We start from the raw sequence: 56,409 nt of genomic DNA, 5'->3' as shown, positions 1-56,409 counted from the left end.
TCTCCGTACGGTCGCCGGCGCGCAGCCCGGACAGCCCGTCCATCAGCGCCGCGATCGACGCGTCGGCCTCCACGACCGCCCGGTAGGCCTCGGTCGTGACGCAGAAGCCGGGCGGCACCCGCACGTCCTCGACGGCGGCCAGCTCGCCGAGGTTCGCCCCCTTGCCGCCGACGAGGGGAAGGTGGGTGTGGTCGATCTCGTGGAAGCCGAGCACGTACGCGCCCGCGGCGGGAACCCGTTTGCCTGTCATGACCGATTACTATACAGAGCTGTACTGTATCTTAATAAGCCGGGGCGGAGACGGGCCGCGAAGTGTCACAGCGCGTCCCGCTCCGCCGCTTCGGCGATCCGCTTGATGGCCGCCAATCGCCGGTCCCAGTCGGACGCGAGCGCGGCCATCCACCGCGCCGTCGCGTCCAGCGCCGCCGGCCGCACCGCGTACCGCACCTCGCGCCCGACCCGGCCGCCGGTGACCAGCCCGGCGGCGTCCAGGACGGCGAGGTGCTTGACCACCGCCTGCCGCGAGACGGGCAGCCGCTCGGCCAGCGTCGTCGCGGTGGCCTCGCCCTGCGCGGCGAGCAGGTCGAGGAGCTGACGGCGCGTCGGGTCGGCCAGCGCGACCAGCACGCCGTCCACCGCGTCGGCGGCGCCGCGGGGCTCGTCCGTCACGCGGCCGGCTGTTCGGCGCGCGTCTTGAGCGCGTCCAGCTCCAGGGGCCAGCCCTCGGTGTGGTCCTTCTTGTTCGAGCTGCGCAGCTCGTCGGACCCGGCCAGCGCCGCGAACCCGCTCTCGACGACGCGCAGCCGCGTCCGGTCGCCTTCCTGGGTCAGCGTGAACTCCACGAGGGTGCTGTTGTCCTCGCGCAGCTCCTCACCGGGGAACGCGCTGGTCCAGCGGTAGGACAGATACGTCGGCGGCCGGACCTTCTCCACGCGCACCGGGAAGTCGCCGTGCTCGGAGTTCTTCGCCACCAGGGTTTCGCCCTCCCTGGCCACGGTACCGGGCAGGCTCGCCTTGTCGGCCACCCAGAACCCGGGCTGGGCCACCAGCGACCAGACCCGCTCCAGGCTGGCCGAGATGAGGGTCTCGCGCTCGATCCGGTCCTCGCTCATGAGGTTTCTCCTTCACTTGTCGTGGCTTCGTGCAACTCCAGGGTTGCACATCGACCCCCTTAGACGCAACCCATGGGTTGCACATATCCGTTCAAGCGGGCATCCGCGGGCGCGGCAGAGCGGGGGCGGCCACGTCCAGGGCGAGGTGGACGATCGAGGGCTGGTGCCGGGAGCCGAGCATGCCGAGGCACGTCACCAGGAGCCCGTCTCCGGCGACGGCGAGCGCGCTCGGGCCGTCGAGGCCGTCGGCGGCGGTGGCGAGCACCGTGCGGACGCCGTCGGGGGCGATGCGCAGGACGGTGTCGCGGGGATGGACGGCCGCGTAGAGGGCGCCCGCGGAGTCGAAGGCGAAGTCGTCGGCGGGCAGGCCGTCGTGGACCTGCGTGATCTCACCCGGACGGCCCTCGTCGAGGCCGATGCGCAGGATCGTGCCCCGCGCCGTGTTGGTCGCCCACAGGTCGCCGTCCCAGACCTTGAGCCCGTTCACGCCCGTGGCGGACACCGGGTCGTCCGGTGAGGTCGGCGTCAGGCGCTCGTCGGCGAGCCAGCGCCGCAGCGTGTCCTGGCCGGGGGGACAGCAGAGGATCTCGCCGCGCTCGGAGTCGGCCGCGAACAGGGTGCCGTCCTCGGCGAAGGTGATGCCGTTGAGCCCCGCCCCGGCTTCTGCGGCGGCGAACCTGGCCCAGCGGCCCGGCTCCGCGCGCCGCCAGATTCCCGTCACGTCGCCGTCCTCGCTGCGCACCGCGGCGTAGAGGCGGTCGGCGGAGTCCGCGGCGAGCCCGACGGCGAGGGCGCCGGTCTGGGCCGGCGCCACCCGCTCCTGCCCGCCGCCGGACAGCCAGACGGTGCCCGCGACCAGCAGCGTCGCGCACACCGTGCCGTCCGCCAGAACCACGATGTTCTCCGGCAGCTCTCCCGCGCCGAAGTCGAACGTCTTGAAGATCTTGGAGTTCGTCACCCCAAGAGTCAACGCCCGCCGGCGCCGGAACGGCAAACCGGGGCCCGGACTCTGGCGCCCCGGGGTTACTGCTGGCCGGGGCGGCGGGCCGGGGTCGGCGCGGGACCGGCTGTGCCCTCAGCGAACCTGCCCGGCCTGAACGGCGCCAGCAGCGCCGACTCCTCGCCGAACACCTCGCCCGCCACCTCCCCCATCAGCAGCGGAGCCAGCGTCACCCCGCTGTGCGTGGCCACGGTGTACACCCGCCGGTCCGCGTCGGCGAAGCCGGCCACGGTGAGCCCGTCGCCGGGCATCGCCCGCTGGCCCACGACGGCCCGCTCGACCGTGGCGCCGTCGGTGCCGCGCAGGACACCGGGCAGCAGGCGCAGCATCTCCGCCAGCACGTCGCCGGGCACCGGGGCCGCCGGGTCGGCCCGGCCGTCCAGGTGCAGGGACTGCAGCAGCAGCCGGCCGCCGCCGTCCGGGCGCAGGTTGAGCCCGGCGGTGGTGAGCACGCGGGACAGCCGGGCGGGCACCGGGCCCGTGGTGACCAGGAACCCGTTGGTGACCGTGCCGGACACGGCCGGGTCCAGCATGGGGACCTGCGCCCCGGCCAGCGCCGCGACGCCCTCCGTCCAGCGTCCCGCGCAGGTGACGACCACGTCGCCGGCGAACGTGCGCCCGTCGGCCAGCGTCACCTTCACGCCCGACTCCGAGGTCTCGATCGCGGTGACCTCGGCCCCGCACTCCAGCTCCGCCCCGCCGTCGAGGGCCTCGCCGAGCAGCCGGCCGAGCAGCCTGATCGGCTGGACGTACGCCTCGACGGGGAAGAACACGTACTCGGTGCCGGGCGGCGGGGGGATCAGGTCGGGCTCCAGGGCCAGCGCGCGCCGCGCGGTCACGCGCTCCACCGGGTAACCCATGCCGATCAGGCGCTCGACGCGGGCTTCGAGCAGCTCCCGGTGCTCGGCGGTGGCCGCGTACTCGAGGTTGCCCGTGGGGAAGAACCAGTCGCCGGGGAGCTGGTGGTGCGCCCAGACGGCGGCGTGGTTCAGGGCGAAATACTCCTGGGGCGTCTTGTTGTTGGCGTTGATCCACGCGACGGACGTGGACGAGGTGCCGTACCCGGGATGACGTGCTTCGAGGATGGTGACCTGCGCGCCGCGCCGGGTGAGCCCGGCCGCGACCGCGGATCCGACGACCCCCGCACCGATGACGACGACTCGCACATTCGCTCCTGTCATTTCTGGTCCTGTCACTTATGGTCCTGGTCGGCGCCGAACAGCTTGGCCACGCCGACGAAACGCTCGATGACGACGACCGCGACCACGGCGAACAGCACCATCAGGGTGCCGATGGCGGTGACCGTGGGGTCGTAGTCGTACTGCATGTAGTTGAAGATCCGTACGGGCAGCGTCTGCAGGTCGGTGGTGACCACGAACAGCGCGACCGTCAGGTCGTCGAAGGAGGTGATGAAGGCGAAGAACGCGCCGCCGATCAGCGCCCCGCGCACGGCGGGCAGCGTCACGTGCCAGAACACCAGGAACGGCGCGGCGCCGAGCCCGGCCGCGGCCTTCTCCGCCGAGCGGTCCAGGCCCGCGAGCCCGGACAGCACCAGCCGCACCGCGTAGGGGACGGTCAGCACCAGATGGGCCAGCAGCAGCGTGAACGGGCTGGAGGCCAGCCCCATCTGCGCGAACCACTGCAGCAGCCCGATGCCCAGCACGATCGTCGGCACCGCGAACGCGCTGGACAGCACCGCCTCCAGCACGCCCCTGCCGGGGAAGCGGTAGCGGTGGATGGCCAGCCCGCCGGCCAGCCCCACCACGGCGGAGATGGCCGCCGCCGCCACCGCGACCACGACGCTCAGCCCGAACGACGACAGGAACTCCGGCTTCTGGAACACCTCGGCGTACCAGCGCAGCGTGATCCCCTGCGGCGGGAACGTCACATAGGAGGTGGTGGTGAGCGAGGAGGCCACGGTCACCACCACGGGCGCGATCAGGAACGCCCCGACCAGCACCGCGAACGCCGCGCCGAGCACCCGGGTCAGCCTGGTCATCCGAACACCACATCCCCGTTGCCCCTGCGCAGCAGGCGCGAGTAGCCGAGCAGCAGCCCGGTCGTGACCACGACCAGGACGAACCCGATCGCGGCCGCGTACGGCCAGTCCAGCGTGGTCGTGGCCTGCGTGTAGACGAAGTAGGGCATGAGCTTCACCTTCGGGCCGCCGAGGATCGCCGGGGTGACGAAGCTGGAGGCGGTCAGGCTGAACACGATCATCGCCCCGGCCAGCATGCCGGGCGCCGACAGCGGCAGCGTGATCCGCCAGAAGCAGGTCCAGCCCGGCGCGCCGAGCCCCTTCGCGGCCGGCACGAGGGTCGGGTCGATCCGGTCCAGGCTGCCCATCAGCGGCAGCACCATGTACGCCAGCATCACGTGGACCATGCCGATGAGCACGGCCGTGTCGTTGTACAGGAGTTGCGGCGGCGTCAGGCCGAACCACTTGATCACCCCGGCGACGGGACCGTTCGGCCCGAGCACGACCAGCCAGCCGTACGCGCGGATGACCATGCTGATCAGCAGCGGCGACAGCAGCAGCAGCGACAGCCAGTTGCGCGTGCGCGGCGAGCGGCCGCGCATGTAGAGCGCGAACGGGTAGCCCACGAGCAGGCAGCCGACCGTGGTGAGCGCGGCGACCTTCAGCGTGTTCCACAGCACGTCCCGGTAGAACGGGTCGCCGAGGAAGCGGACGTAGTTGTCGAACGTGAACGCGCCCGCCTGCGTCCTGAAGCTGTTGGCCACCAGCGTGAACAGCGGCGCGACGAACAGCAGGGCGAAGATCGCGATGGCGGGCAGCGCCAGCAGCAGGCCCGTCCGCCAGCGGGGGCGGCTCAGCGGGCCGCGAGCGAGGCGTCCGACGGCCGCCATGAGCAGGTCACCTCCTCCCCTTCCGCGGGCACCCGCGCGTCGAACGGCAGCGCCGCCGTCACCTCGCCGGCCGGGGTGGCCACCACGCACCGGATGCGCGCGCCCAGGAACCGGGTCTCCCGCACGGTGCCGGGCAGCCCGCCCGCGGACTCGGCCGCCGGATGGACGCGCACCACCTCAGGGCGTACGTAGACCCGCACCGCCGCGCCCTTGGCCGGCGGATCGCCCGCCGGGGTGGCGGCCACGACCGCGCCCGCCACCTCACAGGCGAATCCTTCGGCAGCCGGCTCCGCGGCGAGTCCGTCGAGGGCGTTGACCTCGCCGATGAACTGGGCCACGAAGTCGGTGGCGGGCCGCAGGTAGATCTCCTGCGGCCGGTCGAGCTGGTGGATGACGCCGTCGGCCATGACCGCGATCCGGTCGGAGACGGCCAGCGCCTCCTCCTGGTCGTGCGTGACCAGGATGGTGGTGGTGCCGATCCGGCGCTGCAGGGAGACGACCTCCTCGCGCAGCCGTACGCGCAGCTGGGCGTCGAGGTTGGAGAACGGCTCGTCGAGCAGCAGCAGGTCGGGCTGGATGACCAGGGCCCTGGCCAGCGCGGCGCGCTGCTGCTGCCCGCCGGAGAGCTGGCGCGGCTGCCGCCCCGCCATGCCGTCCAGGCCGACCAGCTCCAGCACCTCGGCCACCTGCCGGTTCCGCTCCGCCGCGCCGACCTTGCGCATCCGCAGCCCGAAGGCCACGTTCTCGGCGATCGTCATGTGCGGGAACAGGGCGTAGGACTGGAAGACCATGCCCATCGAACGGCGGTGCGGCGGCGTGCCGGTGATGTCCCTGCCGTCCACCTCGATCACGCCGCCGTCGGTGCCCAGGTGGCCGGCGACCATGTTCAGGGTGGTCGTCTTGCCGCAGCCGGACGGGCCGAGCAGCGTGAGGAACTCGCCGGGCTCGGTCTCCAGGTCCACCGCCGAGACGACCTCCTTGCCGCCCAGCACCTTGCGCACGCCGTCCAGGCGCAGCCGGCCGCGCCGGACCGCCTGCTCGGCGGGGGCCTCGGTCGTGCCGGTCGCCGAGATGCTCATGAGCGCTCAACCTCCTTCGTCCACCGGTCGGTCCAAGCGGCGCGCTCGCCGTTGACGGCGGCCCAGTCCAGCGCCTTCATGCCGGCCGCCTGCTTCGAGCCGACCACCCGCGCGGCCAGCGCGGCGTCGAGCGTGGCGTCCGACACCGTCGGCCCGTCGTAGCCCTCGGCGGCCAGCTTCTGCTGGATGGCCGGCTCCAGCAGCGCGTTGACGAACTTCTGCGCCAGGTCGGCGTGCGGCGCCTTGTTCACCACGTTCGCGGTGGCCAGCAGCGGGATCGCGCCCTCCGCCGGATACACGAACTTGATCGGGAAGTTCTTGTCCGCCAGCGTCTCCACCCGCGATCCGCCCCAGACCGAGGCGACCGCCTGTCCCTGCAGGAAGTAGTTGGACACGTCCGCCGTGGTGTCGAACGTGAACGCGTTCGCGGCCACCTTCTTGATCCCCGCGAAGCCGGGGTCGATGGCCGACTCCGAGCCGCCGCCCGCGCGGGCCGCGAGCATCAGCGCGCCGACGCCGTAGGTGTTGCTGATCGACGGGAGGACGACCTTGCCCTTGAGCTTCGGGTCGGCCAGGTCGGCCAGGCTCTTGGGCGCGGGCAGGCCGTTCTTGGCGTACCAGTCGCTGTTGTAGGCGAGCCCGGTGGCGGTCATCGCGAAACCGACGCCCACGTCGCCGCTCAGCCTGGCGACCTTCTCCACCTTGTCCAGGCGGGTGACGGTCTTCGGGTCGAGCTTGGCCAGCAGGCCGAGCTGGGCGGCCTGGGCCTGCGGGCCGTCGTCGATGAGCGCGACGTCGATCTGCGGCGCGTTCTGCTGCGCCTTCAGCTTGGCCACCGTGTCGGTGGAGCTGCCGGCGATGTAGGTCACCTCGCACCCGCACGTCTTCTCGAAGCCGGGCAGCACGGCCTGCTCGAAGGCCTGCTGGTACGAGCCTCCGTACCCGGCTACCACGAGCTTGCCCGCCGAGGCGGTCGGTGAGGGCGGGGCGCAGGCCGTCAGCCCGATCAGGGCCAGCGCCGCGGCGAGCAGCCTTCTCATGCGGTCTCGATCTCCTTGTTCCAGCGATCCGTCCAGGCGGAACGGTTCTTGTTGATCAGCGCCCAGTCGAGCTTGCGCAGCTCGGCGGCGCGGTCCTGGCCGACCACCTGCTCGGCGAGCGCGGGGTCGAGCGTGACGCCCTTGACGGTGGGGCCGTTGTAGTTGGACTCGGCCATCGCCCGCTGCGCGGCCGGTTCGAGCAGCGTGTTGACGAACTTCTGCGCCAGGTCGGCGTGCGGCGCCTTGTTCACCACGTTGACGGTGGCGATCAGCGGCAGCGCGCCTTCCTCCGGATAGACGAACTTGATCGGGAAGCCCTTCTTGGCCAGCATCTGCACCCGCGAGTTGCCCCAGACCGTGGCCACCGCCTGGCCCTGCAGGAAGTAGTTGGACACGTCCGCCGTGGTGTCGAACGTGACCGCGTTCGCGGCCACCTTCTTGATCCCCGCGAAGCCCGGGTCGATGGCCGACTCGGAGCCGCCGCCGACCTTGGCCGCGATCAGCAGCGCGCCCAGGCCGTACGTCTGGGTGATGGATGGCATGACCAGCTTGCCCTTGAGCTTGGCGTGCTCCAGGTCGGCCAGCTTCCTGGGCGCGGGCAGGCCGTTCTTGGCGTAGTAGTCGGTGTTGTAGGCGATGCCGGTGGCGTTCAGCGAGAAGCCGACGCCGACGTCGTCGGGGAGCCGGGCGATGTCGATCACGTTGGCCAGGTTCGTGACGGTCTTGGGGTCGAGCTTGGCCAGCAGCCCCGCCTGCACCGCCTGGTTCTGCACGCCGTCGTCGATGAGCGCGACGTCGATCTGCGGGGCGCCCTGCTGGGCCTTCAGCTTGGCCACCGTGTCGGTGGAGCTGCCGGCGATGTAGCTGACCTTGCAGGAGCAGGTCTTCTCGAAGCCGGGGATGACCGACTGCTTGAACGCCTCCTCGTACGAGCCGCCGTACCCGGCGATGACCAGCGCGTTCGGAGCGGCGGACGGGGTGGGCGCGCCGCAGGCGGTGAGGCAGAGGACTCCGGCGAGGAGCCCGGCGGTCAGCGGTCTGGGTGTCATGGCGACCTCCGAAGGGGGCGATTCGGGGCTAGATGGTCGATCTCCCGCGCGGTTGCGCCGGTCTCGACCAGGTCGGCGACGATGTCGCCGAAGACTGGGGCGAGCTTGAACCCGTGCCCGCTGAACGCGGCGGCGAGCACGAGGCGGCCCTGCCTGCCGAGCAGGCCGTGGCCGTCGGGGGTGAACGCGTCGCAGTACGTCGCCACCCGCACCGGATCGGGCCGCAATCCGGGCAGCGTCGCGGTCACCGCCTCGGCGACCTGCGCGATGTAGGCGACGGGCACGCTGCGGGGCAGCGACTCGGGCGACGCGACGGGCTGCCACGGCACGTGCAGGTTGACCTTGACGCCGACGCCGTCCACCGAGGGGAAGCAGGAGTAGGCGGGCTCCCCCACGCGGATCGCGATCGGGCAGCGGCCGGGGTCGAACAGGCTCTCCTCGCGGCGCGGGAACCAGGTCGAGGTGATGGCCTTCGTGGTGAGCAGCCCGGCGACGGGCTCGGGGAGCAGCCCGGCGGCCCAGGGGCCCGGGGCCAGCACGGCGTGGGTGAAGCGGTGCTCGCCGTCCTCGGCCACGACGGTCACGCCGGTGGCGTCCGGGCGTACCTGCCTGACCGGGGTGTAGCGGGCGATGCGCGCGCCCGCCCGCTCGGCGGCGGCCGCGGCGGCGCCGACGGACGGCTCGGGCCGCAGGTAGCCGGCCTCGTGGTCGACGACCATCACCTCGCCGTCGCGCAGGGGATGCTCGGGTACGCGATCCCGGGCGTCCTGGCCGGTCAGGACCTCGACGTCCAGGTCGCAGGCGCGGGCGGCGGCCAGCACCGCACGGACCTTGGGGTGGTCGCGCGGGCCGACCGTGACGCCGCCGACCGGGGTCAGCAGGCGGCGTCCCGCGCTCCGCTCCAGCTCCTCCCACAGGGTGCGGGCCTCGCGCAGCAGCGGCACGTACGCGGGGCCCTCCTTGTAGGCGGTGCGGAAGATGCGCGTCTCGCCGCCGGCCGCGCCCCGGTCGTGGCCGGGGGCGTAGGCGTCGAAGCCGGTCGCGGGGATGCCGCGCGCGGCCAGCCGCCACAGGGCCATCGAACCGACGGTGCCGGTGCCGATGACGGCGACAGAGGTCATGGGTCCGCTCCTTCTGGACCTGGCTGGGGAGGTCCGGGGCATGGCTGGGGGAGGTCCGGGCGTTATGAGGTGCTGGCCCTTTTTGACGGCATGGCGGGGCCGGCGGCCGGCGCCGCCCATGCCGGGGTACGGCTCAGCTGTGGTCGGAGGTGCCGCTCAGGTCGGTCTCCACGTAAAAGCGCTCCGTCCTCGGCGGAACGATCTCTTCGAGCATCTCCGCGATCTCTCCGCGGCGGGTCCAGGTCTCGCGTGTCCATCGGAAGACGGGCGTGCCGGCCGGCAGGCCGAACAGCGTCGCCTCGTCCTCGCTCAGTGCGTACGGCTCCACGTAGAGCCTGGCCCGTACCAGCTCGATCCCGCGATCGCGCAGGTAGGCATGGGTGGTCAGGGGTCCTAACGGCTGGTCGAGCAGGTCGGGTGCGAGCCGGAAAGGCAGCACGTGCAGCTCGGTGTTCATCACGTGGCCGTCCGCGCCCAGTTTGTGGCGCTCCATCTGGACGACCGCCTCCTCGTCCGGCACGCCCGGCAGCCGCAGGCGTGCCGCCCGCGCGGGCAGCACCTGCGCGGAGACGACCTCATGGTCCCCGTGCGTCTCCGGTCCCTGGATCAGCAGGCCGGTGAACCGCAGGAGGTTGTGCTGGCCGACGGCCTGGGCGACGAAGCTGCCGCGCTTGCGGAAGCGGACGATGAGCCCGGCGTCGGCGAGGTCGCGCAGGGCCCGCTGCACGGTGATGCGCGAGACCCCGAACTCCTCGCAGAGCTCGACCTCGGTGGGGATCCGGGTACCCGGTCCCCACTGGCCGGTTCGGATACGTGCCTCCAGCGCCGTGCGGATCTGCACATGGAGCAGTTGGTCACGTTCTGACATGCCAAAATACTGGTTGCGGCGATTAGTTATGTCAATAGGCGTTTAGACATAACTTATTGGTTTCTGTCGTGTTAGCCGGTTTTTACCCAGGTGAGACGGGGTGCGGGCCGCACCGGTCGAGGTAGACGGTCAGGCCGGACTCGTAGCCGAGCCAGAGCGAGGGCTCGCCGGGCAGCGCCACGTACGAGAGCGTCCCGCCCCCGGCCTTGGTCACCGTGACGTCGACGCGATCCAGGTGCCAGTCGTCGCCGAGAGAGTCCGGCGGCGGGATGAAGCGCAGGTAGACCGGGTGGCGGCGCAGATCGTCGAGATCGCGGGGCGGGTGGCGGGGGTCGTTCCAGTCCGGCCTGCACACGTTGGCGCCGGCGCCGAAGACGTAGGTGTCGTCGGCGTGCTGCTGGAAGCCGTTGAGGTCGTCCCGCTCAAGCGCGAACTCGCGTCCGGCGATCCCCAGGTGGACGTGACCCTGGCCGTGGTGGACGCTACCCGGTGTGCCGTCGGGGTCGGCTCCGGCGGTGCGGACGCGCACGGCGATGGAGACGATGTGTTCGGCGGCGGGCGTCGGGTCTGCTGGCATGACAGCTCCTTTCGGGTGAAACGACGAGCAGTGACGTCTCAGCCCACCCTTGCTGTAACTCTATGTAGCGTCAAGACTACTGAAAGTAGCCATGACGAGTCTCATGGGGGAGGCCATCGGGAGGATCGCCCTCAAACCTGATGGACGGCCTGGCCTCCGCCCGGCCGGCTGCCGTCAAGCTCCCAGCGCCACGATCGAGCAGTCGGCTGTCCGGACGTACAGCACGCCGTCCCCCGGCAGCACGGGGTTGACCTCCTCGGTGTACTGGTCGTGGTCGAGCGGGCGGCTCCAGACAGCGGCGCCGGTGGCGGTGCCGACGGCGTGGAGGACGGCTTGCGGGCGATCGCCGGGGAACGATGGTTCGCCCAGGTCCTGAAAGATGACGTACACCAGGCCGTCCGCGGCGGCGGGCGCGCCGAGCGGACGGAGTTCGCTGAGCATGCCGTTGGCGGTGTCGAGTCCGTACGCCGTTCCGCCGGCATCCACCGTGACGAGTAAGCCGTCGCGGAGCGTCGGCGGCCGGAGCACTCCGCCGCCCTTGAACCGCCACAGCTCTCTCGGTACGCCGGGCACGCCGCTTCCCGGATCTGACGGGCGTCAGGCGGGCTCTTAGGCTGAGGTCATGGACATCGCCACGGCGGCCAAGCTCTGGGACGCCGACCCCGGCTGGCTCAACACCGCCTCCTACGGCCTTCCCCCACGTCACGCCTTCGAAGAGCTGCAAACCGTCCTGACCGAGTGGCGGCACGGCAGCAGCGACTGGAAACCCTGGGACGCCGCCGTGGGCCGTTCCCGCGCCGCGTTCGCCCGCCTGGTCGGCGCGTCGGCCGCGGATGTGACCATCAGCTCCACCGTCTCCCAGATCATGTCCACGGTGGCCACCGCGCTCCCGCCGGGCGCCCGCGTCTTGGTGCCGGAGATCGAGTTCACCAGCAACCTGTTCCCGTGGGCCGTGGCGGCGGACGTCGAGACCGTCCCCGCCGACCGGCTCGCCGACGCCATCACCGGCCGTACCGACGCCGTCGCCTTCAGCCTCGTCCAGTCCGCCACCGGTGAGGTCGCCCCGCTGCGCGACATCGTGGCCGCCGCCCGGGCCCACGACGCCCTCGTCATCGCCGACGCCTCGCAGGCCTGTGGCTGGCTGCCCGTCAGCGTCGCGGGCATCGACGCGCTGGCCTGCGCCGCGTACAAGTGGCTCATGGCGCCGCGCGGCGCCGCCTTCGGCTACCTGTCGCCCCGCCTGCGTGAGCGCATGCGCCCCCTGGCCGCCAACTGGTACGGCGGAGCCGACGAGGGCGGCTCCTACTACGGCCCGCCGCTGCGCCTGGCGGACGACGCCCGCGCGTTCGACCTGTCACCGGCGTGGTTCTGCTTCGTCGGCGCCGCCCCCGCCATCGAACTGCTCAACGAGATCGGCATCGAACGGATCCGCGACCACGACGTCGGCCTGGCCAACCGCTTCAGGACCGGACTCGGGCTCGATCCCGCCGACAGCGCCATCGTCTCCGTGGACGCCCCCGGGGAGCGGCTCGCCGCGGCGGGGATTCGGGCGGCCGTGCGAGCGGGCCGGGTACGCGCCAGCTTCCACGTCTACACCACCGCCGACGACGTGGACCGCGCACTCGACGCCCTGACCTGACCAGAAGGGATCCCCCGAAGACGATCAAGGCCGCGAGGACCCCGAAGACGCAACACCGCGAAGGCGGGGGCCGGGGAGGCCGGGGCCCGGGGGGCCGGAGAGGCCGAAGGGGCTGTCCGGGAACTCCCGGAAGCTTCCGGGCCAGGAGGCCCGAAGACCCGGAGGCCCGGAGGCGCTGCGGGGTCAGCCGGTCTCTTCCACGCGTGACCTGATCAGCACCTCCACCCCGTCCAGGATCCGGTCCAGGCCGAACGTGTAGTCGAAGCGCCGCTCCTCCTCGGGCAGCTCCGCCGGGTAGTCGAACGCGCCCGCGTCCACCGCCGTACGCAGGGCGGGGAAGCGCCGCGCGTCGGCCAGCGAGCCGAGCAGCGCGCTGTAGGCGGCGATCGACTCCCCCGACGCGGCCTGGCCGAGGTCGGTGGCCAGCCTGGCGGCGGTGTGCATGTAGTTGGCGACCAGCAGCACCACGCCGGCCTTGTCGCTCTCGGTGAGCCCGGTGCCGCGCAGGACGGCCAGGGCGCGGTCGGTCCACGCGAGCTGGTTGGGCGTGATGGGCGGCCCGGTGATGGGCAGGTGCACGATCCAGGCGTGAGCGCGCAGCATCTCCCACTGCGCCCTGCACCACCGCTCCAGCCCGCCCCGCCACCCCAAGCCCAGCCCCTCAGACCCGACGTCCGACGCATTCAGCCCTTCCGGCCCGCCACCCGATGGGTCCAGGCCCGCCGGTCCGGACCCGGCCCGGTCTGGCCCCACGGGAGCGGACCCGGCTGGAGTCCGGCCCGCAGGCGCGGACCCATCCGAGGCCGGCCCCGCAGGCGAAGGGCCGGGCGCGGGCGAAGGGCCGGGCGCGGGCGAAGGACCTGGCGCGGGCGAAGGACCTGGCGCGGGCGAAGGACCTGGCGCGGGAGCGGAACCGGGCGCGGTCAGGTCCGGTGGCAGGGTCGCGACCGAGTCCAGCATCAGCAGCAGGAGCTCGTTCTTGCTCTTGACGTGCCGGTAGAGCGACATCGTGGTGAACCCGAGCCGCTCGGCCACCCTCGCCATCGACACCGCCTCAAGCCCGCCCGCGTCGGCCAGCTCCACCGCCGCCCGCGCGATGCGGCCGAGGCTGAGCCCGGTCCTCGGCTCGGGCGCGGGCCGGTCGAGCCGGGCCCAGAGCTGGTCGAGCCCGGCAGGCAGCTTGTCGTCGCTCTCATGCTCGCGCATAGAGAGAAGTGTATGCCATACACTCGGTGTATGACATACACAGCACTGGTCGTGGGCGGCGGCATAGCGGGCACCACGGTGGCGATCGCCCTGCGCAAGGCGGGGATCGACGCGGTGGTCCACGAGGCGTACGACAGGAGCGCCGACAACGTGGGCGCCTTCCTCACCCTGGCGGTGAACGCCCTCGACGCCTTACGGGCCATCGACCTCGACCTCGGCGACATCGGCTTCGACACCCCGCGCATCACGATCACCAGCGGCTCGGGCCGGCGACTCGGCAGGCTTCCGTACGGCACCACGGATGGCCCAGGAGAGGGCCCCGGGAAGGGCCCCGGAAAAGGCATGGTGAGCAGGACCGTCAAACGCGCTGACCTGTACCGGTTCCTGCGTGAGCAGGCCGACGCCCGGGGCGTGCGCATCGCGTACGGCAAGCGGCTCGTGGACGCGGCGCGCACGGGCGGCGGGGTGCGGGCGCGGTTCGCGGACGGCAGCACGGCCGAGGCGGACCTGCTGATCGGCGCCGACGGCCTGCGCTCGCGTACCCGCGAGATCATCGACCCGGCCGCTCCCGGCGCGCGCTACTCCGGGCTGCTCAACACCGGCGGCTACGCCCGCGCGGTCCCCGTGGGCGAGCCCGGCATGATGCACGCCGTGTTCGGCAAGCGCTGCTTCTTCGCCTACACCGCGCACCCCGACGGCGAGGTCTGGTGGGCGGCGAACCCGGCGCAGGCCACCGAGCTCACCCCCGCCGAGGTGGCGGCGATCACGCCCGCGGAGTGGCGGGCCAGGCTGGGCGAGCTGTTCAGGCGCGACCGCGGGCCCGCGCTGGACATCATCGAGGCGACCGACGAGATCTTCGCCGGCTGGAACACCTATGACGTGCCCTCCGTGCCGCGCTGGCACCGCGATCAGATGATCGTCATCGGCGACGCGGCCCATGCCACCGCGCCGTCCATCGGGCAGGGCGCGGCGATGGCCATCGAGGACGCCGTCGTCCTGGCCAGGTGCCTGCGCGACGGGCCCGGCATCGACTCCGCGTTCGCCACGTACGAGGGGCTGCGGCGCGAGCGGGTGGAGCGGGTGGTCGAGCAGGGCAACCGTACCGGTGGCTGGAAGGCGCTGAGCCCGGTGGCCAGGGTGCCGCGCGACGTGATCATGAGCCTGGCGATGCGCCACATGGCGAAGACCGGCAACGACCCGAGCCAGTGGATCTACGAGCACCACATCGACTGGGACGAACTCATCAAAACCGCCTGACCAGAACGAGCGAGCCGAGGCGATCCGGCTCCCGCATCGGGCGCAAACCCTCCGCGCAGTGGGCACTAATCGGTCTGTGAACCAACGACCGAGGGGAATCGCATGACGGTCAGCGTCACTGTCTGGAGCGAGAACTACCACGAGCCGCGCGAGGAGGACGTACGCCGTCTCTACCCCGACGGCATCCACGGCGCCATCGCGGCGGGCCTGACCGAGGTGCTGGGCGAGCGCGTGCGCGTGCGCACCGCCGTGCTCGCCGACCCCGAGCACGGCCTGACGGACCAGGTGCTGGCCGAGACCGACGTGCTGACCTGGTGGGGGCACATGGCGCACGAGGAGGTGGACGACAAGATCGTGGAACGGGTGCGGCGCCGCGTCCTGGGCGGCATGGGGCTGGTGGTGCTGCACTCGGGCCACTACTCCCGCGTCTTCCGCGCGCTGATGGGCACCACCTGCAGCCTCAGCTGGCGGGACGCGGGCGAGCGGGAGCTGGTCTGGACGGTCTCCCCCGGCCATCCCATCGCCAGGGGCGTGCCCCGCCCGCTCGTCATCGACCGCCACGAGACGTACGGAGAGCCGTTCGACGTCCCCGAGCCCGACGAGCTCGTCTTCATCAGCAACTTCGGCGGCGGCGAGGTGTTCCGCAGCGGCTGCTGCTACCGCAGAGGGCTCGGCCGGATCTTCTACTTCAGCCCGGGCGACCAGGAGTACCCGGTCTACCACCATCCCGGCGTGCGGCGCGTGCTGGCCAACGCGGTCCTGTGGGCCGCTCCCCCGGACGGCGCCGGCGAGCCGCTGGACAACGCCCACACCCCCATCCAGTGGTAGTCAGCCGACCGTGATGGTGTAGTCCTTCGTCAGCGGGGTGCCGCGCTTGTCGTAGTCCCTGAGCTGCACGGTGAAGGACGAGGTCCCGGCCGTGGCCGGCGTGCCGGTGAGCCGGCCGGTGAACCTGTCCAGGCTCAGCCCGCCGGGCAGGGCGCCCTTGGTGACCTGCCAGTCGTAGAACGGCACGCCGCCCTTGGCGTTGAGCTGGTCGGAGTACGCCTGGCCGGCGGTGGCGCCCTTGAGCGCGGCGGTCTCGATGGACGGCGCGAGGAAGGGCGTGAGCGTGCGGTTGAGCTTCCAGCCCGCGTTCTCGGCGATGAGCAGGGACAGCTTGGTCAGCTCCCATCGCCGGGTCGGGAAGTAGTGGTGCCAGCCGCCGCTCTGCCCGCTCTGCCGGTCCCAGTACGCCTCGTCGCCCGGGATGTGCGCGCTGCCGTCGAGCGGCACGGGATAGCCCTGGTAGCCGATGACCTCCTGGTCGTCGGCGCCCTTGCCGTCCTTGTACTTCGCCATGCCCTCCCACCAGTCGTGGAAGGCCACGGCGTGCCCGAACTCGTGCATGACCAGTCCGTGCACGTCGATCACCGAGCCGAGGTCCGACTTGTACCAGTCCTCGTCGGCCAGGGAGGTGAACAGCTTCATGAGCTGCTCGTCGTACTCGAGGATCATGGAGTACGAGCGGTGGTACGGCGTGGGCTGCCCATTCTGCGTGTGCTTCTTGCCGTTGCCGGCCGGGTAGCCGGTGGAGTAGGGCGTCTGGATGCCGCGGAAGAAGACGTAGAAGCCGTTGAACGGCTTGGCGTTGCTGGTCTGGACCTCGTTCTGCCAGTCGTCGCCCGGCAGGTGGCTGACCTCGTCGCCGGCCGGGACCGTGTCGAACGGCTTGAGGTCGAAGAAGGCGAACCAGTTGCGTACGGCCGTCTCGGCGGCCTTGCGGACCTTGGGGTCGGCGAAGTAGCCGGTGATGTCGTCGTAGCGGTAGTCGAAGTCGATGGGCACGCCCGGCTCGAGCTTGGTCTTCTCGTCCTGCTGCACCCTGATCGGCAGGCTCTGGCGGCTCGTGGCTCCGGTGGCGTCGGTGGTCCTCATGCTCCACCTGTGCAGCTTGTCCTTGCCGGGCCCCTGCTTGGAGTGGATCGCCAGGCGGACGATCTCCCGGTCCGCGGGGCCGGTCAGGGTGAAGGTCTTGGTGGCGCCGTTCGCGGTCAGCTCGCTGGGCAGGTTGAACATCAGCCGCGAGGTGCCCTCGGCCTTGAGGTCGACCTTCAGCGGGTAGGCGACGCCGGGCGTCTTCGGCGCGCGCACGGTCAGCTCGACGTAGGGGTTGGCGAGGTAGCCCTGCCAGTCCACGAGCTGCACCCCGTAGTCCTTGACGTTGCGGTAGAAGATGTCGAACACGTCTAACTGGGGAGCGGCGCGCCGCTCGGCCACGCCGGGCGAGGGCACGGCGAGAACGAGCGCCAGCCCGGTCAGGGCGATGACGGCGGTTTTCCTGCTCACATGGGACTCCAGTCAGTTCTTGATGCCGGTGAGCGTGACGCCTTCGATGAAGTAGCGCTGCAGGAAGAAGAACAGGGCGATGATCGGCGCGATCACCGCCGCCGACGCGGCCATGAGGTAGCCCCACTGGGTGAGGTACATGCTCTGGAACGAGGCCAGCCCCAGCGACAGCGTGTAGTTCTCCTCGTTCTGCAGGTAGAGCAGCGGTCCGAGGAAGTCGTTCCAGGTGCCGATGAAGGTGAAGATGGTCACCACGATGATCGCGGGCTTCGACAGCGGCATGACGATCGTCCAGAACACACGCCACGGCGAGGCGCCGTCGATGTAGGCGGCCTCGTCCAGCTCGAACGGGATCGTCAGGAAGAACTGCCTGAGCAGGAAGACGTTGAACACTCCCCCGCCCGCCCCGGCGAACCAGCTCGGCACGGTGAGCGGCGCGATCGTGTCGAGCGCGCCGAGCTCCTGCCACATCACGAACGTCGGGATGAGCGTCACCGCGTAGGGCAGCATCACGGCGCTCAGCAGCAGGGCGAAGACGATGTCGCGCCCGCGCCAGCGCAGCCTGGAGAAGCTGAACGCCGCCACCGAGCAGGTCAGGACCGTGCCGAGGACGCTGACGACGGCGATGATCAGCGTGTTGAGGAAGTAGCGGGCGAAGGGCTGGGTGGTCAGCGCCTCGCCGAAGTTCGACCACTGGAACGGGTCGGGGATCCACTGCGGCGGCGAGGCGAACATCTGGCCGTCCTGCATGAGCGCACTGCGGACGAGCCAGACGAACGGCAGCAGGGTCGGGATCGATCCGGCGACCAGGGCGACGTAGAGCAGGATCCGGCCGTACCTGCGGGGCCTGCGCAGCCCTTGGGCGGGGGCCACGCCTTTGGCGCGCGTCCGGTCCGGGGCCGCCACGGCGGTCATCGGGCACCTGCCATCTCGTAGTAGACCCAGCGGCGGGCGTTCCTGAACAGCAGGAACGTCACCACCATGATGATCATGAAGAGGGTCCAGGCGAGCGCGCTGGCGTAGCCCATCTCGCTCTCGGTGAACGCCTTGCGGAACAGGTAGTAGACGTAGAAGAGCGTGGCGTTGTTGGGTCCGCCCTCGGTCATCACGTACGCCTGGTTGAACACCTGGAAGGTGCCGACCACGCCGACCACCAGGTTGTAGAAGATGGTCGGCGTCATCATCGGCAGCGTGACGTGCCAGAAACGCCGCCAGGGGCCGCCGCCGTCGATCGACACGGCCTCGTACAGGTGCCTCGGCACGCCCTGCAGCCCGGCCAGGAAGATCACCATGGTGTTGCCGAAGCCCCAGGTGCTCATGATGATCAGGGAGGGCACGGCGGTCGACTCGGCGTAGATCCACTGGGAGCTCGGCAGGCCGCCCTGCCGCAGGAGCGCGTTGAGCAGCCCGAAGTCCGGGTTGAAGATCCAGATCCAGAGCACGACGTTCGCGATCGCGGGGACCAGCGTCGGCAGGTAGAAGATCGTCCGCCACAGCGCCAGCCCTCTGACCTTCTGGTTGAGCAGCATGGCCACGGCGAAGCTGACGATCAGCACCAGCGGGACCGCGCCGAGCGTGTAGTAGGTGGTGGTGCTCAGCGACTTCCAGAACAGCCCGTCGCCGGCCATGGCGGTGTAGTTGTCCAGCCCGACGAAGGACGGGCTGGCGCCGATCGTCCAGTCGGTCATGCTGAAGAAGGCCGAGGCCACCATGGGCCCGGCCGTGAAGATGAGGAACCCGAGGATGGCCGGCAGCGCCATCAGGATGCCCCAGCGCGTTTCGAGTCGGCGCATCAGAGGGCCTGGGTGTGGTGCCAGCCCTGGAGCAGGCCGGAGATCTTGGGTGCCACCGCCTTGAGGATCTCGCCCGCGGGCCGCTTGCCGGTCTCGATCTCCTGCAGGGCCGGCGTCAGCACGTCGCTGGAGATGGCCGACAGGTTCTTGACGCGGTTGCGGAAGTCGGGGACGCCGTGCTCGCGGGTGTAGTCCACGACCGCGGTCCTGAACTCCTGCGGGTGCTGCTCGTTCTTGGTCCAGGAGTCGACGGCGGCCTGGTCCTCGTAGTACTTCTTCTCCTGCGGCATCCACAGGCCCTTGGCGTACAGGTCGACGTAGCGCGGGTCGTTGTGGAAGGCGAACAGCTCCACCGCCTCCTGCTCGTGCTTGCCGCCCGCGAACACCGCCGACGCGCCCGCCACCTGCGTCGCGGTGAACGGCTCCGCGTACTTGGGCAGCACGCCGATGCCGTAGTCGACCTTGCTCTCGTTCATGTCGAGCAGGCTCCAGTGGCCGTCCACCACCATCGCCACCCGCTTGGTCTTGAGCAGGATGTTGGTGCCGGGCACCTCGTCACCCGTGGCGGCGAGCTGGCCGGGGCCGGGCGCGACGCGGTGCTTGTAGATGAGGTCCTGCAGGTTCTGGAAGACCTCGATCGCCTCGGGCGTGTCGAGCAGGCACTTCTTGCCGTCCTTGTCGGCGAAGTCGCCGCCGTTGCTGCGCAGGAACCCGTACCAGGCGGCGCCGTAGGTGATGCTGCTGGAGATGCCGAACTGCCTGACCTGATTGGGGTCGAAGCCCGATTCGTCCGGGCGCTTGCCGTTCTGGTCGACGGTCAGCTTGGTGGCGTTCTCGATGAGCTGGTCCCACGTCCACGCGGAGGCGGCGTCGGCGGGCGGGGCCACCCCGGCGGCGGCGACGGCGGACTTGCTGAACCACAGCATCATCGCCTCGTTCGCGGTCGCGACGCCGTGCAGGTTGTCCTGCCCGCTCCACAGGTACGCGTCCGGCAGGTAGCCGGCGAGCTGGGGATACTTCTTCAGGTACGGGAAGAGATTGACCAGCTTGCCCTGCTCGCCGAGCCGGAACGACATGGCCATCGGCACGTAGCCGACGTCGGGCAGCCGGTTGCCGGCGACGAGCGTGTTGAGCTTCACGTCGTACTCGTCGGGTGTGTAAAGGGGCTTGACCTGCACGCCGGCGTGCTGTTTGGCGTACTGCGCGAGCATGGTCTCGATGGCCTTCTTCTCGAAGGTCGAGCCCCAGTACATGAACTGCAGCCGCACGTCGCCGGGTGAGCCGGAGTCGCCGCCGCACGCCGCCGCCGTGGCGCCGAGGGCGGCGAGCCCGCCCAGCTTCAACAGATCGCGTCTTCTCATCGGGGGGTTTCCTTACGCGAGGGGGATCCAGACCCGCATCGCGCCACCGTCACGGTTGTCCCACTGGAAGTACGGGATGGCCGTCGCGGTCACGCGGGTGCTGGTCGCCAAGGGCTTGCTGGTGTACGGCAGGCCGCCGCGCGGCTGCTCCACGGCGGCGGCGTCGGTCTCGATCAGCACTGTGCGGCCGACGCCTTCGAGGTCGTCCACGGCGCGCACGCGCAGCGGGGACCCGGGGCTCAGGGTGAGATCGTCCACCTCGACGCCCTCGGGCTGGCCGGACTGCTCGAAGCAGTAGACGAGCGGGCCGCGCTCGACCGCCGCGCAGCCTCTCACGGCGTCGATCCTGCGGTGGGGGTAGGTGATCCTCGGGGTCAGGTCGAGCCGCAGCTCGATCGTCTCGCCCTGCTGCCAGTGACGACGGATGCGGAAATATCCGTCTTCGGCGGCGCCGATCGCGTGGTCGTCCCCGGTCCACGACAGTGCGGCGAACGTGGACTCGCTCCAGGCGGGGACGCGCAGGGCGAGCTCCCATTCGCCCTGCGGCGCCTCCTCCACGGTGACGCGGATCAGCCCGTCCCACGGGTAGTCGGTGTCGATCCGCAACCGCGCCCCGCCCGCGCTGATGGCGCCGGGGACGTACTGGTGGAGCTGGAGGCCCGTGTCCGTCGCGGTGGCGACGTACCCGCCGAGGGAGGCCACCAGCCGCATGATGTTCGGCGGGCAGCAGGCGCAGGCGAACCACTCCCTGCGCCGCCCGAGATAGGCGTCCTCGACCAGGTCGTCGCGCCGCTGGAGCGGGTTGACGTAGAAGAAGCGCAGGCCGTCGGCCGAGGTGGAGGCGGCGAAGGCGTTGTGCAGGGTGCGCTCGATCAGGTCCGCGTACCGGCCGTGGCCGGTGGCCAGCAGCAGCCGCCAGTTCCAGTGCACGCTCGCGATGGCGGCGCAGCTCTCGCTGTAGGCGCGGTCGGGCGGCAGCTCGTAGCGCTCGCCGAACGCCTCTCCGTCGTGGCGCGAGCCGTGGCCGCCGGTGAGGTAGGTCTTGGCCTCGACCAGGTCCTCCCACCGGCGCACCGAGCACTCCAGCAGCGACTCGTCGCCCGTCTCCAGGTAGACGTCCACGATGCCGGACTCCAGGTAGAGCTGGCGTACGGCGTGCCCGACCGGGGTGTCCGCGTCGCGTACCGGGAGGTGGTCCTGGGCGTACAGGTCGCCCATGCCGGTCGCGGCGATCAGGCCCTTGCCCCGGTTGTCGATCAGCTTGCCGGCCAGCTCCAGGTAGGAGCGCTCGCCGGTCAGCCGGTACAGCTCGACCAGCGCGGTCTCGACCTCCGCGTGGCCGTCGATGCCGTCGTTCCCGCCGGTCAGGAACACCTCCACGAGGTGGTCGGCGAAGCGCCTGGCGACCGGGAGCAGCTCGGCGCCGATACCCGCCCTGGCGGCCGCCACCGCCGCCTGGAACAGGTGGCCCGCGCAGTACATCTCGTGGCTGTACTCGAGCTCGGTGTAGATCTTGTCCGGCTTGACCACCTGGTAGTGGGAGTTGAGATAGCCGTCGGGCCGTTGCGCCCGCTCCAGGACGGCCGCCGCCCGGCCGGTGAACTCCGCGTAACGGGCCTGGGGTGCGCGGGCGTGCTCCCAGGCGATGGCTTCGAGTTGTTTGTAGAGATCGGAATCCTGGAACCGATAGCCCTGGAAGGGGCCTTCGCCCTCGCCCGCGGCGCGCCGGAGGTTCGGCAGCGCGCCCGAGCGTTCCATCTGCTCCAGCCCCAGGGGGATGCTCGCCTCATGATTGATCCGCTGCCATCGGGCGAACGGGCCGCCGGTGATGACCACGTCGTGAATGCCGATCGGCCGCAACACCGCCCGGGTGGACGGAACGGCGGGACCAAGGATCTGTTCCATCGAAATCCTCCTTGGTGAGAAAACATGGGAATAGGTTTTCTCACCCGGAGAGTAAGGTGTGATACATCACTGGTCAATAGGGCGATTGTGCGCGCTAGGGTGTGACCGCGAAAGGGGAAACGGTTGGCCAGCCCTTCCGGAGGGATCGCGAAAGCGGTCACGATCAGGGACGTCGCGGCGGCCGCCGAGGTGTCGATCGGCACCGCGTCCAAGGCGCTCAACGGCCGCGGGCGGATGCGGGCCGAGACCCGCGACCGGGTGCTCGCCGCCGCCGAGCGGCTCGGGTTCCGGCCCAATCCGCTGGCCCAGGGCCTGCTGGCCGGGCGCACGTACACAGTGGGCCTGGTCACGGGCGACAGCTTCGGCCGCTTCAGCATCCCGGTGATGCTGGGCGCGGAGGACGCGCTCGGCGCCGGGCAGATCTCGGTGTTCATGTGCGACACGCGCGACGACCCGATCAGGGAACGCCACTACGTCGAGCGCCTGCTGGCCAGGCGCGTCGAGGGCATCATCGTCACCGGGCGGCGCACGGAGCCGCGCCCCGGCATCGGCCGCGACCTGCCCGTGCCCGTCGTGTACGCCATGACGCAGTCCACCGACGAGTCGGACGTCTCCATCATCCCCGACGACGAGGGCGGCGGCGCGCTGGCCGCCCGGCACCTGCTGGCGACCGGCCGCACCCGGATCGGGCACGTCACGGGCCCGCACCGGTTCCAGGCCGCGCGCAGGCGGGCCCACGGGCTGAGCACCGCGCTGGCGGCGGCCGGGCTGGAGCCCGCGGGCGAGGTGCTGTTCGGGCAGTGGAGCGAGGAGTGGGGGCGGCAGGGCGCCGACGTCCTGCTGCACGCGGCGCCCGACGTGGACGCGGTCTTCTGCGGCAGCGACCAGATCGCGCGCGGCGTCGCGGAGACGCTGCGGGAGCGGGGGCGGCGGGTGCCGGAGGACGTGGCGCTGGTCGGGTTCGACAACTGGGAGCCGATGGCACTTGGCTGCCGGCCGCCGCTGACCACGGTGGACATGAACCTGGGAGAGATCGGGCGGCTGGCCGCACGGCACCTGCTGGCCGCGATCTCGGGCACCGGCGACGGCTTGTTGAGCGGCTCGCTGGACGGCTCATTTGGCGGGGGGACCCTGGGTGGCGGGGTGACGATCGTGCCGGCCGGGCTGGTCCTGCGCGAGTCGACGCGACGGGCGGTTCGCGGGGGCTGAGGCAGGGCCGTTTCGAGGACCCCGGCGGGCGCTGCACAGGGTTGACCAGTGCTGTGTAACACCTTACTGTGCGCGTGGGAAAAGCTATTCCCATCCTCAGAGGAGTCCGGATGGACCAAGGACGCCGCCCCGCCCCGAGGGCCGCCAGGGGCGCCAGGCGACTGACCGTCGCGGCAGCATTACTCACCTTCTTATTCAGCTCCTTAGTCGCCGGCGTGCCGCAGGCCGCGCACGCCGCCGCACCGGTCGCGCAGGTCGTGGACATGTTCGGCCGGATCATCAACGACTACGGCGTCAAGCTGGTGGACTGGCAGGGCTACCTCGCCAACCCCTACGTCGAGCTGACCGTCAAACCCCCGCCCGAGGTGCGCTATCCCGTCACCGTCGACCTCAAGGCGGAGGGCACGTCCAGGCTCATGATGGACCTGCCCAGCCAGCTCACCGCCACGGGCGCGACCAAGACGCTGACGTTCGCCACGGCCGCCGAGCAGAAGCTCTTCCGGCTGGCGATCCACTCCAAGCGGGGCCCGGGGGAGGATGAAAGTTACACGCTGAGACTGTCGATCAGGGACGCGGGCGGGACCACGTACCAGCAGTCCCTGCCGATCAAGGTGCAGCAGGACGAGAAGACCGCGCTCCAGCCGAGCCTGCCGGTCGCCTTCGACTACCGCTTCGACACGATCACCGGCTACTTCTCCGCACCGGCGTTCAGGACCGCCGCGGAGGAGGCCGTCAAGGACTGGTTCAGGTTCTTCGACATGCCCGCCTTCGACTCGGTCGCGGCCGGTGCGGAGACCAACCACCTGCCCGGCAACGACTGGCAGAACACGATCACGGTCACCAACAACGCCGCCTACACCGGCATGTACGTGTTCTTCAGGGGCATCCAGACCCCGTACTCGACCGGTTACCCGGCCGCCAACGGCCGCTACAGCACGCGGAACGGCCAGCAGCTCGCGGGCCCCCTGCACCGCTCCACCGCGATGATCTTCGAGTACGACGAGGCCGGCAAACAGCTCTTCACCTCGCTGGCCGACGAGGACTGGTACAAGACGGAGATCGCCGGCTCGGTCCTCGACGTCCACGGCCTGGTCATGCACGAATACGGCCACGCCGTCGCCTTCCACAGCGACTGGGCCGGGATGCGCTCCTACGTGTCGGGCGGCGGCAACGACCCGGACGTCACCGCGTACCAGGGCTATGCCGTTCCCCTTGACAGCAGCTACCACATCCCGGGCGAGCAGCGTTACTGGGACCGGATCAGCGGCCAGAGCGGCGGCTGGACCCACCTGTTCCCGACCCGCAGGTGGATGCTGACCAAGCTGGCCCTGCTGGTGGCCGAGAACGCGGGCTGGAAGCTCAACCGCAACCTCACCCCGTTCCTGCCGCCGTCCATCGTCACCACCTCCCTGCCCGCGGCCACGCCGGGGACCGCCTACCAGCAGACGCTGGCGGCCAAGGGCGGCGTCCCGTTCTACGACTGGCAGGTCACCGGCGGCTCCCTGCCCGCCGGGCTCAGCCTCGACCGGTTCACCGGCGCGATCACCGGAACCCCGGCCACGGCGGGCACGTCCTCCTTCACCGTCCAGCTGCGGGACTACGACAGGCTCAGCACGCCGGTGACCAGGACGTTCCAGCTCACGGTCGGCACCGGCGGCGGGACCAGCGTGAACGTGGCCGGCAGCGCGACCCCGTCAGCGTCGTACACCTCGGCGTGGGAGAGCGTCGCGGCGATCAACGACGGCATCGACCCGCCCTCCTCGAACGACACCGTCAACCGCCGCTGGGGCACCTGGCCGAACACCGGCGCCCAGTGGGCCGAGCTCACCTGGCCGTCCGCCCAGACGCTCAAGGCCGCCGACGTGTACTTCTTCGATGACAACGGCGGCGTGCGCCTGCCCTCCTCCTGGAAACTCCAGTACTGGACCGGCAGCGCGTACGCCGACCTCCCGGGCACCTACCCGACCGCGGCCAACGCCTACAACAAGGTCACCTTCAACCCGGTGAGCACGACCCGGCTGCGGGTGCAGCTGCAGAGCGGGGCCGGCTCGGTCGGGCTGCTGGAGGTGAAGGCCTACACCTGATACGGCTCTTCGCTCATGGGCGCGCGCCCGCTTGTGTGGGTGCGCGCCTGTAAGCGATCTACAAGCGGACGTCAATTTCCGCGGAATACCTTCAGGCCATGGGTCTTGGCATCGTGGAAATCATCCTGATTCCGATCGTCTTCCTGCTGCTCGTGGGCGTGGTGGTGTACACCGCCGTCCGGCTCGCCAACCGCCGCCGGCACTAGGCGGTGACGGGCCTTCGCATACTCGTCCCGCGCCTGCTCGCGTTCCGGCGGGTCGCCGTGCCCGGCAGCGTCAGATCACGGGTCAGGTCGCGGGTCGGGTCGCCGGTCAGGTCGCCGGTCAGGTCAAGGGCACGACGAGCCGGGAGTCGATCCCCTTGCCGTGGACCGGGTCGCTGCCCCTGATGTGCACGGAGTGTTCGGTGACGTGGGCCCGGTAGAGGCGCAGCGGCTCGGGTGGGCGGAGCCGATCCAGGGGGAAATCCTGCTGCTCGGGGAACCTGGCGCGGCAGGCCATGGCCGCGTACCGGTCGTACTCGTCGTCCGGCAGTCGTTCCGCGGTGGCGAGCAGGTAGACGGCGCGGCCGGCGCCGATGGGCGCGGCCGAGTCGTAGATCACCATGCTGATCTCCGGGCGCTCGGCGATGTTGCGGGAGTGCCGGGCCTCCAGGGAGGAGATCCAGTACAGCGTGCTGTATCCGTCGGGGGCGTAGTAGACGGGTGACACGCGCGGCCTCCCGTCCGGGTCGGCGGTGCCCAGGGCCATATATCGGGTGGTGTCGATGAGGTGCTTGGCCTGATCTTCTAATGTCACGGGTCCTCCTGGTCGCGTCAGTGTGTGCTGACCCGATGGTGCACGGAAAATCATCGCCGGATCCTCTCGCGATGAGTTTTGGCCGGTCAGCGGGTCTGCATGTCTGAAGAAGGCTCGTTCACTCTAGGGAGACCCATCATGGAAGCGTCGAGGAGCTCGGCGGAGATCGCGGTGGCGTTCATCGAGGCGTTCGCTCGTCATGACATGGCCGCTATGTCGGGATATGTCGCCGAGGACATCGTTTTCGAGAGCCCGCGCGGCACGATCGAGGGCGCCGCGGCCGTGCTGGAGGCGGTCGGGCAGTTCTCCCAGCTGGTCGCCGCCGTGAAGATCATCGCGGTGCTGGGCGAAGGGACGGAAGCCATGATCATGTACGACATGGTGACCGGGTCCTTCGGCACGTTGCGGGCCGCGGACCATCTCGTGATCCGGGACGGGAAGATCGTCACGGACCGGCTCGTGTTCGACACGTTCGAGCTGCGCAAACCGGCCTGACCCCGCAAGCCGCCACCCTCGCGGCCCGGCCGGTCCAGGGGGGCCCGGCCGGTCGGGGCGTCCGGGTGTCCGGTGCCGGCTGTGGATCGGGTTCCGTCTTGGGCTCGGCTTCGGTCTTGGGTTCGGCTTCGGTCTTGGGTTCGGCGCGGGCCGCCCCGGCCCGGGTCCGGCCGGGGCGGCCGCCGTTCCTGCTCAGAGGCCGTAGCGGCTCTTCAGATGACGCCACCAGTCGCGGAACATCCACGCGTCGAAGTCCGTGATCGACGACGCGCTGCCCGCCTTCATCAGGAAGCAGCACACTCCCGTCGGAGTCCAGTCGTAGAAGTCGTCCAGTCCGAACGAGTGGCCCATCTCGTGCAACAGGATGTGGACGTTGTCGGTGTTGAGGTTCGACATGTAGTACTCGCTGCCGATGCGCTGCCCCCAGTCGCCGCCCGCGCCGCCGCCGAAGCCCGCGGTCAGCCACAGCGACATGTCGTAGTGGTGGGAGGCGCCGCCCGGGCAGTTCGGGTAGTTGCCGCTCTGGTTGAAGAAGCGGCCGCACGGCTCGCTGCACTGCGGCGCGTTCTCCCGGATGTTGCCGACGTAGATGTCGACGGAGCTGTCACTCCATTGGAGCTGCGCCCGGTCGCGTACCGCCCATCCGACCACCTTGACCGGCACGCTCGCGTACGGCCAGCCGTTGTGACCGGCCATGAGATCCATCCACTTCTTGAACTGGCGGGCCAGCGTGGCGTGGATCTGGTCGCGTTGTGCCGCCGTCACGGTGGCGGTGGTGTCCCAGCGGACGCAGTAGTTGATCGAGCCGCCGTTGGCCATGATCTGGTCCCAGCCGTAGTTGCGGAACCCGTACAGGTTGGGGTAGGTGCTCTCGACGTGCTGCCAGACCTCGTTCAGCGGGGTGACGAGGTTGGCGGGCGGGCTCCAGCCCGAGCCGCCGGGGGGATCGGCGATGAACGCCCTCACCTCCAGCAGCCCGACCGAGCCCTGGCCGCTCTGCAGCACGACCCGCAGCCGCGTGGTGCTCACCGCCGCGGCGAACGTGACTCTGTTGAAGCCGTTCAGTGCCGTCGGGTAGGTGCCCGGGATGTCGGTGTAGGCGCTGCCGGTCCAGCTCTGCAGCTTCCAGGACGCGGGTACGCGGACGCCGCCCCCGTCGTCGAAGAAGTACACCTCGGCCGACTTGAGCGCCTGGGTCGCGGCCCAGGTCAGCTCGGCCCATTGGGCTCCGGTGTTGGGCCAGGTGCCCCAGCGGCGGTTGACGGTGTCGTTCGAGGAGGGCGGGGTGATGCCGTCGTTGATCGCCGCGAGGCTCTCCCAGGGCGAGGTGTACGAGGCCGACGTGGTGGCGCTCGCGGCCACGTTCGTGTCGGCCAGGGCGTTCTGGGCGGGAAAGAGCACCGAGCAGAGAAGCAGCGTGGGTAGCAGGATGACCAGGCGTTTCAGCTGTTTTGGTAGCGCTAACATTTTGGGGTCCTCGTTCGTGAGGCGATGCTGTCCGTGCCGAGACTTGATCGCACGGTCAGGACGGGCAGTCAAATGTCACATGCCGCTCGGATCACCGACCTGCGCGTTCGCGCTGAAACTTTCATCCCCGGTACGCCCCTCGCGGCTGGACCGCAGATTGTCGGTCGGACCCCGTACTGTTCCCGCATGGCCAGGCTCATCGGACGAGACCGGCCCGCGGCCGTGCTGCGGGGCGAGGTCGAGCGTGCGCTGGTCAGCCATGGCTCGCTGGTCCTCGTCAGCGGTGAGGCGGGGATCGGCAAGAGCACGCTGGTGGCGAGCGCCGCGGAGGAGGCCGTCCGCGGCGGGGCCCGGGTGCTCGGCGGGGCCTGCTGGGAGGGCGAGGGGGCGCCCGGCTACTGGCCGTGGGTGCAGGTCGTCCGCCGGCTCGCGCCCGGCGCGACGCCGCAGAGCCTCGCGGGGCCCGGCGGGGAGGCGTTCCAGCTCTACGACGCGGTGACGGCGCTGCTGGTCGAATCGTCCCGTACGCGGCCCGTGGTGGTCGTGCTCGAAGACCTCCATTGGGCCGATGCCGCGTCGCTGAGGCTGCTGGAGTTCGTGGTGCGGCATGCCTGGTTCGAGCGGCTGCTGGTGATCGGCACCTATCGTGACGCCGAGGTCGACGGCCCGCTCAGTCTCGCCCTGGAGGCCAAGGCGGTCACGCTGGCGCTCGACGGCCTCGACCGGGAGGGGGTCGGCCGGCTCGTCGCCCGTACGACGGGGGTGCCGCCGGGAGAGGAGCTGGTGACCGAGATCCATCGGCGGACCGGCGGCAACCCGTTCTTCGTCGAGCAGACCGCCCGGCTGTGGCAGGGCGGCAGCCCGCTCGCCACCATCCCGCCGGGGGTCGGGGCGGCGATCCGCCGGCGGCTGTCCCGCCTGTCCACCGCGGTTCTCGGCGTGCTGCGCATGGCGGCCGTGCTCGGGCGGGAGTTCACGGAGGCGGCGCTGACTTCGGCGTTCCGCAGTCTCGCGCCGCTCGCGAGCGCTGACTTCGGCACGCCGCCGATGCTGCCACCCGCCGGCCCTCTCAGTGACCTGCCACCCGCCGGCCCTCACGCACCACGAACCGATCCGCTGAGCGACCCGCCACCCGCCGGCCCTCACGCACCACGGACCGACTCCCTGAGCGATCCGCCATCTACCGGCCCTCACGCATCATGGATCGACCCGCTGAGCGAGCCGCCGCCCGCTTCGGACGAGCCGGTGATGGGCCCTGCGGAAGTCCAGGACGAGCCGCCCACGCCCGATCCCAGCATGCCGGGCGCGCCGACGATGACCGCCTCCGGCGTCGCGGACCTGGTGAGCAGCGCGCTCGACCAGGCCATCTCGGCCAAACTGGTCGCCTCACGGGGCAGGGGACGCTATGCCTTCGTGCACGACCTGGTGCGTGAGACGCTCTACGCCGAGCTCGACGAGAGCGCGGTCCGAGCCTGCCACGCGGCGGCGCTGCATGCCCTGGAGGCCGCGCTTCCCGCGACACGCGCCCATCACGCCTACCTCGCCGACGTGCCCGGCACGCCCGCCATCCTCCTCGCCGCGGCCAGGGACGCCGAGGCCCGGCTGGCGGATGAGGAGGCCGTCGGGCACTACCGGCGGGCGCTGGAACGTACACCTGAGTCCGAGCCCCGCAGACGAGCCGCCATCGGGCTCGACCTCGGCGTGGCGCAACACCGCACGGGCGACGCCGCCGCGAGCACGCGCACGCTCGACGCGGCCATCGCGATCACCCGCCGGCTCGACGACCCTGACCTGCTGGCGCTCACCGCTCTCAAGCTGCACGAGCTCTGCTACTCAGGGGGCGGCCGCTGGACCGAGTTCGTCCACGAAGCCCACCGCCGCCTGCTACGCCAGGGCCCAACCGAGGATGACGGCTCCCGAGCGGATCATCGGCGGCCGGCCCCGGTGATGCGGAGGACACCGGCACCGGACGACAACCGGATGCGAGCGGAGATCGAGAGGATCCGGCCGGGCAACACCCATCGGCTCGATGAGGTGGCGCAGGAGTTGAGCGCCGTCGCGACGGAGCGGGCGAGGCGCGGCGCGGATGACGAGACGCTCGGCTTCAGTCTGCTGGCAAGATTGGGCGCCATCTGGGGGCCGGGCACCACGGCAGAGCGGCTGGCCATCACGGAGGAGCTGACCGCCGTGGCACAGCGCACGCGGGAGCCGCAATTCGAGCTCACCGCACGATCATGGCGCGTAGGAGCGCTGCTGGAGCTGGGCGATCCCCGCTGCGTCATCGAGCAGCGCACGTTCGTGGCCGACGTGGAAGGGTCGGGGCTGACGCTGTTCCAGCACGAGGCCGCGGTGCTCAAGGCCATGTTCGCCACGTTCACCGGCCGATTCGACGAGGCGGTGGCGCACATCGACGCCGCCTGCGAGCTCGGCGAGCAGCCCGGCATCGGCAGGCACGACCTGCGCTGGATGCAACGCTGGTCCGCCGCCCTGCTGAGGGGCCGATTCGACGAGGCCGATGCCGTGCTCGCGGAGATGGAGCAGGCGGGCAGCCGCCACTTCCCGCTCTACAACGCCGTGACCGCGGTGCAGCGGGGCGGCAGCGGCGAGGCGGCCATGCGGCACCTGGCGGAGATCATGGCCACGGACGAGCCGTATCTGCGCTGGATGGCGCCGCTGTGGCTGAGGTTCCAGGCGCAGGCCGCCGCTCTGTCCAAGGATCCCGTGCTCTGCGAGCGCGCCCGCGCCGCCCTCGCACCGTACGCCGGCCAGTGGGGCGTGACGGCCACCGTCGCCGTCGAGGGCCCTTACACGCATTGGACGGCCGTACTGGACGCGGCCCAAGAACGGTGGGACGACGCGATCGAGGGCTTCACCACGGCCTACCGATCCGCCGACGCGCTGGGTGCCCGTCCCTGGTCGATCGAGTCCCGCGCCCGCCTGGCGGAGGCACTCCAGGCGCGCGGCGACGACGTCTCGGCTCTGACCGAGCAGGTCGAGCGGGACGCCGCGGACCTCGGCATGCTCGTACGCCTCCCCCGGTCCGGAGGCAACGCGTTCCGCTTCGACGGCGAGGTCTGGACCCTGGCCTTCGCCGGAAGGACCGTACGCCTGCCCGATTCCAAGGGCCTGGCCGACCTGCGCCTCCTGCTCAGCCGTCCGGGAAGCGACGTGCCGGCGGTCCTGCTGCTCAACCCGGCGGGCGGCGAGGTGGCGGTGGCCGCCAGGAGCATGGGCGGTGACGACGTGCTGGACGAAGAGGCCAAGACCCGTTACCGGAGGCGGCTGGAGCTGCTGGACGAGGAGATCGACCGGGCCGCGGAGGCGGGCGACGACCGCCGCGCGGCCGAGTTCGATGCGGAGCGGCAGGCGCTGCTGGACGAGCTGCGCACCGCCACCGGGCTGGGCGGACGGCCGCGCAGGCTGGGCGACGAGGCCGAACGCGCCCGCAAGGCGGTCACCAACCGCATCCGCAACACCCTCCGCCAGCTCGACGACCGCCACCCCGAGCTCGCCGCCCACCTACGCGCCTCGGTTTCGACCGGATCCACGTGCCGCTACCAGCCCGCGACCGAGCTCCCCTGGACCACCACCTGACGCCGTCGCCGCCTGTAGCTGGTCACAGCCCAGACCCAGCGCCCGGCTGTACCCGGCGGGCCGGGACGGAGCTAGAGGTCCGGTCCGGGGAAGGTGATTTTCGCGAGTCTGCTGTCAAGCCAGTCCTCCAGGTGGGTGGGCTGGGGGATGGTGCCGGGGTTGTGGGGCTGGTTGAGGTCGGCGACGATCTCGGTGAGGACCCTGCGGCGTTCGGCCGGGTCGGTGACGGGGATGGCCCTGGCGCGCAGGTCGGCTTTCACACCGTATTTGAGGTGGAAGGTGAAGTCGGGGTGGGTCAGGAGGTTGGCATACCAGTCGGTCGGTCGTCCCTGGGTGCCGCTGCACAGGTAGGTCTCGCCGTGAGCGCGGTAGAAGAAGATCTCTATGCGGCGGGGGATGCCGGTGCGGCGGCCGGTGGTGGTGATGTCGATGATGCGGTCGCGGGTGGTGGCGGCGGGGGTGAGCTCGATCGCCCGGCGGACGGCGGGGTCCACGGATGGTCCTTTCGCGAGGTGGGTCAGGCGGCGTCGTGCTTGAGCGCCGGACCGAGCAGGAGGCCGCCGTCGATGACGTATTCGGAGCCGGTGGCGAAGGACGCCTCGTCGGAGGTGAGGAACAGCAGCAGGCGGGTGACGTCGGCGGGCTCCCCCATCCGCGGGATCGCGAAAGGCTCGGGTGAGTAGAAGTCGGAGATGGGGGCGTCGCTGCCGGCGGCTGGTTCGGTGATGAACGGGGTGGCGATGACGCCGGGGTGGATGGCGTTGACGCGGATGCCGTCACGGCCCAGCTCCAGGGCGGCGGTCTTGGTCAGGCCGCGGACGGCCCACTTGCCGGCGACGTAGGGGGCGTAGAAGGCGGTCCCGCCGATGCCGGAGGTGGAGGCGATGTTGACGATCACGCCTGCGCCGGCCCGGCGCAGCGACGGGACGGCCGCCTTGATGCCCAGGAAGGCGCCGGTCAGGTTGATGTCGAGGATCCGCTGCCACACCCGCAGGTCGGTGGCCTCGATCGGGGCTGCCGGGTTCTGCACTCCGGCGTTGTTGACCAGGATCGACAGGGGACCGAAGCGCTCCTCGGCAGCCGCGACGGCGGCGGTCCAGGACTGCTCGTCGGTGACGTCCAGGCGGACGAACAGGGCGCGGTCGCCGAGTTCGGCGGCGAGAGCGAGGCCGCGCTCTTCGGCGATGTCGGCGATCACGACGTTGGCGCCTTCGGCGTGGTAGGCGCGGATGTGGCTGGCCCCCTGCCCGCCGGTGCCTCCGGTGACGAGCACGGTGCGGTCTTCAAAGCGTCCCATGGGTGTTCCCCTATTGGTGAGTCGAGCGACTCGCCTCACCGTGGACGCTATGCGATCCAGAGATGGTGAGTCAAGTGGCTCACCTCGCCTAGGATGGGGGTATGACGACCGAACCTTCGGCCTACCACCGGCGCGTCGCGGAGCAGAAGAGGGAAGCGATCTTGGGTGCCGCGACCAGGTTGTTCCTCGATTCCGGGTACGCCGGGACCTCGCTGGCCAAGGTCGCGGAGGCCGCGGGGGTGTCGAAGGCGACGCTGTTCAAGCAGTTCCCGACCAAGGCGGCGTTGTTCGACGCGATCGTCACCACCTCGTGGCGGACCGGTGCGGACGACGGCGCCCAGCCACCCGTGGGCGACCCCGTCGCCGGGCTCACCGTGATCGGCCGCCGTTACGTCGCCCTGCTCACCCGCCCGGACATGGCCGACCTGTTCCGCATCGTCATCGCCGAGATGCCGCGTTTCCCGGAATTGGCCGAAGCCCAGTTCAACCGCGGCAAGATGCCCTACTTCGAGTCCGTCCGCAGCTATCTGGAGGCTGAGCGCACGGCGGGCACGATCGTGGTGGACGACCTCGACCTGGCCGCCACGCAGTTCCTCGGGATGATCTCCAACTACGTGTTCTGGCCGCGGATGCTGCTCCCGCACTGGGCGCCCGACGAGGCGTCCATGGACCACGTGGTGGACGAGGCCGTCCACATGATGCGGGCCAGGTACGGCGCGGGTCAGGGATCGGACTTTCCGATGCCGTCCTCGGATGACGCGACGAATGTGTGACTGCCGGGTCGGCCATGGGCCATCAGCGAGTGAGGCATCCGGCCACGGCGTGAGTGCCCTGGGCGGGCGCACGGGGAGACTAGAAGGCCAGGAATACCGATCGATTTCCACCAGTATGTCATCAAGCGGACGGCGTGACCGGGGACCGCAGGCCGAGCCACTGCTCGGCGTCCCACGCCTGGAACCGCTCTACCTCGGTGAACCCCAGCTTCGCCGCGAGGCGCATCGAGCCGGCGTTGGCGGTCTGGGTGGTGAGCACCACCGGCTCGCCGGGAAGGACGCCGTCGAACCAGTCGAGTGCCGCCGCGCATGCCTCGGCGGCGTACCCGAACCCCCATGCTCGGGGCAGGAACAGGTAGCCGAGATCGGCCTTCCCCTCGGCAGAGGGGCGACGGTGCCCCGTTGCTCTCCTGAGCAGGACCTGGCCGATCATCGCCCCGTCGAGATCGACGACGAAACTCCCGGGCCACCGTCCGGGCGCCTCGGGCAGCACGCGCTCAAGCTCGTCACGCGGGCGGGGGCCGCCGAGGTAGGTGTGCACCTCTGGCGACGCCAGCAGCTCGATGAACGCCGCACGGTCCCGGGCCTCGGGCTCGCGGAGCACGAGCCGATCGGTCCTGATCGGGGCAGGTGGCCAGGTGACGGACCCTAGTTCGGTCATGGCGGGCAACCTATCGCGGCCCCCCGCCACCCGGGCCAGCACGAACTCGGCCCAGCACGAACCCGGGCCAGCACGAACTCGGCCCAGCACGAACTCGGCCCAGCACGAACCCGGCCGGCCGACTGCGCGCGGGCACCGGCACCCGCGCTGACGGCCGGGCTGCCTCCTTTGGCGAACTGCACGCCGTGCCGGCGCAGGGCGGCCAGGCGCTCGCCCCGGGCGAGGAGCGAGACGTCGACACCCCCTCTCGATGCCCCCTCTTCTCCTCTTCGGCGAGAGGGGCCGACCCAGAACGCGATACTTTGCTCGCGTTCCAAGGAAGGTCATCGATACGCTGTGCTCGTGACGACTGAACTCCCGCGCGACGCCGCATCGCCGCGCACCCCCGGTGTGGGCGGCTGGCTGAAGAGGGTTGCCTGGGGCGCGCTTGCGCTGTTCCTGGCCGCGTTCGCTGTTTTCGAGAGCCAGAAGTACGGTCTGCCGACCACGGCCGCCGCGCTGGTGTTCTTCGTGTTGCCCGATCTGACGCGGCTCGCCGGGGTTCGCCCGCCCGGTGTCCTCTACCAGGCTGTGAACCGCGCGTGGATCCCACTCTTGGTGCTGGTGGGCTACACCTTCGGGCCGATCGTGTGGCCGCCGCTCTTCACGGCCGGGCTGGGCTGGCTCACCCGCATCGCCCTCGATCGGACGCTCGGGCGCGGGCCTGCCTCCACCCGATCGGAAGCCGGATGACGACGTCGCGGGTGCGGTAAGCGCGTCAGCGGAGCTTGGCGAAGAAGGCGGTGACGTCCTCCGTGAAGAGGCGCGGCTGCTCGGCGGCGAAGAAGTGGCCGCCCTGGTCGTACTCCGCCCAATGCACGATGTTGTGATCCCGCTCGGCCCACGGGCGGATCGTGACGTCGCAGGCCTTGGACACCAGCACACCTGTCGGTACGGTCCCCCGCACGGCCGCCGCCCAGTCCGCTCCCGAGGCGCCCGCATCGGAGGTTGCGCCGTCCCAGTCACCGCCGGAAGGGCTTTCGGCCGAGCCCGCATCGGTGGCGGACCAGTCGGCCGGGCTGGAGTCGGACCAGTCGGCGGCGTTCATGTTCTCGTAGTAGAACTGCGCCGACGAGCCCGCCGTGCCGGTCAGCCAGTAGATGGTGACGTCGGTCAGCATGAGGTCGCGGTCGAGCGAGTCCTCGGGGAGCCCGTCGACCGGCTCCGTCAGCTCCTTGAACTTCTCCATGATCCAGGCGAGCTGCCCCACCGGGGAGTCGTGCAGCCCGTACGAGACGGTCTGGGGGCGTTTGGACTGGGTCTGAAGGTAGCCGTCGTTGAAGCTCTCCATCGCGCTCCAGCGCCGGCGCTCCTCCTCCGTCAGGTCGTCCATCTCGCCTTCCTGGCCGATCGGGAAGGTGAGGGCGGCGTTGAGGTGGATGCCGGCGATGCGCTCCGGGGCGTGCTTGCCCATTTCAGGAGCGATGAACGCGCCGGAGTCGCCGCCCTGCACGCCGTACCGGTCATAGCCGAGCATCGCCATCAGGTGCGTGAACGCTCTGGCGACGCGGGCGGCGTCCCACCCGGGGCCGGACAGCGGCGTGGAGAAGCCGAAGCCGGGCAGGGACGGGATGACGAGGTGGAAGTCGCGTGAGAGCGGCTCGATGACGTCCAGGAACTCCACGATCGAGCCCGGCCAGCCGTGCAGGAGCATGAGGGGCAGCGCGGACTCGTCGTCCGAGCGGATGTGGGCGAAGTGGATGTTCTGGCCGTCGATCGTCGTCGTGAACTGCGGCAGCTCGTTCAGCCGGGCCTCGTGCGCGCGCCAGTCGTAGCCGGTGCGCCAGTAGTCGGCCAGGTCCTTGAGATAGTCGAGGGGAACCCCGCGCTCCCAGCCGGTCCCCTGAAGCTGCCCCTGCCAGCGGGTCATGGCCAGCCTGGTACGAAGATCGTCCAGGTCCTGCTGAGGAATGTCGATGCGGAACGGGCGAATGGTCATTGCTGTTGTCCTTTGCGTGAGGCTTTATCGGGAAATTTCGGGCGCGAAGGCGGCCGCGTGCTCCGTGGCCCACTGGGCGAACGTGCGCCCCGGCCTGCCGGTGACCTGCTCGACGGTCGGCAGCACGACGGAGCTCTCCTCGGGCGGTTCCGTCCCCAGCTGGACCCCGAACTCGATCATGTCCTCGTCCACCCCGCACGCCCGCATGGACGCGCGGTACCCCTCCTCGCTCAGCTCCTCGAACCGGATCTCACGCCCGAGGGCCTCGCCGAGGATGCGCACCCGCTGCGCCGGGGTCAGCGCCTGCGGCCCGGTCAGCGCGTACGACCGTCCGGCGTGCCCCTCCTCCCCCAGTGCGGTCACGAGCACGGCCGCGATGTCGGCCTCATGCACCACGGCGCCCGGATGATCGCCGAAGACCCGCACCACACCCTCCGCGCGGATGGACGGGGCCCAGTCGAACGCGTTCGCCATGAACTCCACGCACCGCACCTGCGTCCAGCCCACGCTCCCGCTCCGCAGGGCCTCTTCGACCGAGCTCTCGTCCCACCCGCTCAGCACGCTGACTCGCGACACGCCCGCCTTCTCGGCCAGCGCGACGAGCTCGCGACCGGTCTGGAGAGGCGCCTGGCCGTCGCTGCCGCCGCCGAACGTGATGAGATGCAGACCCGTCACGCCCTCCAGGGCGGGGGCCAGGGACTCCGGCACGGCCAGGTCCCCGTAGGCCACCTCCACGGAGGCGGGCAGCCTGGCGGCGGCGGCCTCCGGGCTCCTGCTCAATGCCCGAACCCGCGCGCCGCGCTCGACGAGCTGCGCCACGACCTGGCGACCGACCGTCCCTGTCGCGCCGGTCACGAGAATGGTCATACTTTCCTCCCGATCTGAACCGTCTGACGATGTTCTCGATCGGGAGGCGCTACATGAGAAATAGCGACCGCTACGCGCTCCGGGAAGGAGGGGGATGGGGGTTTCCGACGGGCAGGCAGGCGGCTGGCGGACGACCGGTGGGGCGGACGCCCCACCGGTAGGCGGACTGCGGGCGGGGCGGGTGGCCGGCAGGTCGGCTGCGCCCGGGAGGCGGGTCGGCTCTCAGCGTACGGAGAGGACGATCTTGCCTCGGTTGCCGCGCCGTTCCAGCAGCTCGTGGGCCTCGTGCGCCCGCTCCAGCGGGACGACGGCCTCCACCGGCACCCGGTAGGCGCCCGACGCGACCCGTGCGGCGATCTCGCGCAGGTCCGCGCGAGGGTCGTAGCCGTGCTCCATCAGGTTCGTGAGCTGGAAACCGCGGATGGTGGCGTTCTTGGGGTAGAAGTCGCGCGTGTCGATGGTGCTCGGCTGCAGCGCGACGTTGGCGAGGGCGACCACCCGGCCCGCGTACGCCGCCTGCCGCAGGCTGAGGGCGAACGTCGGCCCGCCCACGGTGTCCAGCACCACCTCGGCGCCGCTCCCGCCGGTCAGCCGCGCGACCTCCTTCTCCGGATCGGCCGCCGAAGCGTCCACGACGTCGCGCACGCCGAGCGACGCGACCCAGGACGCCTTATCCGCCGACCCGGCCACCGCGATCACCCGCGCGCCGAGCCCGGCTGCGATCTGCACCGCGGCGCTGCCGACCCCGCTGGCCGCCGCCTGCACGACCACCGTCTCCCCCTCCTCCAGCCCGGCGAGGTGGCGCAGGCAGTACCACGCCGTCAGCCAGACGACGGGCAGCGCGGCGGCCTCGGCCATTCCGATGCCGTCGGGCAGCGGGGCCACCCGCCCTGCGGGCACCGCCGCCAGCTCGGCGTACAGACCGGCGCCCAGCACCGCAACCCGCTGACCAGGCACGACGCCGGTCACGCCCGCGCCGACGGCGGCCACGGTGCCCGCCGCCTCCAAGCCGGGGATCAGCGGCGGCCGTCCCGCCCGGTGGTAGGAACCGGAGCGGAGGAGCACGTCCGCCCGGTTGACCCCCGCCGCCTCGACCCGCACCAGAACTTCACCCGGGCCCGCCACCGGATCCGGCACCTGTACGGGCACCAGAACCTCCGGCCCACCGAACTCATCGATCCGCACTGCACGCATAACGTCTCCGCCTTCGATTGACACCTGTTGAACGGGTGTCATCTTGGAACACCTTATGAACCGGTGTCAACCCGGTAGGATCTCGGCATGACCAGTTCTCCGGCTTCAGGCGATCCGCGGATGGCGTTCCCGTTCATCGGCGGGCGCGCCTGCCTGGACTTCGCCGCCACCCTCGGCAAGCGGCACGCGGACTCCTTCGAGCGGCTGCCCGATCCCGCCGCTCTCGGCCGGTGGATCGCCGAGTCCGGGCTGCACCCTGAGCCGGGCGAGATCACGCCGCTCAACCTGGCGCGGGCCCGCACGCTGCGCGAGGCGCTCTACCGCATGCTGACGGCCGCCATGCGGGGGGCGGCTCCGGATCACGCGGATGTCGCGGAGGTCAACACCGCGGCGGCCCGTCCCGACCTCGCGCCCCAACTCGTCCTCACGCCCGCGGGCCCGGCCCTGCGGCGGCAGGCGGCGCACATCGCGCCGGCTGTGCCGGCCACTGCCACCGGGGGCGACGTTGCGGCTGCCGCGCTGGCCACGGTCGCCAGGGACGCGGTGCTGCTGACCTCCGGGCCGCTCATCCAGCGGGTCAAGGAGTGTGAGAACCCGGGCTGCTCCCTGCTGTTCCTCGACGACTCCCAGGCGCGGCGGCGGCGCTGGTGCTCGATGGACCGGTGCGGCAACCTGGCCAAGATCGCCGGCTACCGCTCCCGCACCCGCTCCACCCGCTGAACAGAAAGGCGCACCGGACGCCCTTCGCGACCCCTGCCGGGACGCCCTTCGCGAGATGCGCCTGACGCACCTCACGTCAGGCGCCCGACGCCTCTCGCGACATGCGCCTGACGCTTTCACGACATGCGCCAGACCTCCCTCACGAGATGCGCCGAGCCTGCCGCACCTCGGGGAAAAGGACCTTGGCGTGCCCGCTCTTCAGGCCAGGTCAGGGAGCCAGGAGCCGTGGAAGCCGGTCGGCACCCCGCGCGGCAGCTCCACCGAGGCCACGGGCCCGGCGGCCAGGTCCGTGGCGTCGAGCACCAGGAGCTGCGAGGCGCTCCCGTCGCGCAGCGTGGCGATCGACAGGAGCCAGCCGTCGTCCTCCCCGCGCGGGCCGTCCGTGGCCGGTACGAACACCGCCTCGCCGATCATCACCTCCGGCGCGAGGTCGAAGGAGGTGCTCTTGCCCGACTCGGTGTCGTACTTGACGATGGAGCAGTCGTCCGGGCTGTTCGGTGCGGCGCCGGTGACCGTGTAGAGGTGGCGGGCGGGCCGGCCCACGCGGGCGTCGTCCATGGTCGGCATCTCCACCGAACGGTCGTCGAGCGGCTCCTCCCGGGCGGTGATGCCAGTGCCGGCCGGGTCGAGGATCCACCGGTGGAGCAGGGAACGTCCGGCGCCGATCGTCAGGTCCGTGGTGCTGCGGGCGACGCTCCACATGGCGGCGAAGTCGGCCGGCGCATACCGTACGGCGTCCAGCACGATCCGCCCCTCCGCGTCCTCGCAGGCGTTGCCCACGTGGAAGACGTAACAGGGATCGATCCCGAACCAGCGCACCCGCGCGCCCGGCTCGTCGTGCCGCATGACGCCGAGCCGCGCGCCGTAGGCGTCGTCCCACCCGTACGGCATGGGCCCCCCGACCAGCCCCCACTGGAACGTGACCGGAAGGTCCAGCCACACCACGTAGTGCTCGGTGATGGCGAAGTCGTGCATCATCGTGGCCGCGGGCACCTCGATCTCCTCGCTGCGCACGAGCGTGCCCGCCGCGTCGAGGCGGTGGTAGGTCAGGTATGGGGGCCGCATGCCGTACCCGAAGAAGTGCAGCTCGCCGGTGACCGGGTCGAGCTTGGGATGCGCGGTCATGGCCGTGGTGAGCCGGCCGCCGAAGTCGCACGGGCCGACGGTGTCGAGCCCAGGCGTGACCTCGTGCGGGAGGCCGACCTCGACCAGGGCGAGTATGCGGTCGGCGTGCCGCATCACGTGGGTGTTGGCCGAGGTGGCGGTCAGGTCGAGCCGGCCGTCCTGGCCCACGAAGCTCCTGCCCTGGAAGGCTCCCGTGCGCACCCACCGGTTGCGGTACCAGTCGGCGCGGCCCTCGCGCAGGCGTACCCCGTGCAGCATGCCGGGGCCCGCGAACGGCTGCGCGATCGTCTGGCCGGGCAGGGCGTTGGGGCCGTTGCGGACGTAGCGGCCGGTCAGCTCGGGCGGCAGGGCTCCGGTGACGGGCAGGCCAGCGGCCTCGATCTCGTCCGGCACGGACCGCAGGTGGCCCGGCAGGTCGTACTTCGCCACGCTGTCGGCGTCGATCATGAGGTCCCCCTTGGTGTCGGCACACCATCGGAGCCTCAGCGTGCGCCCGGATCCCGGCGCCTGTCACCCGGTTTCCGGCACCTCACCGTCACAACCTCGTCACAGCCCGCCTCCCTACCGCCAAGGCCAGGCGTCGCCCTCAGGCACCGACGTCCGGTGCCGGGCGGCGCTTCAAGTCGGTGCCTGAGGCAGGTGCCCGAGGTGGGTGCCCGAGGTGGGTGCCCGAGGTGGGTGCCCGAGGTGGGTGCCCGAGGTGGGTGCCCGAGGTCTCAGGCGGTCTCAGGCACCGGCCAGGTAGTGCTGGATGGTGGGGCCGATGTCGCGGACCAGCGCGTCGACGTCGGCGCTCGCCATCGGCGGGAACTCCAGCACGTAGCGGGTGAGGGCCAGCCCCAGCAGCTGCGTGCTGACGAGCCCCGCCCGGTACGCGGCGTCGTCCGCACCGGTCGCCCGCGCCACGAACGCGGCGATCTGCGTCTCGAAGACCTCCCGCATGCGTTCGGCGGCCATCGGGTTCGTGCTCGCCGAGCGCAGCAGCAGGATCAGCACGTCGTCCGACAGGTCGCCCTCCCAGCGGGCCAGGAAGTGCCGGACGAGCAGCTCCCCCATCCGGTCCGGCGGCGGCTGCTGGACCTTGTCGAGCCGCAGGTCCACGTCCACGGCGGCGCTGAACAGCCCGGCCTTGCTGCCGTAGTAGCGCATGACCATCGACGGGTCCACGCCGACCAGCGAGGCGACCGCGCGGATCGTCATGGCCTCGTAGCCGCGCTCGATCAGCAGTTTCCTGGCGGCCGCGAGGATGGAGGTCCTGGTCGCGGCCGAGCGCTCGGTGAAAGGCATGACAACAAGTGTAGGCCAACACTTGTAGCCATCAATCCATCCCACCCGGGCGACATTTCCCGGTAACAACCTGGTAACACCCTCTTTTTCTTCTGCATGTGACCGATCACACTCATGCATCAGTAGATGTGACCGGTCACATCCCGCACCTCCATGTACCCCCCGACGGGCCTGACAGCCCACCATCGCAAGGAGGTTGTCCGATCATGAGGAGGAAACATGCCTGGTCGATGGCACTGGCGGCGGCCATCGTGATGAGCGCGCTGCCCGCTGCGCCCACCACGGCGGCGGCCCGGCTCGCCGCATCCCAGATCGTCGTGGACCTCGCGGCGAGCACGGGCGCGCTGCGCTACGGCGCCACCGGCTTCCTGTACGGCCTGGGCGACGAGGGCATCCCGAACGAGACCATGCTCGCCGCGCTCAAACCGCAGGTCACCGCCCAGAAGGCGCCCGACGGCCTGCAGCATCCGAACGGCGACGCGCTCAAGATCGCGCCGATGTTCAAGCGCGCGGGCGGCCGCGACATCCAGATCTACCTGCAGGACGTGTACAAGCAGTGGCCGTACGAGAACCTCGGCATCAGTGACTACCTGGCCAAGGTGGACACGATGACGCGGAAGGTCGTCGCCGACCCGTACCGCTCCTCCTACGTCTACGTCCCGTTCAACGAGCCCGACCAGATCTGGTACGCGGGCAACCTCACCGCCTTCCTCAACGACTACAAGGCCGTCTACCAGAAGATCCGCTCCATCGACCCGTCCGCCCGCATCGCCGGCCCGAACTTCGCCGGTTATCGCTCGGCCGACCTGCGCGCGTTCATGACGTTCGCCCGCGACAACAACGTCCTCCCCCACGTCACGACCTGGCACGAGCTGGGCGACGACTTCTTCACCGGCTGGAACGCCCATTACGCCGACTACCGGGCGATCGAGTCCGCGCTCGGCGTCAGCGCCCGGCCCATCACCATCAACGAGTACGGCCGCTTCTCCGGCGACCTGGGCGTGCCAGGCAACCTGGTGCAGTTCGTGGCCAGGTTCGAGAACAGCAAGGTCGACGGCTGCCTGGCGTACTGGACGACGGCCGGCGGACTCAACGACCTGGTCACCAGGAACAACCAGGCGACCGGCGGCTGGTGGCTGTACAAGTGGTACGGCGACCTGACCGGCACCACCGTGGCCGTCACCCCGCCCGCGGCCGGCGGCTCGCTCCAGGCGCTGGCGGCGTACGACCCGGCAAAGAAGCAGGCGCGGGTGATCTTCGGCGGCAACAACCCGGCGAGCGGCACCTATGACACGAACCTCCTGGTCAAGGGCATCCCGGCGGACCTGGGCAGCCGGGTCCACGCCACGGTCTGGGGCGTCGACAGCACCGGGCTGAACCCCTCCCCCGGGCCCTACCGCGTCACCGAGTCCGACTACACCCCCGCCGGGGGCCAGATCACGATCCCGCTGACCGGGCTGAAGGGCTCATCGGCGTACCACGTGATCGTCACCCCCGACAAGGACGTGTCGCCGGCCGGCTCCCGCTACGAGGCCGAGTACGCGACGCTGTCCGGCTCCGCCCGGGTCACGTACGGCCCGAACACCGGCTATTCCGGCACCTCCTTCACCGAGGGGTACGGCGGCAGCACCACCGCGAGCACCAAATTCGTGGTGACGGCCCCGTCCGACGGCTACTACAACGCCGCGCTGCGCTACTCGGCGGGCCCGTACACCGGCGCCCCGGCGAGCCGCTCGGTCCGGCTCCGGCTCAACGGCCGCGACCTCACCGACGTCACGCTGCCCGGCACCGCCGACTGGAACACCTGGAACACCGTCACGACCAAGGTGTTCCTGACCGCCGGCATCAACCGCCTGGAGGTCAACGCCTACGCCTCCGACGACCGGGACGCGGTCAACGTCGACTACCTCGACCTCGCCGCGACCACCGGGACGATCACGTCCTACCAGGCGGAGTCCACCGCCAACACGCTGAGCGGCGCGGCCAGGGTGTCGGCCAACTCGGCCGCGTCCGGCGGCTCCTACGTCGGCTTCGTCGGCGCGGGCGCGGGCAACACGCTGCGCTTCAACAACGTCACCGTCCCGGCCGCGGGCCGCTACCGGATGGTCGTCACGTACGCCAACGGCGAGCTGGGCGAGGGCGCGACCAACTACAACACCAACATCGTCGACCGCTACGCCGACATCTCGGTCAACGGCGGCGCCTCCGTACGTCACTACTTCCGCAACACGCTGGGCTGGTCGAACTACCGCACCACGGTCGTCGACGTCACCCTCGCCGCGGGCGCCAACACGATCACGTTCGGCAACGCGTCCGCCGGTTACGCGCCCGACATCGACCTCATCCAGATCGCCGCACCGGTCGGCTAGAAGCACAGGGAGCAGCAGCTTGATGTCCATGAACACCAGCGTCGTCTGGGGCCATCCGAACCTCCGGGTCGTGCTGGACGTCTCACCCGACGGTCCGGTCGGCGTGCGGTCCGTGACCTGCGGCGGGTCAGGGGCTGCCAAGCACCGGCCCAGGGCGGCGCAGCCGCTGGTGGAGCTGCTGCTCCCGGGCGCGGGCCGGGCGCGCGCCTCGCACCGTTTCTCCCGGACGGCGGCCGGTGAGCGGCTCGTCTACCGGGGCTGCGACCAGCGCAGGGAGGGCCGGTGGCACGTGCTGCGGCTGGACCTGCACGACGCGGGCAGCGGGCTGGACGCCGAGGTGTTCTTCCGCTCGGCGGACGGGGTCGCCGCCTTCCAGGCCTGGACGCGGGTGACCAACCGCGGTCAGGAGCCCGTGCTGCTGCTGGGGGTGACCTCGTTCGCCGCCGCGTTCGCGGGCTCGGTGGACTCGGCCGACGTCGTCCGGGCCGAGAGCGAATGGCTCGGCGAGAGCCGCTGGACCCGGGAGCCGCTGCGGGCGCACGCCGTACCGGATCTGGAGCTGCCCGCGCACGGGCAGGACGGCCGCGGCCTGCTCGCGGTCGTCAGCACCGGCACCTGGTCGACCGGCAGCCGGCTGCCGACCGGCGGGCTGATCGACCGGGACAGCGGGCGGGCGTGGCTGTGGCAGATCGAGCACAACGGCGCCTGGCGCTGGGAGGTCGGCGAGCGGCTCGGCGGCCCCTACGTCGCGCTGCTCGGCCCGACCGACATCGACCACCAGTGGCACCGGCGGCTGGCGCCCGGCGAGTCGTTCACCACGGTTCCGGTGTCGGTCGCGGTGTCCGACGGCGGCCTGGAGGGGGCCGCGGCGGCGCTGACCGGGCACCGGCGGGCCATCGTCCGGCCGCACCCCGACAGGGAGCGGCTGCCGGTGGTGTTCAACGACTACATGAACACGCTGATGGGCGACCCGACCACGGACAAGCTGCGGCCGCTGATCGAGGCCGCGGCGGGCGCGGGGGCCGAGGTGTTCTGCGTGGACGCCGGCTGGTACGACGACGACGGCGCCTGGTGGGACAGCGTCGGCGAGTGGCAGCCGTCGCAGAGCAGGTTCCCGCGCGGCATCGAGGAGGTCCTCGGTCACATCCGGGACCTCGGCATGGTGCCCGGCCTGTGGCTGGAGCCGGAGGTGATCGGGGTGCGCAGCCCGATGGCCGACAAGCTGCCGCCGGAGGCGTTCCTGCAGCGGGGCGGCGTACGGCTGGCCGAGCACGGCCGCTACCACCTCGACCTGCGCCATCCCCGCGCGGTCGCGCACCTGGACCAGGTCGTGGACCGGCTGGTGGAGGAGCTGGGCGTCGGCTACTTCAAGCTCGACTACAACATCGACCCGGGCGCGGGCACCGACCTGGACGCCGACAGTGCTGGGGACGGCCTGCTGGCCTGCAACCGCGCGCACCTGGCGTGGCTGGACGGGGTGCTGGCCCGGCATCCCGGCCTCATCCTGGAGAACTGCGCGTCCGGCGCGATGCGGATGGACTACGCGCTGCTGTCCAGGCTGCATCTGCAGTCCACGAGCGACCAGCAGGACTTTCGCCGTTACCCGCCGATCGCGGTGGCCGCGCCGATGTCGGTGCTGCCCGAGCAGTCGGCGAGCTGGGCCTACCCGCAGCCGGGGATGCCGGCGGAGGAGCTGGCGTTCGCGCTGTGCACCGGCATGCTGGGCCGGCTCTACCTGTCCGGCCATCTGGACGGGATGAGCGCGGCGCAGCTTGAGTCGGTGCGCACGGCCGTGGCCGTCCACCGGGCGATCCGGCACGAGCTGGCGCGGGCCACGCCGGTGTGGCCGCTCGGGCTGCCGGGCTGGGACGACGCCTGGCTCGCCCTCGGCCTGCGCGCCGGCGACACCACCCATCTCGGCGTCTGGCACCGCGCCCCGGAGCAGCCCGGCCGTGCTGGGTCCGCGCATCCCGAGTCCGTACGACTGGAGCTGGCGCACCTGCGTGGCGGCCCGATCGAGCTCGGCGTGCACTACCCGCTGCACCTGCCGGCCTGGGACCACCACTGGGAACCCGAAACGGGCGTGCTGACGCTCACCCCGCACGGCGATGAGCCGCTCTCCGCCCGGATCCTCCACCTCCGTCCCGCCGCCACTTCCTGAAGTCACCTCCCGAAAGAGACCACGATGCAGACGAAATGGACCGCCCTCGCCGCCGCGGCGGCGCTCACGCTCGGGCTCGCCGCGTGCAGCGACCCCTCCGTCGAGACGACGGCCGCCCCTGACGGCACGGCCGCCGCCTCGGCCTGGGCCGACCCGCGGGCGAAACTCGACGGGGTCAAGCTGACGATCTGGGCGGCGCAGAACAGCAACACGGTGCCCAAGCGGGTCGTCGAGTCCTTCCAGCAGGCCACGGGGGCCATGGTCGAGGTCGTGACGATCCCGGACCCGTACGAGCAGGGCATCCAGACCAAGGTCGCCACCGGCGACAAGCCGGACCTGGCCTTCTGGCAGCCGACCGCGTCGATGCTGACCGCGATCAACGCCAAGGCGAACCTGCAGCCGCTCGACGGCGCGCCCTGGCTGCCCCAGCTCGCGCCGGACCTGCGCGACATCACCGGCCTCCTGGACGGCACGCGGTACGCCGCGCTGATCACCAGCCCCGCCGTCGAGGGCGTCTACTACAACAAGGAGGTGTTCGCCGCCAACAAGATCACCGATCCGCCGAAGAGCTTCGACGAGATGGTCACGCTGGCGCGCACACTCAAGTCGAAGGGGGTCACCCCGTTCTTCGAGATGGCCGGCGACAAGTGGGCGACCCAGTGGTGGGTGCAGGTCCAGCTCGCCGACGCGGCCAAGGACGGCCTGTGGGAGAAGATCAACACGGGTAAGGAGACGTTCGGCGGCCCGGCCGTGCTCGGTGCGATCAAGACGTACAAGTCGCTGATCGACGCGGGCCTGTTCAACTCCGACATCAAGACCGCCACGTTCGAGGACCAGGGCGCGGCGCTGCTGGCCGGCAAGGCGGCCATGGTCGTGCAGGTGAACTCGTTCTTCGGCCAGCTCCAGGCCAAGGCGGACACCGCGGCGCTGAACGAGAAGATCGGCTTCTTCCCGATCTCGCCGTCGGGCAACGTCGGCACGTTCATCCCCGACCAGTCCAACGCGCTGGTGGCGTTCAAGACGGGCGACGCCCGGCGCGAGGCGGCGGCGCGGCAGCTCCTGGCGTTCTGGATGGGGCCCGGCTACGGGGACTTCGTGGCCGACCGCAACACCGTCTCGCTGCAGCCGTCGGTGCCCAGCCCGCAGGGCGTGCCGCAGGCGCTGCTCGACGTGCACGCCTCGCTGCCCGCGTCGGTCGGCTCGATGCAGGCGCTGGCGATCGCCAACCCCGACCTCTACCTGAACCTGGCCGACATGATCACCGGGACCATGACGCCGGAGAAGGTCGCCTCGGCCACGCAGGAGCAGTTCGCCCAGCTCGCCAAGGCGGCCGGGGCACCGGGCTTCTGAGGAGCGACCGCATGCTGACCATCACGCGGGAGAGCGCCACGCGCCGTCCCGGGACCCGCGGCCGGCCGCCGCGCGCGGCCGTCAGGCGGCGTACGCACCCCATGTGGTTCATGGCGCCCGCGTTCGCCATCCTGCTGCTGTTCTTCTTCCTGCCGACCCTGTTCAACTTCATCTACGCCTTCACCGACTGGTCGGGTTTCAAGAGCGAGATCCGCCCGGTCGGCCTGGACAACTTCGCCGACCTGGCCGGGAACGGCACGCTGTTCCGCTCGCTGCGGGTGACGGTCGTGTACGCCGTGCTGGTGGCGCTCTTCCAGAACCTCTTCGGCTTCGGCCTGGCCGTCCTCCTCGAACGCGACACCCGGCTCAACCGGGTGGCCAGGGTGTTCTTCCTCATCCCGGTGCTGATGTCGGCGCTCGCCGTCGGCTACGTCTTCCAGGCCCTGCTCAAGCCGGCCGGCGGCGTGAACCAGCTGCTCGGCGCGCTGCTGGGGACCACGGTGGACTACGCGTGGCTGGGCGACACCACGTGGACGGTCGTCGTCGTGGCGCTGATCCACTCCTGGAAGTGGATGGGGCTGTCAATGCTCATCTACCTCGCGGGGCTGAAGACCGTCCCGGAGGAGGTCACCGAGGCGGCCAGGATCGACGGGGCGACGCGGTGGCGGACGTTCTGGGCGATCCGGTTCCCGCTGCTGGCGCCCGCGATCACGTTCAACGTCGCGACCGCGTTGCTGGGCTCCATGAACGGCTTCGACATCGCGCAGGCCACCACCGGCGGCGGCCCGGCGCGTACGACGGAGATCCTGAACATCTTCATCTACCGCACCTTCGGCCAGGGCCTGTTCGCGCAGGCCACGACGATGAGCCTGGTGCTGTTCCTGCTGGTGGCGCTGATGGCCTTTCCCGTCATCCGCTTCCTGCGCAAGCGTGAGGAGGTCCTGTGAGATCCGCGAACGTGAGCGACGCGCGGCTCTGGACGCGGCTGCAGCCGGTGGTCACGGCCGTCCTGGTCGCCGCCTCCATCGGCATCCCGCTCTGGCTCGTCCTGGTCACGGCGGCCAAGTCGCGCGGCGAGGCGCTGACGCCGGACCTGTCCCTGCCCAGCGAGTGGCACCTGCTGGAGAACCTGGCCCAGGTCTGGGCCGACGGCGAGGTGCCGCGGGCGGCGCTCGGCAGCCTGCTCGTCGTGGCGCCGTCCGTGGCGGGGGTGCTGCTGTTCGGGTCGATGGCCGCGTGGATCCTGGCCCGCCGCGGCACCCGGCTCAACGCCGTCCTGTACGCGCTGGCCATCAGCGGCATCGTGCTGCCGCCCGCCGTCGTGACCGTGGTGCTGCTGCTGCGCCAGCTCGGCCTGGCGGGCACCGCGGTCGGGATGATCGGCGTCTACATGGGCATCTACCTGTCCACGGTGATCTTCTTCGTCACCGGCTTCGTGCGGACGATCCCGGCCTCGCTGGAGGAGGCGGCCCAGATGGACGGGGCGGGCCCGTTCAAGGTCTTCTGGCTGGTGGTGCTGCCCCTGCTGCGGCCGGTGCTGGCCACCGCCACCATCCTGGTCTGCCTGTACGTCTGGAACGACGTCTTCTACGCCTTCTTCGTCATCGGCGGGCGGCTTGACACGCTGCCGCTCAACCTCTTCCAGGTGGCCAGCGCGGGTCTCTATCTCGACAACTGGCATCTCATCTTCGCCTACGTGGTGCTGATGAGCCTGCCGCTGGTCGTGGTGTTCGCCGTCGCCCAGCGGAAGATCATCTCGGGCATCACCAGCGGAGCTGTCAAATAGTAATTGTATGATAACTCAGTGTGAGCACTAAACATCCAGAGATGACCGCTCCGTACGCTCTTCAGCAGCGCTGCGGCGAACGTCCCATGACCAGCCCCGAGATCCCGCACCAGCAGCTCGACCAGACCGCTCCCGAGGAGCTGCAGGAAGAGCTGTGGCGGCGCATGTCGGCGCTCGACCACGTACGCACCGGGGCCAGCGTCGTGTCGCTGCCCGAGACCCGCGCCCTGCACATGGAGCCGGGCCACGCGTTCGGGCCCGACTCCGCGTTCGTCCGCGACTCCACCGAGTTCGCCCACCTGCACGGCCTCCTCGACGGCAGCCTGCACCTGCTGCTGCCGGAAGGGGAGGCCGCGGAGGCGGTGGCCAAGGGCTGGGGCGAGCTGCACCCGGTGGCCGTCGAGGGCCGCTGCCCGCCCACCCTGATCATGCTGTACGGGCCGCGCGACGAGGACGAGCTGGAGACGGTCTGGGACCTGGTGCGCCGCAGCCACGCGTTCGCCGCCGGCCAGATCCTTTAGCCGGGCTCAGGCGAGGACGGGGAAGTTGGCGCGCAGCACGCCCTGCGGGTCGCGGGCCCGCTTGATCTCACGCAGCCGGCCGATCGCCTCCGCGGTGAAGGCGTCCGCGGCCCGCTCCCCCCGCGCCAGCATCGTGTACGGCTTGCGCCCGCTCACCGCCGACCCCAGCTCCTCGGCGAAGCGCCCCTGCCTGGCGCCCACGGCCCCGGACAGCTCGGGGTTGAGCGCGAGCCCGAGCATGTACAGCAGGTACGGCTCCGCGACCGGCCCGCTCGGCCCCGCGCCGGGACGGGCCGCGGCCAGCGCCCCGCCCAGGTGCCTGACCTGCACCGCGAGCACCGGCTCCAGAGGCGTGTCCAGCAGCGTCGCCGCCGCCGCGTCGTCCAGCCCGGTCAGCAGCTCCGCGCGGGACCGCCCGGCGGACGGCTCGGTCGGCTCGGCGGTGATGTCGCCCAGGTCGGCCACGGCCACCGGGCCGCGCTTGTCGGCGATCACATCGCCGATCTTGTCCAGGCGGCCGAGCAGCGCCCGTCCCTCGTCCTCCCGGCCCAGGAACGCGAGGTCGAGCATGACCATGGGCGGAGCCTGCGGGAACTGCGCCCGGCTGAACCAGACGGCCAGCTCGTCCGGCGCGTCGGCGGTCAGCTCGCGGAACGCCTCGAACACCTCGTGCGTGCGGTGGCCGGGCCAGATCATCCGCCCGCCGTACAGGTGGGGCGCCGGGTGCAGCTCGAACTCGACCGCGGTCACCAGCGCGAAGTCGCCGCCACCGCCGCGCAGCGCCCAGAACAGGTCCGGGTCGGACTCGGCGGTCACCGTGGCCGGCTCGCCGTCGGCGCCGACGACGTCGAAGGAGCGCACGCTGTCGGCCGCGAAGCCGTGCTTGCGGCTGAACCAGCTCAGGCCGCCGCCCAGCGTGTAGCCGGTCACGCTCACCACGGGGCTGCTGCCGGCCAGCCCGGTCAGGCCGTGCGGCCCGGCCGCCGCCAGCACCTGGCCCCACTTCGCGCCGGCGCCCACCCGGGCCAGCCGCTCCTCGGGGCGCACCTCGACGCCGTCCAGTCCGCCCGTGCGCAGCAGGATCACCCCGTCGGTGTCGCCCGAGGCGCCGTGGCCGCTCGGCTGGGCGGCCACGGACAGGCCGGACCGCCCGGCGTACCGGACGACGGCCGCGACGTCCCCGGCGGTCCCGGCCTCGACGACCGCGGCCACCGGTTGCTCCACCGAGAAGTTCCAGGGCCTGGCCGCCTGCTCGAACCCGTCGTCGCCGGGCAGCAGCACCCGGCCGTCCACCACCGCGTTGCGCAGGTCGGTGCTCGTCATATCTGTTCCACTCCTCAGTCGGCGCGGGCGGGGGTCCGCCCGTCGGGTCATGCCGTTGTCATCGGCCTTGGGCCGAGGTCGCTGGTATGACGATGCAGGCGGGATAAATGTGACGGAAACGGCGGAAATTTTCCACGCCGCCGCACCCGCAAGGGCTGGCAAGGGGCCGCAGGTGCCTGCACGCGCTCACATGCCTTGCCGCCCGAAACATCACGATCTCTATCTATCGTCCAGACTGTGGGCATGGCGTACCCCGGGCGCCCGCAGGCGCTGACGCGTGAGTTCACCTGCGCGTCAAACGGCTCTGCGATACTTGTTGATCAAGGTTGACCCGATTCGACGCAAGGAGACTGAAGTGGCTTTGGCTAACGCCGGCATCCGGCGATTACTGGCGGACTCCGGAGAGGCACGCGGCTGGGTGTCGCTCCGGACCGACCTGGTCACCGCGCTGCTGGGGCTCTGGTTCGGCGTCGGCTTGATGATCGACGCGTGGGCGCACACCAACCGGACCGATCTCGAGACGTTCTTCACGCCATGGCACGCGGTGTTCTACTCCGGGTTCGCCGCGGTGTCCGGCTGGATCATCTGGCAGGTGTGGCGCAATGTCCGTACCGGCCGTCAGGGGCTGGCGGCGGTGCCCATGGGGTACCTGGCCGGGCTGGTCGCGGTGCCCGCGTTCGCCGCGTTCGGCGTCGCCGACATGCTGTGGCACACGCTTCTCGGCATCGAGACGACCATCGACATCCTGTTCAGCCCTTCGCATCTGGGGCTCATCGTGACGATGCTGCTGATCATCACCACGCCGCTGCGCTCGGCCTGGAACGCCCCCGACCTGGGCGCGCGGCCGCGCCTCGGCCGCCTGCTCCCCGCGCTGATCGGGTTCTCGTTCGCCACCACGCTGGTGTCGCTGTTCCTGTCGTACGGCGACGCGCTGCAGTGGAGCCCGGGCGGCGTCGTCCGGGCGTTCTCCGACATGCAGGATTCGGGCGCCGACCGGCTGGCCGCCGCGATGGTCATCACGAACGTCGTCTCCCTCGCCCCCGTGCTGCTGCTGATCCGCCGCTGGGCGCTCCCGTTCGGGTCCATGACCGTCATGTACGGCGTCGGCGTCCTGATGCCGGGCGCGCAGACGGAGTTCGAGAACCTGCCGATCCTGGTGGCGTTCGTGGCCGCGGGCTTCGCCGGCGACCTGCTGATCCGGTGGCTGCGGCCGTCGTCCAGCAGGCGCGGCGCCTACTGGGCCTTCGCCGGGCTGTCCGCCTTCATCACCTGGTCGCTGTACATGATCGTCGCTTCGGCGGCGGCGGGCGGGCTGCCCACGGTGCCCGAGCTGTGGACCGGCGCGCCGGTCGTGGCCGGGCTGATCGGGCTGGCCCTGGGAGCCCTGTTCCTGCCCAACGCCGTACCCGCCGCTGTGCCCGCCGACGTGTCCGCTGGTGCGCCCGTCGCCGTGCCTTCCGGTGCCGTGCCTTCCGGTGCCGCGCCTTCCGGTGCCGTGCCTTCCGGTGCCGTGCCTTCCGGTGCCGTGCCTTCCGGTGCCGTGCCTTCCGGTGCCGCGACCGCGCCGGCGGCAGTGACCGCCGCCGCGCCTGCCGTCGTGCCTGACGCGATCGACGCCGACCGGGCATGATCCGGGTTCTCTGCCTCGTCGCCGTCCTGATGCTGGCCTGCGCGACCCCGGCCGCGGCGCACAACGTCTCGGCCGGGGCCGATCTGCGGATCGCCCAGACGATCGCGGGCACGGAGCTCACGGTGGTGATCAAGGGGACGACCCGGGTGCCGGGGCCGCTGCGGATCGGCGTCGAGGCCTTCGAGCCCGTCACCGCGCTGCCGGTCGCGTTGGAGATCCGTTCTGTCGCGGACGGCCGTACCGTGAAGGGGGTCGCCACGGCGGCGCCCGACCCGCAGTACACGCAGCTCACGGTGGACCGGACCGGCCCGCACGAGCTGACCCTGCGCGCCGGGAACGAGGTGGCCGTGCTGCCGTTCCGCGTCCTGGTGGAGCGGGCGGCGGTGGGTGAGCTCCTCATCTACGGGGGGTTGTTCCTGGCCGGGCTGCTGCTGGTGGGCGGGCTGCTCACCGGGGCGCTGTCCCGGCCGGGCCCCGCGATGCTGCTGGCCGGCGGCGCGGCGGCCGGGGTCACCCTGGCGGCCATGGTGATCGTGTTCGAGCCGATGATGCCCGCGCGGCCGCCCGACGGGGCCGCGCCCGTACTCGAAACATCGGCGGCGACGGGGGCGATGGTGAGCGGCGGGCGGCCGTTCGCGCAGGCGCGGGTGACGACGGTGCCGGCCCGCCCTGCCGTGGGAGCGGAGTTCACGGTACGGATCGACCTCGTCGACGGATCCACCGGCCGGCCCGTGGACGATCTCGTCGCCCACCACGAGGCACTCGCGCATCTGGTCGTGACCAGCGAGGACGGGCGCTACTTCCGCCACGTCCACCCGCTGCGGACGGCGCCCGGCCGGCTGGAGGTCAAGCTGCGGGCCGACCGGGCGGGGCGGTATCTTGCGCACGCCGAGCTGGAACGCGAAGACTCCGGCGGGCAGCTCCTCACCGCGGAGTTCGGAGTCGGCGACGACCCAGCCGCCCAAAACCCGGCCGCCCAAAACCCGGCCGCCCAGAAACCGGCCGCCCAGAAACCGGCTGCCGAGCCGACCACTGCGCCCACCACTGGGCCGGATGCTCAAGCCGGTGCCGCCCCGGTGTTGCGGCCGGCTGCGCCGGTCGCGGGGCGGCCGGTCACGATCGAGCTCGGCACCGCCGGCGCCGTCCGTCCCTGGCTCGGCATGGCCGGGCACCTGATCGTGCGCAGCCAGGACGGCTCCTTCCTCGGCCACATCCACGAGATGGGCTCCTCCGGCCCCCGGCTGCGCTTCACCTACAGCTTCCCCGAAGCCGGCCGGTACCTCGCGTGGGCCCAGTACGCCGTGGCCGACCGGATCGTGACCGTACCCTTCACCGTCGAGGTCGCCCCCGCGGAGGCCGGGCGATGAGGCGGGCGCTGATCGCCGCCGTCCTGGTGGCGGCGGCGGTGGTGCTGTTCGTCATGGGCAGGAGCGCCGCCGCCGAGCCGATCGAGGTCACCACCACCGGTACGCGCTACGCCGCCACCGTCCTGGTCCCCGAGCCGGGCACCGAACGGGTCACCGTCGAGATCCACCTGAGATCGGGCGACCCGGACACCGTGGCGGTCTCGTCCGTGATGGCCGACATGGGGCATGCCACGCCCGAGATCACCGCCAAGGAGACCGCCCCCGGCCGTTTCGCGGCCGAGGGGGAGCTGTTCCCGATGTCCGGCGTGTGGGAGCTGTCGGTCCGCCTCGACGGCCCCGCGGGCGAGGAGGTCCTGACGGTCAAGGCGCTGGTCGGCGGCTAGGGCCAGGGCGTGGGGCCGACGCGGACGGCGACGTAGAGCCGGCGACGCTGGGTCGGCGCGGACGGCGACGCCCGCGACGGTCCGGGGCCCGGTCCTCGACGGCGACGGGGCCGTCAGGCGCCGCTTCCGTCCATCAGGACCGCAAGCTGGGCGCGGGTGGAGATGCCGAGCTTGACGTACACCCTGGCGAGGTTGTTGTTGACGGTCGCCACCGACAGCCCGAGCCGCTCGGCGACGTGCCTGCTGGTGTGCTTGGCCGCCAGCAGGGCGACCTCGCGTTCGCGGCGGGTGAGCACCGCGGTGCACTCGTGGCCGAGCAGCGGCGTCGCGGCCCCTTCGCAGTGGGCCTTGAGCCCGGCCGCGCGTTCCATGGCGATGGCCGCGCGCCCCGCCAGCCCGGCCTGGCGGTAGGCGGGCACGGCGGTGGTGGCGGCCTCGGCGGCCAGCAGGTCGTGGCCGAGCCGGGCGAAGTCCGTCGCGGTCGCGCAGAGCGCGTCGCCGTCCGCCCCGGCGATCCCGTGGGCGGCGGTTGCGAGGGCGGCGCAGAACGGGGTGCCGAGCCGGGCGCTGAGCTCGTCCAGCCGGGCGAGGTCGGTGGCGGCGCCCAGCCGGGCCACGTCGTAGAGCGCCTGCGCCTCCACGGCGGGCAGGCCGAGGTCGCGGGCCAGCGCGGCGGCCGTCCTGGCGGAGGCGACGGCGTCGGACATGACGCCGGCGGCGGCGTGCGCCCAGGCCTCGCCGAGCGCGGCCCATGGAGCGAACAGGCGGTTGGCGCCGTTGGCCCGGCGCGCCGCCGCCTCCGTCCATGTGCGTGCGGCGGCCGGGTCGCCGCCGACCGCGTTCGCCGCGGCCAGCCCGGCCATGAAGGCGCCGCTCAGCCGGACGGTGTCACGGTCCTGGAGCGCGCCGACCGCCTCGGCGAGCGACCGGCCGGCGGTGAGCGGACGGCCCCGCGCGTACTCGACGAGCCCGCGGAACCCGGCCCAGCCGGCCGACATGAGCGGCGCCGGCCCGGACAGGATCCGGCGGTAGCCCTCGTCCGCCACGTCCCAGGCGGTGGTGAGCTCCCCCATGGCCAGGCAGGCCAGGCAGCGGGCGATGCCGAGCTGGACGACGCTCCAGGGGTAGTCCTCCCCGTGCCGTGCCGCCAGGGCCTGCCCCTGGTCGTGGAAGGCGGTCACGTCGGCGGCCCGCCCGAGGAACCCGGCCGCCGCCGTGGCCGCGGCGAGCGCCCACATGACGGCCTGGACGTCCGCCGAGTCCGCCGCCGCCAGCCGCCTGGCCGTCTCCAGCACGGCGGAGCACCGCCCGTCGAACAGCAGGATCCACGTCCTGGTGCCTTCCGCCAGGTCGCCGGACACGAGGTCCAGCGTCCGCTCGGCGGCGGCGACCTCGCCGGAGCCCCAGTACAGGGTCTCGGCGCGGGCGAGGGCCCAGCGGACGCGTTCAGGTCCCGGCGGCGGCACGTCGGACAGGACTTCGGCGGCCTCGGCGCTGTGCCCTCGGTATTCGAGGACCTCGGCCAGCAGCGCGTCGGCGGCGCCGCCCGGTTCGGCGTCGCGGGCGGCGCGGGCCAGCCGCTCGGCCAGTGCCAGGTCCGCGCGGTCGACGGCCTGGCGGGTGCCGCGGCGTACGGCGTCGGGACGTGTCACCGTACCGCTGTCGGCCTGCCAGATCCCGGCGCGGAGCGCGTCGTCGCGGCGGCCCAGCGCGGTGGCCAGCGCGGCGCGGGCCAGGCGGCTGCCGAGCAGCCGCGCCCGCCCGGCC

General features: G+C 71.3%; 51 protein-coding genes (1 of these 51 only partly in view). 19 read left to right on the top strand and 32 right to left on the bottom strand.

Annotated elements, in window-relative coordinates; genetic code table 11:
• The 14 genes from rph to ABEA43_RS46200 form a co-directional block, all read right to left on the bottom strand.
• Nucleotides 1-250, bottom strand: the 5' portion of a protein-coding gene (rph, locus tag ABEA43_RS46265) for a rifamycin-inactivating phosphotransferase (protein ID WP_345572448.1). 2,414 nt of this gene lie to the left of the window's left edge; only the first 250 of its 2,664 coding nucleotides appear in the window; its start codon is at nt 248-250; the stop codon falls past the left edge of the window.
• A gap of 65 nt (nt 251-315) precedes the next feature.
• The gene (locus ABEA43_RS46260; RefSeq protein ID WP_345572447.1) at nt 316-669 is read right to left on the bottom strand and encodes an ArsR/SmtB family transcription factor; all 354 of its coding nucleotides are present in this window, start codon (nt 667-669) and stop codon (nt 316-318) included.
• Entirely contained in the window at nt 666-1,112 is a 447-nt protein-coding gene (locus ABEA43_RS46255) for an SRPBCC domain-containing protein (RefSeq protein WP_345572446.1), read from the bottom strand. The genes ABEA43_RS46260 and ABEA43_RS46255 overlap by 4 nt, the downstream gene beginning before the upstream one ends.
• A gap of 91 nt (nt 1,113-1,203) precedes the next feature.
• The gene (locus tag ABEA43_RS46250) at nt 1,204-2,070 is read right to left on the bottom strand and encodes an SMP-30/gluconolactonase/LRE family protein (RefSeq protein WP_345572445.1); all 867 of its coding nucleotides are present in this window, start codon (nt 2,068-2,070) and stop codon (nt 1,204-1,206) included.
• Nucleotides 2,071-2,135: 65 nt separating this feature from the next.
• Nucleotides 2,136-3,278 (bottom strand): NAD(P)/FAD-dependent oxidoreductase, encoded by a 1,143-nt coding sequence (locus ABEA43_RS46245; RefSeq protein ID WP_345572444.1) that lies wholly within the window; start codon nt 3,276-3,278, stop codon nt 2,136-2,138.
• A gap of 26 nt (nt 3,279-3,304) precedes the next feature.
• Complete coding sequence (locus ABEA43_RS46240; protein ID WP_345572443.1) at nt 3,305-4,111, bottom strand: ABC transporter permease; 807 nt, start codon at nt 4,109-4,111, stop codon at nt 3,305-3,307.
• Nucleotides 4,108-4,980 (bottom strand): ABC transporter permease, encoded by an 873-nt coding sequence (locus tag ABEA43_RS46235; protein WP_345572442.1) that lies wholly within the window; start codon nt 4,978-4,980, stop codon nt 4,108-4,110. The genes ABEA43_RS46240 and ABEA43_RS46235 overlap by 4 nt, the downstream gene beginning before the upstream one ends.
• Nucleotides 4,944-6,059, bottom strand: coding sequence for an ABC transporter ATP-binding protein (locus ABEA43_RS46230; protein WP_345572441.1), 1,116 nt, complete (start codon nt 6,057-6,059; stop codon nt 4,944-4,946). Before ABEA43_RS46230 ends, ABEA43_RS46235 begins: the two co-directional genes overlap by 37 nt.
• Nucleotides 6,056-7,099, bottom strand: a complete 1,044-nt coding sequence (locus tag ABEA43_RS46225; RefSeq protein ID WP_345572440.1) for an ABC transporter substrate-binding protein — start codon at nt 7,097-7,099, stop codon at nt 6,056-6,058. Before ABEA43_RS46225 ends, ABEA43_RS46230 begins: the two co-directional genes overlap by 4 nt.
• On the bottom strand, nt 7,096-8,148 hold the full coding sequence (locus ABEA43_RS46220) for an ABC transporter substrate-binding protein (RefSeq protein WP_345572439.1): 1,053 nt from the start codon (nt 8,146-8,148) through the stop codon (nt 7,096-7,098). The genes ABEA43_RS46225 and ABEA43_RS46220 overlap by 4 nt, the downstream gene beginning before the upstream one ends.
• Nucleotides 8,145-9,269, bottom strand: coding sequence for an N-methyl-L-tryptophan oxidase (gene solA, locus ABEA43_RS46215; RefSeq protein ID WP_345572438.1), 1,125 nt, complete (start codon nt 9,267-9,269; stop codon nt 8,145-8,147). The genes ABEA43_RS46220 and solA overlap by 4 nt, the downstream gene beginning before the upstream one ends.
• Nucleotides 9,270-9,402: 133 nt before the next feature.
• Nucleotides 9,403-10,137 (bottom strand): GntR family transcriptional regulator, encoded by a 735-nt coding sequence (locus tag ABEA43_RS46210; protein WP_345572437.1) that lies wholly within the window; start codon nt 10,135-10,137, stop codon nt 9,403-9,405.
• An 82-nt stretch (nt 10,138-10,219) separates the two neighbouring features.
• Nucleotides 10,220-10,714, bottom strand: coding sequence for a hypothetical protein (locus tag ABEA43_RS46205; RefSeq protein ID WP_345572436.1), 495 nt, complete (start codon nt 10,712-10,714; stop codon nt 10,220-10,222).
• 174 nt (nt 10,715-10,888) lie between these two features.
• Nucleotides 10,889-11,287, bottom strand: a complete 399-nt coding sequence (locus ABEA43_RS46200; protein WP_345572435.1) for a PQQ-binding-like beta-propeller repeat protein — start codon at nt 11,285-11,287, stop codon at nt 10,889-10,891.
• A gap of 49 nt (nt 11,288-11,336) precedes the next feature.
• Between ABEA43_RS46200 and ABEA43_RS46195 the strand changes: the two genes are divergently transcribed.
• On the top strand, nt 11,337-12,353 hold the full coding sequence (locus tag ABEA43_RS46195; protein WP_345572434.1) for an aminotransferase class V-fold PLP-dependent enzyme: 1,017 nt from the start codon (nt 11,337-11,339) through the stop codon (nt 12,351-12,353).
• 183 nt (nt 12,354-12,536) lie between these two features.
• Here ABEA43_RS46195 and ABEA43_RS46190 read toward each other — a convergent pair whose 3' ends face one another.
• Nucleotides 12,537-13,559, bottom strand: a complete 1,023-nt coding sequence (locus ABEA43_RS46190) for a TetR/AcrR family transcriptional regulator (RefSeq protein ID WP_345572433.1) — start codon at nt 13,557-13,559, stop codon at nt 12,537-12,539.
• 30 nt (nt 13,560-13,589) lie between these two features.
• Between ABEA43_RS46190 and ABEA43_RS46185 the strand changes: the two genes are divergently transcribed.
• Both ABEA43_RS46185 and ABEA43_RS46180 read left to right on the top strand, forming a co-directional pair.
• Nucleotides 13,590-14,816: an FAD-dependent oxidoreductase gene (locus ABEA43_RS46185; protein ID WP_345572432.1), complete on the top strand. Its 1,227-nt coding sequence runs from the start codon at nt 13,590-13,592 to the stop codon at nt 14,814-14,816.
• Nucleotides 14,817-14,918: 102 nt separating this feature from the next.
• The gene (locus ABEA43_RS46180; RefSeq protein ID WP_345572431.1) at nt 14,919-15,644 is read left to right on the top strand and encodes a ThuA domain-containing protein; all 726 of its coding nucleotides are present in this window, start codon (nt 14,919-14,921) and stop codon (nt 15,642-15,644) included.
• Here the strand turns inward: ABEA43_RS46180 and ABEA43_RS46175 are convergent, their stop codons facing one another.
• The 5 genes from ABEA43_RS46175 to ABEA43_RS46155 are packed head-to-tail and all read right to left on the bottom strand — an operon-like array spanning nt 15,645 to nt 22,203.
• Entirely contained in the window at nt 15,645-17,144 is a 1,500-nt protein-coding gene (locus ABEA43_RS46175; RefSeq protein ID WP_345572430.1) for an Ig domain-containing protein, read from the bottom strand. It abuts the gene before it with no gap.
• 12 nt (nt 17,145-17,156) lie between these two features.
• A complete protein-coding gene (locus ABEA43_RS46170) occupies nt 17,157-18,059 on the bottom strand; it encodes a carbohydrate ABC transporter permease (RefSeq protein ID WP_345572429.1) in 903 nt (300 codons plus the stop codon).
• A complete protein-coding gene (locus tag ABEA43_RS46165; protein WP_345572428.1) occupies nt 18,056-18,937 on the bottom strand; it encodes a carbohydrate ABC transporter permease in 882 nt (293 codons plus the stop codon). Before ABEA43_RS46165 ends, ABEA43_RS46170 begins: the two co-directional genes overlap by 4 nt.
• Nucleotides 18,937-20,298: an extracellular solute-binding protein gene (locus ABEA43_RS46160; protein ID WP_345572427.1), complete on the bottom strand. Its 1,362-nt coding sequence runs from the start codon at nt 20,296-20,298 to the stop codon at nt 18,937-18,939. Before ABEA43_RS46160 ends, ABEA43_RS46165 begins: the two co-directional genes overlap by 1 nt.
• Nucleotides 20,299-20,310: 12 nt before the next feature.
• On the bottom strand, nt 20,311-22,203 hold the full coding sequence (locus tag ABEA43_RS46155; protein WP_345572426.1) for a glycoside hydrolase family 127 protein: 1,893 nt from the start codon (nt 22,201-22,203) through the stop codon (nt 20,311-20,313).
• Between the two features lie 123 nt (nt 22,204-22,326).
• Between ABEA43_RS46155 and ABEA43_RS46150 the strand changes: the two genes are divergently transcribed.
• Both ABEA43_RS46150 and ABEA43_RS46145 read left to right on the top strand, forming a co-directional pair.
• Complete coding sequence (locus ABEA43_RS46150) at nt 22,327-23,412, top strand: LacI family DNA-binding transcriptional regulator (protein WP_345572425.1); 1,086 nt, start codon at nt 22,327-22,329, stop codon at nt 23,410-23,412.
• 110 nt (nt 23,413-23,522) lie between these two features.
• Nucleotides 23,523-25,496 carry an Ig domain-containing protein gene (locus ABEA43_RS46145; RefSeq protein ID WP_345572424.1) on the top strand — a complete coding sequence of 658 codons (1,974 nt, stop codon included), beginning with the start codon at nt 23,523-23,525 and terminating at the stop codon, nt 25,494-25,496.
• Between the two features lie 324 nt (nt 25,497-25,820).
• On the opposite strand, the gene ABEA43_RS46140 is transcribed toward ABEA43_RS46145, so the two are convergent.
• Nucleotides 25,821-26,294 (bottom strand): pyridoxamine 5'-phosphate oxidase family protein, encoded by a 474-nt coding sequence (locus ABEA43_RS46140; RefSeq protein ID WP_345572423.1) that lies wholly within the window; start codon nt 26,292-26,294, stop codon nt 25,821-25,823.
• Nucleotides 26,295-26,432: 138 nt separating this feature from the next.
• On the opposite strand from ABEA43_RS46140, the gene ABEA43_RS46135 reads away from it, so the two are divergent.
• Nucleotides 26,433-26,789 (top strand): nuclear transport factor 2 family protein, encoded by a 357-nt coding sequence (locus tag ABEA43_RS46135; RefSeq protein ID WP_345572422.1) that lies wholly within the window; start codon nt 26,433-26,435, stop codon nt 26,787-26,789.
• 192 nt (nt 26,790-26,981) lie between these two features.
• On the opposite strand, the gene ABEA43_RS46130 is transcribed toward ABEA43_RS46135, so the two are convergent.
• Nucleotides 26,982-28,256 carry a hypothetical protein gene (locus ABEA43_RS46130; protein WP_345572421.1) on the bottom strand — a complete coding sequence of 425 codons (1,275 nt, stop codon included), beginning with the start codon at nt 28,254-28,256 and terminating at the stop codon, nt 26,982-26,984.
• 186 nt (nt 28,257-28,442) lie between these two features.
• Between ABEA43_RS46130 and ABEA43_RS46125 the strand changes: the two genes are divergently transcribed.
• The gene (locus tag ABEA43_RS46125; protein ID WP_345572420.1) at nt 28,443-31,850 is read left to right on the top strand and encodes an AAA family ATPase; all 3,408 of its coding nucleotides are present in this window, start codon (nt 28,443-28,445) and stop codon (nt 31,848-31,850) included.
• 71 nt (nt 31,851-31,921) lie between these two features.
• Here ABEA43_RS46125 and ABEA43_RS46120 read toward each other — a convergent pair whose 3' ends face one another.
• The gene (locus ABEA43_RS46120; protein ID WP_345572419.1) at nt 31,922-32,344 is read right to left on the bottom strand and encodes a nitroreductase/quinone reductase family protein; all 423 of its coding nucleotides are present in this window, start codon (nt 32,342-32,344) and stop codon (nt 31,922-31,924) included.
• A gap of 23 nt (nt 32,345-32,367) precedes the next feature.
• The gene (locus tag ABEA43_RS46115) at nt 32,368-33,147 is read right to left on the bottom strand and encodes a glucose 1-dehydrogenase (protein WP_345572418.1); all 780 of its coding nucleotides are present in this window, start codon (nt 33,145-33,147) and stop codon (nt 32,368-32,370) included.
• Between the two features lie 101 nt (nt 33,148-33,248).
• Between ABEA43_RS46115 and ABEA43_RS46110 the strand changes: the two genes are divergently transcribed.
• Nucleotides 33,249-33,920, top strand: a complete 672-nt coding sequence (locus ABEA43_RS46110) for a TetR/AcrR family transcriptional regulator (protein ID WP_345572417.1) — start codon at nt 33,249-33,251, stop codon at nt 33,918-33,920.
• 121 nt (nt 33,921-34,041) lie between these two features.
• On the opposite strand, the gene ABEA43_RS46105 is transcribed toward ABEA43_RS46110, so the two are convergent.
• Entirely contained in the window at nt 34,042-34,581 is a 540-nt protein-coding gene (locus ABEA43_RS46105) for a GNAT family N-acetyltransferase (RefSeq protein WP_345572416.1), read from the bottom strand.
• 342 nt (nt 34,582-34,923) lie between these two features.
• On the opposite strand from ABEA43_RS46105, the gene ABEA43_RS46100 reads away from it, so the two are divergent.
• Entirely contained in the window at nt 34,924-35,313 is a 390-nt protein-coding gene (locus ABEA43_RS46100) for a hypothetical protein (RefSeq protein ID WP_345572415.1), read from the top strand.
• Between the two features lie 25 nt (nt 35,314-35,338).
• Here the strand turns inward: ABEA43_RS46100 and ABEA43_RS46095 are convergent, their stop codons facing one another.
• The 3 genes from ABEA43_RS46095 to ABEA43_RS46085 all read right to left on the bottom strand — a co-directional run bounded on the left by ABEA43_RS46095 (nt 35,339) and on the right by ABEA43_RS46085 (nt 38,620).
• Nucleotides 35,339-36,559, bottom strand: a complete 1,221-nt coding sequence (locus tag ABEA43_RS46095; protein ID WP_345572414.1) for an epoxide hydrolase family protein — start codon at nt 36,557-36,559, stop codon at nt 35,339-35,341.
• Nucleotides 36,560-36,583: 24 nt separating this feature from the next.
• A complete protein-coding gene (locus tag ABEA43_RS46090) occupies nt 36,584-37,426 on the bottom strand; it encodes an NAD(P)H-binding protein (RefSeq protein WP_345572413.1) in 843 nt (280 codons plus the stop codon).
• Nucleotides 37,427-37,648: 222 nt separating this feature from the next.
• On the bottom strand, nt 37,649-38,620 hold the full coding sequence (locus tag ABEA43_RS46085; protein ID WP_345572412.1) for a quinone oxidoreductase family protein: 972 nt from the start codon (nt 38,618-38,620) through the stop codon (nt 37,649-37,651).
• Nucleotides 38,621-38,707: 87 nt separating this feature from the next.
• Between ABEA43_RS46085 and ABEA43_RS46080 the strand changes: the two genes are divergently transcribed.
• Nucleotides 38,708-39,340 (top strand): CGNR zinc finger domain-containing protein, encoded by a 633-nt coding sequence (locus ABEA43_RS46080; protein WP_345572411.1) that lies wholly within the window; start codon nt 38,708-38,710, stop codon nt 39,338-39,340.
• 198 nt (nt 39,341-39,538) lie between these two features.
• On the opposite strand, the gene ABEA43_RS46075 is transcribed toward ABEA43_RS46080, so the two are convergent.
• Together ABEA43_RS46075 and ABEA43_RS46070 are read right to left on the bottom strand one after the other, a co-directional pair.
• A complete protein-coding gene (locus tag ABEA43_RS46075; protein WP_345572410.1) occupies nt 39,539-40,912 on the bottom strand; it encodes a carotenoid oxygenase family protein in 1,374 nt (457 codons plus the stop codon).
• Between the two features lie 279 nt (nt 40,913-41,191).
• Nucleotides 41,192-41,752 (bottom strand): TetR/AcrR family transcriptional regulator, encoded by a 561-nt coding sequence (locus tag ABEA43_RS46070; protein WP_345572409.1) that lies wholly within the window; start codon nt 41,750-41,752, stop codon nt 41,192-41,194.
• Between the two features lie 206 nt (nt 41,753-41,958).
• Between ABEA43_RS46070 and ABEA43_RS46065 the strand changes: the two genes are divergently transcribed.
• The 6 genes from ABEA43_RS46065 to ABEA43_RS46040 are packed head-to-tail and all read left to right on the top strand — an operon-like array spanning nt 41,959 to nt 49,939.
• Nucleotides 41,959-44,121, top strand: a complete 2,163-nt coding sequence (locus ABEA43_RS46065; protein WP_345572408.1) for a CBM35 domain-containing protein — start codon at nt 41,959-41,961, stop codon at nt 44,119-44,121.
• A gap of 28 nt (nt 44,122-44,149) precedes the next feature.
• Nucleotides 44,150-46,282, top strand: coding sequence for a glycoside hydrolase family 36 protein (locus ABEA43_RS46060; protein WP_345572407.1), 2,133 nt, complete (start codon nt 44,150-44,152; stop codon nt 46,280-46,282).
• A 24-nt stretch (nt 46,283-46,306) separates the two neighbouring features.
• Nucleotides 46,307-47,632, top strand: coding sequence for an ABC transporter substrate-binding protein (locus ABEA43_RS46055; protein WP_345572406.1), 1,326 nt, complete (start codon nt 46,307-46,309; stop codon nt 47,630-47,632).
• 11 nt (nt 47,633-47,643) lie between these two features.
• Nucleotides 47,644-48,579 carry a carbohydrate ABC transporter permease gene (locus ABEA43_RS46050; RefSeq protein WP_345572405.1) on the top strand — a complete coding sequence of 312 codons (936 nt, stop codon included), beginning with the start codon at nt 47,644-47,646 and terminating at the stop codon, nt 48,577-48,579.
• Nucleotides 48,576-49,418: a carbohydrate ABC transporter permease gene (locus ABEA43_RS46045; protein WP_345572404.1), complete on the top strand. Its 843-nt coding sequence runs from the start codon at nt 48,576-48,578 to the stop codon at nt 49,416-49,418. Before ABEA43_RS46050 ends, ABEA43_RS46045 begins: the two co-directional genes overlap by 4 nt.
• Before the next feature lie 41 nt (nt 49,419-49,459).
• Nucleotides 49,460-49,939: a luciferase domain-containing protein gene (locus tag ABEA43_RS46040; protein WP_345572403.1), complete on the top strand. Its 480-nt coding sequence runs from the start codon at nt 49,460-49,462 to the stop codon at nt 49,937-49,939.
• 6 nt (nt 49,940-49,945) lie between these two features.
• Here the strand turns inward: ABEA43_RS46040 and ABEA43_RS46035 are convergent, their stop codons facing one another.
• A complete protein-coding gene (locus tag ABEA43_RS46035) occupies nt 49,946-51,262 on the bottom strand; it encodes an FAD-binding oxidoreductase (protein ID WP_345572402.1) in 1,317 nt (438 codons plus the stop codon).
• A 355-nt stretch (nt 51,263-51,617) separates the two neighbouring features.
• Here ABEA43_RS46035 and ABEA43_RS46030 point away from each other — a divergent pair, with 355 nt between their 5' ends.
• Genes ABEA43_RS46030 through ABEA43_RS46020 form a run of 3 tightly spaced genes read left to right on the top strand, consistent with a single transcriptional unit; the run spans nt 51,618 to nt 54,642 of the window.
• Complete coding sequence (locus ABEA43_RS46030; protein ID WP_345572401.1) at nt 51,618-52,892, top strand: hypothetical protein; 1,275 nt, start codon at nt 51,618-51,620, stop codon at nt 52,890-52,892.
• On the top strand, nt 52,889-54,259 hold the full coding sequence (locus ABEA43_RS46025) for a hypothetical protein (protein WP_345572400.1): 1,371 nt from the start codon (nt 52,889-52,891) through the stop codon (nt 54,257-54,259). The genes ABEA43_RS46030 and ABEA43_RS46025 overlap by 4 nt, the downstream gene beginning before the upstream one ends.
• The gene (locus ABEA43_RS46020; protein ID WP_345572399.1) at nt 54,256-54,642 is read left to right on the top strand and encodes a hypothetical protein; all 387 of its coding nucleotides are present in this window, start codon (nt 54,256-54,258) and stop codon (nt 54,640-54,642) included. The genes ABEA43_RS46025 and ABEA43_RS46020 overlap by 4 nt, the downstream gene beginning before the upstream one ends.
• Before the next feature lie 113 nt (nt 54,643-54,755).
• Here ABEA43_RS46020 and ABEA43_RS46015 read toward each other — a convergent pair.
• Nucleotides 54,756-56,409: LuxR C-terminal-related transcriptional regulator (locus tag ABEA43_RS46015; protein ID WP_345572398.1), on the bottom strand; the 1,654-nt coding region annotated here is incomplete at its 5' end.

Source organism: Nonomuraea rosea (assembly GCF_039539705.1).
GTDB lineage: Bacteria > Actinomycetota > Actinomycetes > Streptosporangiales > Streptosporangiaceae > Nonomuraea > Nonomuraea rosea.
The sequence above is the reverse complement of the archived record's forward strand: the minus strand, read 5'-3'. Positions and strand labels throughout refer to the sequence as shown.

Coding starts and splice junctions, on each gene's coding strand:
- ABEA43_RS46145 (WP_345572424.1), top strand. CDS start 23,523: ATGGACCAAGGACGCCGCCCCGCCCCGAGGGCCGCCAGGGGCGCCAGG.
- ABEA43_RS46230 (WP_345572441.1), bottom strand. CDS start 6,059: ATGAGCATCTCGGCGACCGGCACGACCGAGGCCCCCGCCGAGCAGGCG.
- ABEA43_RS46155 (WP_345572426.1), bottom strand. CDS start 22,203: ATGGAACAGATCCTTGGTCCCGCCGTTCCGTCCACCCGGGCGGTGTTG.
- ABEA43_RS46205 (WP_345572436.1), bottom strand. CDS start 10,714: ATGCCAGCAGACCCGACGCCCGCCGCCGAACACATCGTCTCCATCGCC.
- ABEA43_RS46130 (WP_345572421.1), bottom strand. CDS start 28,256: ATGTTAGCGCTACCAAAACAGCTGAAACGCCTGGTCATCCTGCTACCC.
- ABEA43_RS46180 (WP_345572431.1), top strand. CDS start 14,919: ATGACGGTCAGCGTCACTGTCTGGAGCGAGAACTACCACGAGCCGCGC.
- ABEA43_RS46110 (WP_345572417.1), top strand. CDS start 33,249: ATGACGACCGAACCTTCGGCCTACCACCGGCGCGTCGCGGAGCAGAAG.
- ABEA43_RS46075 (WP_345572410.1), bottom strand. CDS start 40,912: ATGATCGACGCCGACAGCGTGGCGAAGTACGACCTGCCGGGCCACCTG.
- ABEA43_RS46190 (WP_345572433.1), bottom strand. CDS start 13,559: ATGCGCGAGCATGAGAGCGACGACAAGCTGCCTGCCGGGCTCGACCAG.
- ABEA43_RS46080 (WP_345572411.1), top strand. CDS start 38,708: ATGACCAGTTCTCCGGCTTCAGGCGATCCGCGGATGGCGTTCCCGTTC.
- ABEA43_RS46115 (WP_345572418.1), bottom strand. CDS start 33,147: ATGGGACGCTTTGAAGACCGCACCGTGCTCGTCACCGGAGGCACCGGC.
- ABEA43_RS46025 (WP_345572400.1), top strand. CDS start 52,889: ATGATCCGGGTTCTCTGCCTCGTCGCCGTCCTGATGCTGGCCTGCGCG.
- ABEA43_RS46050 (WP_345572405.1), top strand. CDS start 47,644: ATGCTGACCATCACGCGGGAGAGCGCCACGCGCCGTCCCGGGACCCGC.
- ABEA43_RS46170 (WP_345572429.1), bottom strand. CDS start 18,059: ATGACCGCCGTGGCGGCCCCGGACCGGACGCGCGCCAAAGGCGTGGCC.
- solA (WP_345572438.1), bottom strand. CDS start 9,269: ATGACCTCTGTCGCCGTCATCGGCACCGGCACCGTCGGTTCGATGGCC.
- ABEA43_RS46165 (WP_345572428.1), bottom strand. CDS start 18,937: ATGCGCCGACTCGAAACGCGCTGGGGCATCCTGATGGCGCTGCCGGCC.
- ABEA43_RS46185 (WP_345572432.1), top strand. CDS start 13,590: ATGACATACACAGCACTGGTCGTGGGCGGCGGCATAGCGGGCACCACG.
- ABEA43_RS46060 (WP_345572407.1), top strand. CDS start 44,150: ATGAACACCAGCGTCGTCTGGGGCCATCCGAACCTCCGGGTCGTGCTG.
- ABEA43_RS46055 (WP_345572406.1), top strand. CDS start 46,307: ATGCAGACGAAATGGACCGCCCTCGCCGCCGCGGCGGCGCTCACGCTC.
- ABEA43_RS46195 (WP_345572434.1), top strand. CDS start 11,337: ATGGACATCGCCACGGCGGCCAAGCTCTGGGACGCCGACCCCGGCTGG.
- ABEA43_RS46225 (WP_345572440.1), bottom strand. CDS start 7,099: ATGAGAAGGCTGCTCGCCGCGGCGCTGGCCCTGATCGGGCTGACGGCC.
- ABEA43_RS46085 (WP_345572412.1), bottom strand. CDS start 38,620: ATGCGTGCAGTGCGGATCGATGAGTTCGGTGGGCCGGAGGTTCTGGTG.
- ABEA43_RS46070 (WP_345572409.1), bottom strand. CDS start 41,752: ATGCCTTTCACCGAGCGCTCGGCCGCGACCAGGACCTCCATCCTCGCG.
- ABEA43_RS46105 (WP_345572416.1), bottom strand. CDS start 34,581: ATGACCGAACTAGGGTCCGTCACCTGGCCACCTGCCCCGATCAGGACC.
- ABEA43_RS46035 (WP_345572402.1), bottom strand. CDS start 51,262: ATGACGAGCACCGACCTGCGCAACGCGGTGGTGGACGGCCGGGTGCTG.
- ABEA43_RS46135 (WP_345572422.1), top strand. CDS start 26,433: ATGGAAGCGTCGAGGAGCTCGGCGGAGATCGCGGTGGCGTTCATCGAG.
- ABEA43_RS46125 (WP_345572420.1), top strand. CDS start 28,443: ATGGCCAGGCTCATCGGACGAGACCGGCCCGCGGCCGTGCTGCGGGGC.
- ABEA43_RS46235 (WP_345572442.1), bottom strand. CDS start 4,980: ATGGCGGCCGTCGGACGCCTCGCTCGCGGCCCGCTGAGCCGCCCCCGC.
- ABEA43_RS46160 (WP_345572427.1), bottom strand. CDS start 20,298: ATGAGAAGACGCGATCTGTTGAAGCTGGGCGGGCTCGCCGCCCTCGGC.
- ABEA43_RS46220 (WP_345572439.1), bottom strand. CDS start 8,148: ATGACACCCAGACCGCTGACCGCCGGGCTCCTCGCCGGAGTCCTCTGC.
- ABEA43_RS46065 (WP_345572408.1), top strand. CDS start 41,959: ATGAGGAGGAAACATGCCTGGTCGATGGCACTGGCGGCGGCCATCGTG.
- ABEA43_RS46040 (WP_345572403.1), top strand. CDS start 49,460: ATGACCGCTCCGTACGCTCTTCAGCAGCGCTGCGGCGAACGTCCCATG.
- ABEA43_RS46240 (WP_345572443.1), bottom strand. CDS start 4,111: ATGACCAGGCTGACCCGGGTGCTCGGCGCGGCGTTCGCGGTGCTGGTC.
- ABEA43_RS46095 (WP_345572414.1), bottom strand. CDS start 36,559: ATGACCATTCGCCCGTTCCGCATCGACATTCCTCAGCAGGACCTGGAC.
- ABEA43_RS46255 (WP_345572446.1), bottom strand. CDS start 1,112: ATGAGCGAGGACCGGATCGAGCGCGAGACCCTCATCTCGGCCAGCCTG.
- ABEA43_RS46090 (WP_345572413.1), bottom strand. CDS start 37,426: ATGACCATTCTCGTGACCGGCGCGACAGGGACGGTCGGTCGCCAGGTC.
- ABEA43_RS46020 (WP_345572399.1), top strand. CDS start 54,256: ATGAGGCGGGCGCTGATCGCCGCCGTCCTGGTGGCGGCGGCGGTGGTG.
- ABEA43_RS46210 (WP_345572437.1), bottom strand. CDS start 10,137: ATGTCAGAACGTGACCAACTGCTCCATGTGCAGATCCGCACGGCGCTG.